Origin of the sequence: Gracilibacillus dipsosauri (assembly GCF_003176895.1) — a bacterium.
Taxonomy (GTDB): domain Bacteria; phylum Bacillota; class Bacilli; order Bacillales; family Amphibacillaceae; genus Gracilibacillus; species Gracilibacillus dipsosauri.
Window position 1 is genome coordinate 748,752 of the sequence record NZ_QGTD01000008.1, and the last position, 57,671, is coordinate 806,422.

Here is a 57,671-nt window from a genome sequence, read left to right on the forward strand (position 1 = left end):
GATACCTCTGTACCTAATTCTTTGGCAGCATCGACAGCTTCCTCTACTGTGAATGCTACTTTCCCATTCGGAACAGCCACTCCGTATTTACGCAGAATTTCTTTGCCTTGATACTCGTGAATATTCATCTTCCATCCTCCCATCAATTAATCACTGCATTCTCATTGTATAAAAAAAGGACAGCAATTGTCTACAAAATACTCTAAATAATATGAAACTTCATTTTATTTCAATCTTCCTTCTTTCCATCTCATTTTTATAGTAAAGATTGGCCTGTGTAACTATTTTGATTGTTGATCTATTTGATAAATATAGGCAAACACTTCTGCTACTGCTTGATATAACTCTTCTGGTATTGTCTCATTAATGTTCAATTCAGAAAGTAATTCGACTAAGGTAGGATCTGATTGAATTGGAATCTGATGCTTTAGGGCCTTTTCAAGTATATTTTCAGCAACATACCCTTTTCCAACAGCTGTAACCTTAGGTGCATTGTCTACATCACGATCAAATCGGAGTGCTGCTGCCTTAGCCTTTTGTTGCTTCTCCTTACTCATATGCGAAAGTCAATCCCTTCTGTACGTGTAGATTCTTTTATATAAGGTTGACGGGGTAATTTACCAATTTGTTGATCACTCATCTTTTTCCAAACAACAGAGGTAAGTTGATAGTTAAGTTCCTCCAACCTTTCTTCTAGCTGGGGTTTATACATAGATAAAAGAGGTGGAGCTAACTCTTTATCATTGTAGACCGTAATATGGACGATTCTTTTTTGGATGGACATGGCAATCATCGTTTCCCCTAGTTGATTCAAATCAAGGTGAAATAGAATTCGGCAATATTCTGGATCAATCTCATCACTCTCATTTTTTCGTTTTCCTGCGAATTGTAGCACTATGTCATTTGCAAGACCTAATTTCTCTGCGGGTATTTGTAGATTAAGCTCATACATTTGATGATCATTTACCATCTGTAATTGTAATCCTGTTAATGTTTGTAATAATCTAGTCATTTTATCCCCGATACTGTCAGTGGAATGCTGCGAGAGTAGCAGAAGTGTTTGCTTCAAGGAAAGCGGTTCTATCTGTTGTCCTTTTTGTTTAAGTAGCTGTGCTTCATCCTGTATTCCACTTGTTTCTATAAAATGCTTTATTAATGTAATAAAATGGTTTTTAACAGATTGTGGATCATTCGGATTCATCTGATCGAGTCTCTGCAAAATCTCTCTTGCTACAAACATTTCATCTTGCGTCAATTGTTGCCCCATTACCTTTGTAAGTATTTGTATTGCACGTTGATCACTATTATTCAATGGCTGATTTTGATCCATCCATGACCGGATAAATTGGGCATCATCTGCTGATAATCCTTTCAATAATACAGAAAAAATAGAATGACTTGCTATTAATGATTTGATTGATCCAATCGGTAGATTATTCTCTAGAGCATTCTCCAATCTACCTACTAATTGCCCGAAGCTCTGTTGTTGTTCTTGATGAATAAAAGGCTGGTTTGTCATTAATTGTTTGGCTGCCTCTTTTAATAATAAATAGAAGGATGATTGGGATAGCTGTTGTAGTAAGCCTTTATCCTTTGTCGATAAATGCTGCATTGCTTGAAAATCGTGTTGCAGTAAGACTTCTAAAGCTTGGCGTTCTATTGGAAAATGAGAAGTTGTCATTATCCATTTTTGTAAGACTACCAAATCATCTGACGATAAATGATTCGTCAATTTTGCAAGCATTCCGCTATTTGATAACGACTTTTGGATTTGATCAGCAGATAGTAATGGATGCTGTAAATTCGATTGTTCGATTATTTGTAAAAATCGAGAAATTGGAATCTCCTTGGATAATCCTGCTTTTTTTAATAATGCATTAATCGTTTGGATGTTCATAGTCAAATAGTTTTTCGTATTACCTTCATTAGTCAACAGATTGTTACCGAGTATTACTTGCAATTTATCGTATAATAAAGAAAAGTGCTTCTCATTCATGACAAGTGACTTCTGTTTCAACATTACTTCCAACATGTCATTCAATTCACTCATTTGACTTCCTAATGATTGTGTTAGTATTTGCTGCAAACTTTTAAAAACTTCTTCTGTTAGTGGTAAGTCCTTCGCTAGCATAGTTAAAAGGATTTGTTGATTTTGATTATTCCCACCTATTAACTCAATTAATTGAGCTAATTCCTTACCTGCTTTATTAGAGAAAGGTATCTGTTGTGCGACAATTTGTGCAAATAAGGAACGACTGTTTTTCGTTGAGGGTATTCCTAATTGCTGTAGTAAGCGATCTATACTACCGTCATTTTTTTGAGGTGTTTCGGTTATTTTTTTAATTCTTGTAACATCTCCAGCGGATATAACCTGAAAGAGATAACTTTTCTTCGCTGTCAAGGCTGTTTCTAATTGTGCTACTATTTCTTTTCCGTTCACTTGAATGGTAGCTTTTTGATTAGGGAAAAGCTCTAATACTTTTGCAGAAATCATTTGACCAGGCTTTAATGATGGTAATTGCTTTAAGGTGCTTGGTTTTGTTAATGAAAAAGGATTTGCAATATTTTGCAAACTCATAAATAACCCTCCTAAGTCAAAGATTTTAAAAAGCTTCTTCGATGGTGTTTAGTCAACCCATATTTCTTAATTGCTTCTATATGAGCCCTTGTACCATACCCACTATTTTTATGAAAATCATAGTGTGGATGAGATAGATGAAGTTCTTCCATCAGGCGGTCACGCGTAACCTTTGCAACAATACTTGCTGCTGCAATAGAAATACTCTTTTGATCACCTTTTATAATGGAGTCACTCGGATAAGCTAGTCCTTCTAGTTGCATTGCATCAATTAAGATATGTTCAATATCTTTGGATAATCCATTTAAAGCTAGTCTCATAGCTTTTTTGGTTGCTTGAAAGATATTTATTTGGTCAATCTCACTCGGTTCAATGATACCGATATTATAATCTAATGATTGTTCGATGATATGCTCGTAAAATTCCTCGCGTTTTTCTTTACTTAATTTTTTGGAATCATCAATTCCAATCAGTTGAAATTCTTTTGGTAAGATAACCGCTGCCGCCACAACTGGTCCAGCTAGAGGTCCCCTTCCTACTTCGTCTATTCCCACAATATGTAACTTGCCCTTTTCCCAGTGCTTTTTTTCGTAACTACTCATATGCTCAAAATGCCGTATAGCTTTAGCTATTTGGGCTTGCTTCCGATCATATTGTACAAGTAGCTTTTGTACACCCTTGCGATGATCCTGTCTAAATTCTTCTATAATTTCAGCACTACATTCACTGTTGAATAGATAGTCTTTGACTTTTTGGACTGTCCATTTTGTATCCAAATCCTCCACCTCATTTTCTTTTATCACTGTATTAAACCGTAAGGCAAGGTTATCACTCAAGATTATTTAAAAAGTAACGAATGTTACACATCTTGATAAGTCACCCTTTATATCGGCACTTTTTCATAAAAAATAAAGACATTCTTCTATAATGGAATGCCTTTAGTCATCTATATTTGGCTCTTCTAGTGTTAAATTTCCTAGCTTTCCGTTTCTTAAATCCTGGATGATAACTTCTGCCGTTTTTTCGTAATTGACGAACCCTCCCGCTTCAAGGCATCCTCGTCTTGTTCCTATCTGTTCGAATATTTCCGACATTTCTAATTGGTCTGATAATTGGTAGCGCTCCTCTATATTGGTTGGGTAATATTCCTTCATATATCGAATGATAAATGCAGCAATTTCCTGCATTGGCAGTAGCTGATCCTTAATGGTACCTATCGCCGCTAATCGGAGTCCAACAGATTCCTCTTCAAATTTCGGCCATAGTATTCCAGGTGTATCTAATAGTTCAAAGTCATTTTTCACTTTAATCCATTGTTGACTTTTCGTCACTCCTGGTCGGTCACCGGTTTTTGCTATCTTTTTGTTGGCAAGACGATTAATCAATGTCGATTTTCCTACATTTGGAATTCCTATAATCATTGCCCTTGCTGCCCTTGGTCTTACACCCTTTTTTTTCAAACGTTCCAACTTAGCCTGTCCTAATTTTTTTGCCGTTTCGACTATTGTTTGAATATCCTTACGATTATTCACATTAGCTGTCACCGCTGTTATAGTATGTGCTTGAAAATACTGTAGCCATTGTTCCGTGATTTCTTGATCTGCTAAGTCTTTTTTCATTAACACTAACATTTTTGATTTATTGTTAAGAAGTTGTTGGAGCATAGGATTCTGTGACGAGTATGGTGCTCTAGCATCCACTAGCTCGATGACAAAATCCACAAGCTTTAATTTTTCCTGCACTTCTCTACGTGCTTTTGCCATATGGCCAGGAAACCATTGAATGGTCATATCATCACCTTATTTCTATATTGTCTCATATCATTATTCTAATAAGCTAATCTTGTCAATAGGCCAATACGTTAATTTAGCAACTCCAACGATATCATCCATCGGAATATAACCTAATTGCCTACTATCTGTCGAGTTCGTACGATTGTCCCCAAGTACGAAAACATGTCCTTCAGGTACTACTTCTTTATTTCCCTTTATGTCTTCCTCCAGTGAAAAATCAGTTGTATAAGTTGTATTTTCTTCTAATTGAGATTTTACCTCAGCTAGAAATGGTTCATCCACTGGTTGGTCATTTACGTACAATTGATCATTTCTGTACTCAATTTTGTCACCAGGTAACCCAATGACTCGTTTAATATAATCCTTCTTCATGGTTGCATGGAAGACCACGACATCAAATCGCTCAATCTGATTAAAGGTAACACTTAGTTTTTCTACAATTAATCGATCTCCATTTTCTAAAGTTGGTAACATCGATGGCCCTTCTACAACGATTGGTACTGCTATAAACATTCGTACAAAAACAATGATGACTACAGCTACCAACAAAATCTTTATCCATTCGACCCAATCATTCTTTTTGGATGCCATATAGGAAGTTCCTTTCTTAACAACTAAGTAGATTTAGTCTTTGATTGCATAATTACTTTATAAGGAAATAATTGTATATAGAAGAAAAAGGAGCCTGACAATGCAAGCTCCTTTCACATTTTGTTACATTAGCGAATTTCTTTAATACGAGCAGCTTTACCACGTAGGTTACGTAAATAATAAAGCTTCGCACGACGAACTTTACCACGACGAGATACTTCGATTTTTGCGATACGTGGTGAATGCACTGGGAATGTACGTTCCACTCCTACACCGTAAGAAATTTTACGAACAGTAAATGTTTCACTGATGCCACCATTTTGACGTTTAATTACTACACCTTCAAATACCTGAATACGTTCACGGTTACCTTCGACAACCTTCACGTGAACTTTTACCGTATCACCAGCACGAAATTCAGGTAAATCAGTACGTAATTGGTCTTTTGTAATTTCTTCGATCAATTTTTGCATTCTATTACACTCCTTCCAAACCAATGCTCTTTACGAATGATCATAAGCGGAACACCGTTTTTTAACCTTAAGTCTCTACTTAAGCACAACTATCAATATAGCATAATGTCAATGTAATTTCAACTACTTCCTTTGGATTCCTTCCATTGTTTTAGCCATTCTTTTTCTTCAACAGAAAATGATTGATTTTCTAATAGATCTGGCCTTCGCAAAAAGGTTCTCTTTAAAGCCTGTTTTCTACGCCAAGTGTCAATGTGCGCATGATTTCCCGATAATAATACATCAGGTACCTTCATCCCACGAAACTCAGCTGGTCTTGTATAATGTGGATGCTCTAATAATCCAGTTGAAAAGGAGTCCTCCACTGCCGAGGTATCATTCCCGAGCACACCAGGAATTAGTCTTACTACACTATCGATCACTACCATTGCTCCAAGCTCTCCACCTGTCAGTACATAGTCTCCTATAGATATTTCATCTGTTGCAAGACCAGTTCGAATTCTTTCATCATAACCTTCATAATGTCCACATATAAAGATAAGGTGGTCCTCCTTAGCTAGTTCCTCTGCCTTTCTTTGGGTATAGGGCTCCCCTTGTGGGCACATGAGGATGATTCTCGGCTTTACCGTCTCTTCTTTTTCAATGGAGGCAATGGCATCAAAAATAGGTTGAGGCTTTAGCACCATTCCTGCACCTCCACCATATGGATAATCATCTACTTTGTTGTGTTTATTATCTGTATAATCTCTAAAGTTAATATAGTGATATTGTAAAAAGTTTTGGTCGATTGCTTTTTTTAAGATAGAGGATTGAAAAACTCCTTCAAACATTTCAGGAAATAGTGTCAGTATGTCTACCTTCATAATTCAATTAGTCCTTCCATAGGTTCAATGATGATTTCTTTCTTGTCAATGTCTACATGTTTGACAACAGACGCAATATAAGGAATGAGAATGTCCTTACCTTTATTTGATTTTACTACCCAAACATCATTTGCGCCAGGGGATAGTATTTCTTTTACTTGTCCAATTGGCTCCTTTTCCATTGTGAAGACCATACAATTTATTATTTCATGGTAATAAAATTCATTTTCCTCTAGGTCATCATCTAGTTGATCCTTTTTAATGACTAATAAGGAACCTTTATATTTCTCTACATCATTAATATTATTCATTTCTTCAAAATGTAATAAATCGAATTGTTTATGGGTCCGGTGGGCATCGACGACAACTTTTAACAAGTCTCCCTGTTCATTTGGTTGTATCCATAATGTAGATCCAGGCTCAAATCGTTGTTCAAAATCTGTAATTCTAACGACTTTGACTTCACCCTTTATTCCATGAGTATTAACAATCTTTCCAACTTTTAAAAAATTATTTTCCATATTCATTATCACCTAATTATGTAATTTTTGTAATGATTCCATCCTTGATCACAATGGATCTTTGCTCCATAATATGATCCCAATTCATACCTTCTTCTATATCGATCATAGCTTCTACTTCTCCATCACTGATTTCATTTCCGATTGGGAGTATATCCAATTGTTCGATTTTATATTTATACCATTTAATATGATCTTTTCGATTGGCAATTTCTTTCTGAAATTTCGCTGAAATATCTGCCTTTTTCTTCGCAGTACGTTGCTCAAGCTTTTTCTGTTCAAATAATAATTGTTGACATTCTTGCTCTAGCTTAAATATTTTCAAATCATATTCTTGTCTTAGCTTCGCTTTACTTTGATCTGTAACAATTTGTTTTACAGCGACCTTCCGAATAATTTTCATCCATTTCAGCCTTTCTATACTAAATTATTCAAGACCTTTTCAATAAAAGAATAGCAAAACTTCTTCGAAAGATAAAGAAGGAAACGATAATTATATAAGACTTTGACTAATAAGAAGCAGAAAAAAATTCCATAGAAAAAGAGAAGGTTCTATGCGCCTTCTCTTCTATTACATGATATCCAAATAAACTTTCTTATTGCTTTTCGTTCCAGCTGCATAAACAACTGTCCGAATGGCTTTTGCGATCCGTCCATTTTTACCAATTACCTTCCCAACATCATTCTCATGTACTTGAAGATGATAAACTATTTTATTCTCTTCTTCTTTTTCTGTCACAACAATAGATTCGGGATGATCAACCAATGGTTCGATAATTGTTTCAATTAAGGATTTCATGGAATCACACTACTTTATTGATTTTTTGAATCATGGAATTTTTTTAAGATGCCTTCTTTAGAAAACAAGTTGCGAACAGTATCACTTGGTTTTGCACCTTTTGTCATCCAATCAAGGGCTTTTTCTTCATCTAATTTTACTTCAACCGGATTCGCTACCGGATTATATGTTCCAATTTGCTCGATAATACGTCCATCACGTGGTGAACGAGAATCAGCAACTACAACACGATAAAATGGATTTCTTTTTGAACCCATACGTTTAAGACGAATTTTTACTGCCATTTCTTACACCTCCAAATAAATGTTTCACACAAGATAGAATTGTAACAGATTTTAAGTTGCCTGTAAAGTGTTTTTGCCTTACATACTAAAAATAAAATTGCTCCTCTATTTTAGAGGAAAGGGAACTGAAAACCTTTTGATTTTTTTCCCTTTTTGCCTTTCTTTCCTTGTTGCATATTGGTCATTTGCTTCATCATTTTCTTCATTTCGTCAAATTGTTTTATGAGACGGTTAACCTCCGAAACAGATCGACCAGATCCTCGTGCAATCCGCTTTCTTCTGCTTGCATTAAGGAGACTGGGATCCTGACGTTCTTGTGCTGTCATAGATTGAATAATAGCTTCTACATGCGCAATTTGTTTTTCGTCAAATTCAACATTTTTTAAGCCTTTCATCTTATTAGCACCAGGGATCATGTCTAGAAGATCCTCTAATGGTCCCATGTTACGAACCTGACCCATCTGTTCCAGAAAATCATCAAACGTAAAGGAGGCAGATCGCATTTTTTCCTCAAGTTCTTTCGCACGCTTTTCGTCTACATTATCTTGAGCCTTCTCAATTAAGGAAAGAACATCCCCCATGCCTAGAATTCTTGATGCCATTCTCTCTGGATGGAAGACCTCTAATTGATCTAGTTTCTCGCCCATCCCTGCAAATTTTATCGGTTTGTCTGTAACTGCTTTTATCGATAATGCGGCCCCACCACGTGTATCTCCATCTAGTTTTGTTAAGACGACTCCGGATACATCTAATTGTTCGTTAAAGCTCTCAGCAACGTTCACCGCATCCTGGCCAGTCATGGCATCCACCACAAGAAAGATTTCGTCTGGGCTCACATTATTCTTAATCTGAATTAATTCATCCATTAAATCTCCATCAATATGCAAGCGACCTGCTGTATCGATTAAAACATAATCTAAATGTTCTTCCTTGGCTTTTTCCAGCGCCTCATTCGCAATATCGACAGGGTTTGCATCCGTTCCAGCAGAATAAACAGGCATATCTAATTGCTTTCCAAGTGTTTCTAGTTGGTCGATCGCAGCAGGTCTGTAAACATCTGCTGCCACAAGCAATGGTTTCCGATTATATTTTTTTCGTAATAGATTAGCTAGCTTACCAGTTGTCGTTGTTTTACCAGCACCTTGCAAACCAACCATCATAATAACCGTTGGCGGACGATCTGCCGCTGCTATTCTACTTTCTTCTCCACCCATTAATGCTGTTAACTCTTCTTTTACAATCTTAATGACTTGTTGCCCTGGTGTAAGGCTCTCCATTACCTCTTGTCCTACTGCTCGTTCTTTAATATTTTTGATGAAGTCCTTGACCACTTTAAAGTTTACGTCTGCTTCCAATAGGGCAAGACGAACTTCTCGTGTCATTTCCTTAACATCCTGTTCTGTAACTTTACCTTTACCTTTAATTTTTTGAATGGTATTCTGTAGGCGGTCGGCTAAACCTTCAAATGCCATAATGTACGCCTCCTATTCAATTTCTAACATTTGATCAAAAACTTTCTCTAGCTGATCAAATTGTTTGGCTTGTAATAATTGTTTCGCTTCCTCTAATAATGATTGTCGATTTTGAAATTTTTCGTATAAGCCTAATTTTCGCTCATACTGTTCAAGCATTTGCTCCGTTCTACGAATATTATCATAGATCGCTTGTCTAGAGACATCAAAGGTTTCTGAAATCTCGCCAAGCGACAAGTCTTCCAAATAATACATTTCCATATAGCTTTGTTGTTTGGGAGTTAATAACTCCTGATAAAAATCGTATAAAGCATTAATCCTGGTCGTTTTATCTAGCATGAAAGGACACCTCGTTAAGTGAATTTCCTTTACAATTTAGTCTAAGCTTGATCGAATACACCTGTCAAATGTTATTCCTCATCATCCACCATATCAGCAAACAATCCATATACAAACGCTTGAGGGTCAAATGTCTGAAGATCTGTTACCTTTTCACCTAATCCAACAAGTTTTACTGGTGTGCCAAGTTCATTCCGTATCGCTAACACAATACCTCCTTTTGCCGTACCGTCTAGTTTCGTTAAGACAATACCAGATACATCCGTTGCTTCAGAGAAAGTTTTTGCTTGACTTAGGGCATTCTGACCAGTAGTTGCATCAAGAACAAGTAACACTTCATGAGGTGCATTTGGTACTTCACGTTCGATGACTCGTTTCACTTTAGACAATTCATTCATTAGGTTCACTTTGTTTTGTAGCCTACCTGCCGTATCACACAATAAAACATCTGCATTACGAGATTTGGCTGCTTGGATGCCATCATAGATTACAGCAGCAGGGTCACTACCTTCACTATGTTTGATTACCTCTACATCGACTCTTTTACCCCATTCACTCAATTGTTCAATGGCGCCTGCACGGAAGGTATCTCCTGCCGTCAATAGAACTTGTTTACCTTCAGATTTAAGCTGATGCGCAAGTTTACCAATCGTCGTTGTTTTACCAACACCATTTACTCCAACAAATAAGATAACCGTTAATGCATCATCTTGAAGATTTAACCCAACAGATTCTTCATTATCATCACCATAATAAATTTCTACTAGCTTTTCTGAAATAACATTTTTCACTTCATGAGAATCACTGATGTTTCTTCTTTTCACTTCCATTTTCAGATCATCAATTAGATCCATAACAGTGGAGACGCCAACATCAGCAGCGATTAACACTTCTTCTAAATCCTCAAAAAAATCTTCATCTACTTTACGATATTTCGCTACTAAATCATTAATTTTCTCGGAAAAGGACTTTCTAGTTTTACTTAATCCTTCTTTATATTTATCCGATACTTCTTCCTTCGATTGATTGGATTGAAATTTATCTTTTAATTTTTTTAGAAAACTCACAACCAAACCTCCTAAATTATGCTTCTAACAGCTCCGGTGCTTCTTCTAATTTTACGGAAACTAGTCTAGAAACACCAGATTCTTGCATGGTAACTCCATATAATACATCTGCTTCTTCCATCGTTCCTTTTCGGTGTGTTATGACGATAAATTGAGTATCCTCACTAAAATATTTTAAATATTGGGCAAAACGCGTGACATTTGCTTCATCCAATGCTGCTTCTACTTCATCAAGAATACAGAATGGTACAGGACGTACGCGCAATATGGCAAATAAAAGGGCAATAGCAGTTAAAGCACGTTCGCCTCCAGATAACAAGCCTAGATGCTGTAATTTCTTTCCTGGTGGTTGGGCAATAATATCTACACCTGTTGATAAAAGCTCTGTGGGGTCAGTGAGCTTCAATTCAGCTTCTCCTCCACCAAATAATTTTTTAAACACAATCTGAAATTCTTCCTTTATTTGAGAAAAAGTCTCTTCGAAGCGTCTTGTCATTTCCTCATCCATTTCTGCGATCACTTCATACAATGTTCGCTTGGCTTCAATTAAGTCATCTTGTTGTTGGGTTAGAAATTCATGTCTCTCCTTAATTCGATCATACTCATCGATGGCTCCAAGATTTATCGTACCTAATTCTTCGATTGATCGCTTGATAAGCTTAACCTGTTGCTTCGCTTCCTCAAGGTTATCTGGTTTGGAATAGGTTGCTCTTGCCTTCTCAAAAGTGATGCTATACTCGTTTTCAAGAAAATGTAATCGATGATCCAGGTCGGCATCAAGTCGTGTTATGTTCATTTCATGTGCTTGGATCTCGGTTGCTAGCTTATGCTCTTCCTCCCTCAATTTATTCACTTCAAGCTCTAATGATTGAATGTCTTGATTAATCGTAGCACGTTCTTCTCTCATTTGTGCAATTTCTTGTTGTTTGTCCTCTTTCATCTGTTTCTTTAATACAATTTGTTCATCCATTTCTTCTTCTGTTTGCTGGTTATTTCGGAGCTCGTATAATTGATTTAATTGTTGCTTTCGTTCATTACACTCCTCCGTTAATTCAGAAACCTCTAATTGATTAAGAGTCACTTTTTCTTGCTGGTTAGTAATTTGTGTTTTTAGTTCAGCCTCTCTTACTCGAAGCTTTTGGAGCTTTTCTTTTAATGAGTCCTCTTTTTCTGCATAGCTTTCACGTTGTTCTTGTAACTTATTAATCTCCTCATCTATTTCAGATAACTCTTTTTTGAGTTTTTCAAGGTTCTGATCGATTTCATTTGCTCGTTTGGTCAGTTCTTTTTGATCCTCTTCTTGTTGTAATTTATCCTGATCGTAGATGGAGAGTCGCTGATTCAGGTGATCAAGAGAAAGCTTGCTTTCTTGAAGTTTCGCCACATGCTTTTGGTAGTCTTCCTCTATTCCTTCTAATTCCTGTTTTGTTTGCTCGAGCTTTTGTTCGAGACCTTGGACCTTTTCCTTTTGTTCTTTTAACTTCGATTCAAAATCTTGTACTCGAAATTGGTAGGAACTGAATTTCTTGACAATGTTTTTAAGTTCTCGATCTCTCGTGAAGAGCGATTGGTTCGTTTTTTTCTTCGCACCGCCTGACATCGAACCACCTGGGTTTACGACATCCCCTTCTAGTGTGACAATCCGATATCTTCTGTTCGTTTTTCTTGCGAAGTCGTTGGCGTCCTTAAGTGTTTTTGCAATAATCACATTACCTAGTAATGCACGTAAGATATTCTCATATTGCTTATCATAGTCTATCAATTCACTTGCAATACCGACAAATCCTTGTTCCTCTTTAATAGCTTGAAGTAAATTCATCGGTATTGACTTTGGCTGCATCGAGCTTATCGGTAAAAAAGTAGCTCGACCAGCATTTGATTTCTTTAACCATTCGATTACTTTCCGGGCAACCTTTTCATCATCTACTACAATGTGCTGTGCTTGTGCTCCAAGTGCTGTCTCCATTGCATCAATTAAATATTCCTCAAACTCGATCAGCTCTGGAATTGCCCCATGAACACCGTGAAACAGTTTGTTTTCCCTTGCTTTTAGTACTTCCTTCACACCTGCATAGAAACCTTGGAAATCCTCCTTCAGATCCTCAAGCAATTCTTTTTTCGATTTTAAGTTTTCCAGCATTTGATAACCTTTATAAAGTTTTTGCTGCATATCTGCTAACAAATTGTTCTCGACTTTTAAGTCATGATTATATTTCTCTATGTTTGTTCTGTAATGCTCTATTTTTTGCTGCTTGTCTTGACAGATTGGTTCAAGCTGTAGGACCTCTTTAGAAAGCTCTTCTCTTTCTTCTAGCAAGTCATTCCATTTATCAGATTGTAAAGACCTTTTTCCTTCCATTCTATCTAATTGCTGCTTAATTGAGTTCTTTTCATTTCGTTTTGCTGCTTGTTGATTTAATAGTTCAATATAATCACTTTTAAGGGATTCAATTTTATCCTCTAAATCGGTTTTCCCGAGTGTTAGTTGTTCGTTCGTTACAGCTAATTCCTGTGAATTCTCGTTCTTCTGATCCTTGTATTCTTTTAGCTTTTCTCGATCTTGGGCAAGTAATTTTTCTGTCTCTATTATTTTTTCTGTATATTTTTGAATTTCCGTTTCTAGCTTTTGTTTATTCTCATGAAAGTGTTGAAGCCTTTCCTTATATATTTTTTTGTTTCCTTCAAGACTTTCTACTGCTTGTGTTACTTCCAATAGGACTTCCTGCAATGATTGAATTTTATCATCGATCTGTTGCACGGTATCTTTTTTCTCAGCTAGCATCGTTGTTTTTTCATTGACTACTTGTTTTTTTTCATCCTGAAAACCTGTTGTATTAGCTAAATCTTTTTTGGTAGCTTCAAACTGCTCATGAAGGGTTTCAATTTCTTTCACTAAAACGCCTACTTCATGCTCTGTTAGTCTTTTCTTATGCTCTAGATATTCTTTCGCAATAGAGGCTTGTTCTTCAAGAGGCTCTAGTTGACCGCTTATTTCATAGACAATGTCCTCTACACGATTCAAATTTTCTTGAGTTTCAGCAAGCTTATATTCTGCTTGTTTTTTCCGATTCTTATATTTTAATACACCAGCAGCCTCTTCAAAAATCACTCGACGTTCTTCGGACTTCGAACTGAGAATCTCTTCGACCTTTCCTTGACTTATAATGGAAAAGGCCTCTCTACCTAGTCCAGAATCCATAAAAAGCTCGGTAATATCCTTTAATCGACAAGCTTGTTTGTTCATTAAAAATTCACTTTCCCCTGAACGATAAACTCGCCTTGTTACACTAACCTCTTCATAATCAACCGGTAAGCGTTTGTCAGAATTATCCAGTACCAAAGTGACCTCAGCAACATTTAATGGCTTTCGCGTATCACTTCCTTGGAAAATAATATCTTCCATCTTCGATCCTCTTAATGATTTAGCAGATTGCTCTCCTAATACCCATCTAATCGCATCTGTAATATTACTTTTGCCACTTCCGTTCGGCCCTACAACTGCCGTCACACCAGGAACAAAGTCAACTCGTACTCTTTCAGCAAAAGATTTAAAACCCATTGTATCCAATTGTTTTAAAAACATATTAAAAACTCCTATAGGTTAATCCTAATTATCATGATGTATCTTACAATTTTTATGATAACTATTTGCATTTCAACTAATTTATTTTATCATAAAGAGAGAAACGTGAGAAGAAAGAATAAGTAGGAGTTGATAAAGATTGAGTTTAGAAAACAAAACGGAAGCAAATTTTGAAGCAATGATAGTTGAAATGAGTGAAAAGCTTCAAGTCGTCAATCGTTCGATAATGGATCCAAAGGACTATGATATCGCCTATTATGAGGAGCTTAAATCATTGTATGATTATCTGATGCAAAAAGGAAAACTGTCCGTTGCCGAAACACATGCATTTATCGATGAATTAAGCCAATATCGCAAATAGTTAGGTAAGGGAAAAGGTGCAGCCACGTAGTTTTATTTCTGGCTGCACCTTTGTCTTATGGTTTTGTTTTATCAAGTGCTTGTTTCGCTGCTCGTTGTTCTGCTTCTTTTTTCGTTCTTCCTAGTCCTTTTCCGGCTATACGTCCATTGATGGTTACGACGGCATAAAACTCACGATCATGAGCAGGACCTTTCTCATCGACAATCTCATATTCCACTTGTTTGTTTTTGTGTTGTTGCACGGTTTCTTGTAACTGACTTTTATAATCCATCGTATGCGAAAAAGCACCGGTCGTAATTTTCGGATAAACATGCTTTTTTAAAAATGTAATAACTGTTTCATAACCTTGATCTAGATAGAGAGCACCTATAAAAGCTTCGAATACATCCGCTAAAAGAGCAGGTCTGTTTCTGCCTCCAGTCATTTCCTCTCCCTTACCTAATAATACAAAATCGTTAAAATGTAAGGATTCAGCAAATTTTACGAGTGCAGGCTCACAAACGATCGAAGCTCTTAATTTCGTAAGATCTCCCTCTTCCATTTCCTGGTATTGTTTAAATAAATATTGTGAGACTCCTAGCTCTAATACTGCATCCCCTAAGAATTCAAGTCGTTCATTATCCGAAAGTTTTTTCTTCCTATGCTCATTCACATATGATGAATGGGTAAATGCTTGTTGTAGCAATTTTTCATCATGAAAAGAGATGCCTAATTGCTGTTGGAGTGTTGCAAAATCATTCAATATACTCACCTACCGATATAAAATAAACTGAAGCTTATGGTGGAAGGACTAATGTACTTCCCATTATAAAAACGTTTACAGAATTAATTACGTGTTTAAATTGATTTTAGACTAATTGTACTGTGATTGATACTAATGTAAGGTGTGAGAAAAGCCTTACTTGAAATGTAAGGCTCTTTCTCCTTATTGATTGCTGTTTATGTAATTTACAGCATCACCTACTGTAGCGATTTTTTCAGCATCTTCATCAGCAATTTCCATATCAAATTCATCTTCTAATTCCATTACAAGCTCTACCACATCTAAGGAATCAGCCTCTAAATCATCTTTGAATGAAGCTTCTAGTGTCACTTTATCTTCATCCACATCTAAATGATCGACAACAATTTGTTTTACTTTTTCAAACGTATCTGCCATTTTACCAGTCACCTCCTTTCAAAGAATTAAGCCATAACAAGCGGAAGTTTCCACTTTAACAACAACCTCGCTATATTACATTACCATACCACCATCGACTTGAATAGTCTGTCCTGTAATGTACTTCGACTGTTCGGATGCTAAAAATAAAGCGACATTTGCAATATCTTCTGCCTTCCCAAGTTTTTGAAGTGGTATTAAAGCAAGAGTATTTTCTTTTTGTTCTTCTGTTAACTGATCTGTCATGTCTGTTTCAATAAAACCTGGTGCAATCGCATTAACGAGAATATTCCTTGCAGCGAGCTCTTTGGCTGAAGTTTTGGTTAGGCCAATTACTCCAGCTTTTGCTGACACATAATTAGCTTGTCCTGGGTTACCGCTAATTGCAACAACAGAAGAAACATTAATAATACGTCCACTTTTTTGTTTCATCATTTGCCTTGTTACAGCTTTTGTGCAAAGGAAGACTCCTTTTAAATTGGTATCAATTACATCGTCAAAATCGGTCTCACTCATTCTCATCAATAAATTGTCACGGGTTATCCCTGCATTATTGACAAGAATATCTAAGCTACCAAAAGTTTGCACAACTTCTTTAATCATTGCTTTTACTTCGTCTTCACGGCTTACATTTGCTTTAATTTTAATCGCTTCTCCACCTAATGACTGAATTTCGTCGACAACGGATTGCGCTTTTTCTTCATTTCCGGCAAAATTTATGGCAACCTTCGCACCGTTTTTTGCGTAGCTTAATGCAATTGCACGTCCAATGCCTCGAGAAGCTCCTGTAATCAATGCCACCTTATTTGCTAACATTACCCTTCCTCCTTTACCCAATCGATCAATTCCTGTAGTGACGGAACATCTTGAACTGTAAATACTTTTGCTCTACGATTGACCTTTTTCACAAGGCCAGTAAGTACTTTTCCATTGCCTATCTCCACAATCGCGTCTACTTCCTCTTGTAAAAGCTGCTCAATAATTTCCTCAAATCGAACAGGAGAATATAATTGTTCCACTAATAATTGTTGAATTTCTTGATGATCTGTCACTTTGTCTGCTGTTACATTGGCAAATACCGGTATTGTCGTATTTTTCCACGCAATTTTCTCTACTTCATTATGGAAATCTGCGGCAGCAGGCTTCATTAAACTAGAATGGAATGGGCCACTTACCGATAATGGTAAAACTCTTTTTGCCCCTGCTTCTTTCAATGCATGTACGGAGAGATCCACCGCTGCTTTCGTGCCCGAAATAACAATTTGTCCTGGACAATTTAAATTAGCAATTTCGATCACCTCATTATGCTCGGATCGAATGGTTTCTAAAGTATTTTCTAGTTCTTCTTTTTCAAGGCCTAACACTGCAGCCATCGCCCCTTGACCAGCAGGAAAAGCACTCTCCATTAGCCTTCCACGTATATGGACAAGCTCAAGTGCATCTTTGTAATCTATTGCTTCAGCAGCAACTAGTGCACTATATTCACCAAGACTATGGCCTGTTGTTAGTACAGGTCTAATATCTTGTTTTTTTAGAAGTTCTGTAATGGCAGTACTTACTAATAATAGTGCAGGCTGTGCATTTTCAGTCTGTGTTAATTTCTCTTCAGGTCCTTGAAACATAATCGATGATAGCTCATAACCTAAACGGTTATTTGCTTGTTCAAATATAGTTTTTACTTCATCAAACTTCTCATACAACTCTTGACCCATGCCTACAGATTGTGAACCTTGGCCTGGATAGATAAACGCTAGTTTTTTCATTTATGATTCCTCCCCGTGGCTACTACTAGGTAGCATGTTGACCTCTGTCTGAATCTTTTTCACTACATCGGTTTCCACTATAGTTATGGCTTGTTGAATGGCTGAAAAGATAGCTTGTTGATTGGAAGAACCATGTGCCTTAATGACAGGTGCTTTTAAACCAAACAATCCTGCACCGCCATATTCGGAATAATCGAGTTGATTTTTCAATCCCTTTAATTCATTTTTTGCTAACAATGCTGCTATTTTTGTTTTAGGATTGGTCATAAACTTTTCTTTTAGCATTTTGAAAAGAGTTAGTGCGGTTCCTTCGATTGTTTTTAATGCTACATTGCCACTAAAACCATCTGTAACCACTACATCTGCTACACCATCCAAGAGATCACGCGCTTCAACATTTCCAATAAAGTGAATAGGAGAGTTCTCTAATAATTCAAACGCCTTTTTGGTTAGATCACTACCTTTTCCATTTTCGGTACCTACATTTAGTAGTCCAACACGAGGTTGCTTAATTTTGCGTACCTTTTCCATGTAAATAGAACCGATAATACCATATTGCCTTAGGTGCTGTGGTTTTGCATCCACATTCGCACCAACATCAAGCATTAAAAAGCCATTACCATTGATTGTTGGAAGTGTTGGACTAAGGGCAGGTCGATCAATTCCTTTAATTCGTCCAATAACAAATAAACCTGCACTCATTAAGGCGCCCGTATTTCCTGCAGAGATACAAGCATCTGCTCGACCTTCCTTTACCTCATTTGCCATTAGTACAAGGGAAGCATTTTTTTTCCGTCTTACTGCTTTTACAGGCTCATCGTCATTCGTAATTCTTTCCTCTGTATGAATAATTTGAATAGAAGGGTGATTAGAAACATATTGGCGGATTTTATTCTCATCACCAATTAAGGTTATGTTAAGCTCTTTAAAGTGATCAACAGCTTTTTTTACTCCTAAAACAATCTCTTTTGGTGCATGATCTCCACCCATTGCATCAATTGCGATTCTCATGTTTATTCCCTTCCTTTTCCTGATTGGATCTGAACATCTCGAAAACACCTGAAAAAACTATTTCATTATCTACAAAGCTTTCCACTTTTACAATCGTTCTTTTCATTTTTTCTTTATCCTTGATCGTTGCTTTCGCGATGACTCGTTCCCCTTGGATAACCTGTCTCGTAAATTTAATATCAGCATTTGTGGTAAGTGCTAATTCATCATTTATGACGGCAACTGCTAGCGAGTTAGCTTGTGCGAACAAATGATGACCCCGGGCAATCTTATTTCTAGAAAATACGTGCTCCTCTGTGATATCTAAAATCGAAATAGCTCTTTGATCTAATTCTAAATCAATGATTTCACCAATAACCTCATCAATTGGTAATGCCTTTACTGTCTCATTCCAATTAGAGGTTGCAACGGATTTTATTCTAGCTCGAAGTTCAGGGATTCCCAGCTCCATCCTATCTAAACGAATGGTCTGAATACTAACTTGAAATAGTTGCGCAAGTGCTTCATCCGTTATAAATGGCCTTCCCTCAATCGTCTCCTGCAAGAGTTCTTGCCGCTCTTTTTTTGATCGCCTCATTTTCTTATCCACCGTCCATCTATATGTCATAAAATCTATTTTTATGACTAGGTACTAATAGTAATATATAATACCATATGGAATTATGCAAGCAAATGTCATTACTAATTTAACAAATCTGACTCCAACGTAAAATGAGATTGAACATAGCTTTTTAATGGTTGAAAATCTGGTTCATTCCATCGTTTATTTTGTACTATATCTGTTGCATCATTTCTTGCTGTTTCTAGTGCACGATAATCATGAACCAAATCTGCTAAACGAAATTCAGGAACCCCACTTTGTTTCACTCCAAATATATCCCCAGGTCCTCGCAATTCTAAATCCTTTTCTGCTAACTCAAATCCATCAGTGGTTTCCGTCATAATTCGCATTCTCTCTTTACCTGTATCTCCTTTAGGATCTGCTACTAGGATACAATAGCTTTGTTTATGCCCACGGCCAACACGCCCTCTTAACTGGTGTAATTGCGATAGTCCAAATCGGTCTGCATCATGAATCATCATAACGGTCGCATTGGGTACATTTACCCCTACTTCTACCACTGTTGTGGATACGAGAATCTGAATGCGATTATGAGTAAAATCATTCATTACCTGCTCTTTTTCTTCATTGCTTAACCGTCCATGCATTAACCCAACAGATGCCTTCTGATCCAATATTTCTTTTAATTGGACATATAGATCAAGCGCATTTTGTATATCGAGCTTATCGGATTCTTCAATTAATGGACAGACCACATATGCCTGTGCACCTTTTTTTACCTCATTATAAATAAAGGAAAGTACCCGGTTTAGCATATTGTGTTTGACCCAGTATGTTTCTACTGGTAGTCTTCCTTTTGGCATCTCATCAATTTTAGAAACGTCCATATCTCCAAAAGCCGTGATGGATAGGGTTCTCGGAATTGGGGTTGCTGTCATAAACAGAATATCTGTTAGTAGCCCTTTATCTTTGAGTGCATTTCGTTGATTAACACCAAAGCGGTGTTGCTCGTCAATAATGACATAACCTAGATCATGAAATTGAATATCATCTTGTATTAAAGCATGTGTACCAATGATGACATCACAAGCTCCATTTGAAAGTTTTGCTTGTATTTCCTTTCTTTTTTTGCCTTTAATGGAGCCTGTAAGTCGTTCTATGTTTACATCCTTTGGTAAAAAATCTATTAATGATTGTTCATGTTGCTCTGCTAAAATTTCTGTCGGAACCATAAATGCCACCTGCTTTCCAGCAGTGATTGTAGCATAGAGACTAATAATAGCGATCGCAGTTTTTCCAGAACCAACATCTCCCTGTAACAGTCGATTCATACGATATGGGGATTTCAAATCATGAAGAATTTCCTTTAAACTGCGGGTTTGTGCATTGGTTAACGGAAAAGGTAATGTATGAATAAATTGCTCCACCTTGTCTCGATCAATTGTTTTGGCATTACCTAATGTCGACTCTTTATGCTTCTTCCTTAGCAATTGCATTTTTAGCTGAAATATTAATAATTCTTCATAAATAAATCTTCTCTTGGCATGCTTCAATAATTTGAAGTTTTCTGGAAAATGAATCGTTCTTAATGCGGTTTGCCGATCAGGTAAACGATAATTTGCTAAAAATTCTTCCGGTAATAGTTCATCTATTTCTTGAATGGATTGCTCTAATGCGTTGCTCATCACTTTTACAATTTGAGCATTTTTCAAGTTTCCCTTTAGTGGATATATGGGCGAAATGGGGCTTTGTTCGTCCATTGTTCCCTTTTTATATTGGTCAATTGTAATTTGTAACCGATGCTGATCCCATTTTCCGCTAACTGTTACGGTTTCCCCTACGACAAAATGCTTTTTAGCGAATGCCCGGTTAAACAAAACACCTTTGACAACTGCACCATCTACTTTTATCGATACTACAAGCCTTGATTTTTTTTTCTGATAAAACTGTAATACCGGCTCTAGGATAACTTGTCCAACAATGGTTACCTTTTCTTCATGCTGTAATTCATGCAATGGCTTCATTTCGTAATGGTCATAGCGGTTTGGGAAATAATAAAATAAATCCTCAATAGATGAGATCCTTAATTCTAGGAATTGCTCTAACATTTTAGGTCCTATTCCTTTTATATCTTGTAATGATGGATTAGCCAATTCTCTCACACTTTCTTTTGTTCACATCTGCCAACAATTAGTTACCTTATGTAATTGAATGGTTATGGTATTTTATTTAAGTTCACATTAGTGAATAAAGCCCTATCCATAAAGATAGAGCATTAGTTGTAGCTATTTTTTCACATTGCTTAGTCTTGAGTAATAGAAGCCTCTCTTATTCGATCGAAAAAATATAAGAATAAATCGGTTGATTTCCTTTGTGCACTTCTATTTCAATATCTTCATATTTCTCTTCTAAGAAACGAACCATTTCCTCTTCTTCATCACTTGAGGCATCTTCACCACTTAATATAGTAATGATTTCATCTTCCTCTTCATCGACGATTTCACTTAACAATTGCTTTATAACTTCCATTTGATTTGGATTGGTTGCAACGATTTTACCATCTGCAAGCCCCATAAAATGGCCGTTCTCAATTGTCATCCCATCAATCTGAGTATCTCGCACTGCATAAGTAATTTGTCCTGTTTTGACATCTTTACTTGCAGCTACCATTTGTTGTTTGTTTTCTTCTAATGTTGTGTCTGGATTAAATACAAGTAATGCAGACATTCCCTGTGGTATTGTTTTGGTTGGAACTACCTCAACTTCAGCATCCACAATTTCTGCTGCTTGCTCGGCTGCCATCACAATATTTTTATTGTTTGGTAATATAATCACCTTTTCCGCATTCGCTTTTTCTACTGCGTTGGCAATATCTTTGGTGCTTGGATTCATGGTTTGTCCACCTTGGATAACAATCGTTGCACCAAGACTTTTGAGTAATTCATTAAGCCCATCGCCCATTGCGACGGTGACAATTGCAAAATCCTGCTTTTGTTTTGGCTTAAGGTTATTTTTTTCGGTGATTTTTGAATGTTGTTCCCTCATGTTTTCAACCTTTAAGTTGATAAAGCTTCCGAAGCGTTGACCAAGATTGAAGACATCCCCTGGATACTCTGCATGAATATGAACCTTAACAATCTCATCGTCAGACACTACTAATAATGAGTCACCATGTTGGCTTAGTTCTTCTCTGAATTTTGTTTCATCGTATGGATGCTCTTTCAGTTTATCTTCTTCAAAACGAACCATAAACTCTGTACAATAGCCATACTGAATGTCGTCGGTTTCCATGAAATCCTGAGCTTGTTTATGGTGTTCAGCATGAACTAAATCTTCTAGATCCATTGTGTCGTCAATATTATGTTCAGGTAATTCTTCTCCTTTTAGTGCAGCAAGAAAGCCTTCATAGATCACTACTAAACCTTGTCCACCACTATCCACCACCCCTACTTCCTTTAAGACTGGCAATAAATCTGGTGTTCGTTTTAAGGATGCTTTTGCCGCTGCTACAACCTTCTCTGTAAATAAGATAATATCAGACTCGGAATCTGCGAGCTTCTTTGCTTCATTTGCCGTATCTTTAGCCACCGTAAGAATTGTACCTTCTACAGGCTTCATCACTGCTTTATAAGCGGTATTAACACCACTTTCTAAGCCTGAAACAAAACCTGCTATATCTAGCTCTTTTTTTCCTTCAATTCCTTTTGCAAATCCTCTAAACAATTGTGATAAAATGACTCCAGAATTACCTCTTGCACCCATTAAGAGCCCTTTTGCAAATGCATTCGCAATATCTGATACATTTTGCTCATTTGCTTGCTTTACTTCATTCGCACCAGACGTGATCGAAAGATTCATATTTGTCCCCGTATCGCCATCCGGAACAGGGAATACATTTAGTGCGTCAATTTTATCAGCATTATTAGATAAATGATGAGCTCCTGTTAGTACCATCCTTGCAAAGGTAGCTCCATTAATTGTAGTATTCGTCACTTCCTAGTTCCTCCCTCAAACCATATCAAAAAATATTGATATTTTGATATCCCTCTAATTCTTGTTTTCATCTATTTTAATCTTGGCTTACCCGTACGCCTTGAATATAAATATTGATCGAATCTATATTCAAGCCAAGAGTCTTTTCTAATTTATATTTCACTTGTGATTGCACATTATGAGCCACCTCTGAAATTTTGGTGCCATAACTTACTATGATATACATATCAATATGAATATCATTCACTTGTTGTCTTACTACGACTCCTTTTGCAAAGTTCTCTTTCCGTAAAATTTCCGCAATACCATCTCTTAATTGGTTTTTAGATGCCATGCCTACAATGCCATAGCATTCTACTGCCGCTCCACCTGCTACTGTCGCAATTACTTCGTTTGTAATGGTTACATGACCATCCTTCGTTTTTATTTCAATAGACATAACTCAACCTCCTAGTATTCAAATATAGACCTTTTCGCCAAGTAACCACTGTAGTTACTGACATCCAAACTTCTAGGAACCTTCTCTTGTGGATCCGTTAAATTTCTACGAACAATAGAAGGAATGATTCTCGATTAGACACTTTTATCATCTAAGTTTATTATATACCAAATGGATAGAATGTAAAAAAAGTTTATCACAGCTATTACCATATGAAAGCTTATCCATTATAGAATGGCGGAAAAATGAAATTCTGTCAAGCCTCTACGCCTTAATCCACTGCGTGAAAATATACTTACTAAAACTTTTCCAATTGAGAAAAACTTAGAAGAATAATTGCAAATATGAACGATCTATGATAAATTATATAAGTATGTACAGAGTTAGTGTAAGCTAGGAGGGAACAATGATGGGACGTAAATGTGTAGTAACTGGTCGCAAAACGACTTCAGGAAATCAACGTTCACATGCGATGAACGCAAATAAGCGTAAATGGAAAGCAAACGTACAAAAAGTTAGAATAATGGTTGACGGAAAACCAAAACGCGTATATGTTTCTGCTAGAGCTCTTAAATCTGGCAAAGTAGAGCGTGTCTAATAATATGTTTGTTAAAGAAAAGGCCCCTTCATGTAAGGAGCCTTTTCTTTTTTTTTACTTTTTATTGCCCGAACCAAGTATTGCTCTTAGGAAACCACCTAAAAACTTAGGTAGTTTAATTGTATAAAATTTCATTCTACCCCTCCCCGCCTTTTGAAAAGCACATTTCTATACTCTTTTTATAGCTTATGATGGTTGACGGAAAGAATTGCATCCTAGTACAATTTTCCATCATGTTTCTTTAGCTTTTCAATGGATCCACACTCTTTATCATTATTAATATGCCATCAGTAAAAGAAAAAGTACCTTGCTCGTCAATTATTTGATTAGAAATACATAATGTCGAGCCCCATTCAATTGTTATCTTATCAAGCGGGTAATAAAATCCTTTTAAGGTTAGGTTTTTTACCATTTGGGAAAATGGAATAAATGAAATATATTGTCCTGGATGAACATTTTTAATATGGTATTTGCCAGATTTATAAAGTGATAATTGATTCTGATGATCTACGATTTCGCCAAAGACATTTCGTTTCATTAACCGATAAAGTAAATGAATATTAGCTAATTCGTGATCCAATCTTCCACCTGTAACACCAAATAACTGAATAGAGTCAGGCTCTTGCTCTAGAGCTAACCGAATAGCAAGCTCTAGGTCGGTCTCGTCCTTTTCTGTAGGGTATAGAACGAATCTAGGAGTAGCAGCTTTAATTAATTCTTTGTCGTGAACCGAAACCGAATCAAAATCTCCTACAGCCATATGGATGTCAATCCCTGCGTCTAACAAATATTTTGCACCTAAATCAGCTCCAATCCAAAAATCAATTTGGTGTTGGAAAGCTAGAAGATTCGCAAGTAATTCCTTTGGTCCGCCAGCCACTATACCTATTCTCATTTTGACAACCTTCCAATTTGTGTTCTATTTATCCCCATCAGTGGGAAAATACTACTGATGGTAGTCTCACTTTAAGCATTTCTTAATATATTCATTGCTTTTTGACGGTCTTTTTTGTTAAATATGGCACTGCCAGCCACTAGTACATCAACACCTGCTTCTTTACATTGTTTCACTGTGTTCTCATTAACCCCGCCATCGACTTCAATCTCAAATGATAAATCGAAATCTTCTCGCCAACTAACGGCTTGCTTCACTTTATCTAATACTTCTGGAATAAACAATTGACCGCCAAACCCTGGATTCACTGTCATAAATAATACTAAATCCACATATTTCAAAATTGGTTTAATGCTTTCAACAGGAGTGGCTGGGTTAATCACAACACCCGCTTTTTTCCCCGTCTCCTTGATTAGGTGAATTGTGCGATGAAGATGTCTACATGCTTCCACGTGCACGGTAATTATATCTGCTCCCGCCTCAGCAAATTGCGGGATATACCTATCCGGATTTTCAATCATTAAATGAACATCTAGTACGGTAGAGGTTATTGGTCTTATAGATGAAACAACTAAAGGACCAATTGTAATATTTGGAACAAAATGACCATCCATTACATCTATGTGAATATAATCCGCTCCGCCATTAACTACATCCTCAATCTCTTCTCTTAATATGGAAAAATCAGCTGATAGGATTGATGGTGCAAGTTTTACTGTCATATTAATACCTCGGCTTTCTCTGCTTTATTTCTTCAATAAAATGTAAATAATTTTCATATCGTTCTGCTAGTATTTCTTTATGTTCAACTGCTGTCTTTACTGCACAACCTGGTTCTTTTATATGCATACAGCCCCGAAATTTACATGTGTCTCGTCGTTCGACAAACTCTGGAAAACAATTCGGTAAGCTTTCTAATTCTAATTCGGCAAAATCTAATGCGCTAAAACCTGGTGTATCGGCAATTAGGCCATTTTGAAATGGTATTAATTCTACATGTCTTGTCGTATGTTTTCCTCTACCTAGGCTTTCTGATATTTCATTTGTTTCTAGTTCAAGCCCAGGAATCAGTGCATTAAGTAAGGAGGTCTTTCCCACTCCAGACTGCCCAGCAAAGACAGAAATTCTTTGCTCAAGAAAGCTAGAGACTTGTTCCACTAGATCTTGATCTTCTTTCGATAAAAAGCGAATGGTATAGCCAATATCCTGGTAATATTGCAATTTAGATTGCAAGGATTGAGCTTCACTTTTTTCAAGCAAATCCATTTTTGTGAAGAATAGTATTGGCTGAATATGTTTTGATTCAACCATTACTAAAAACTTATCTAACAAGTTCAAGCTTAGATTAGGCTCTTTAGCCGAGGACAATACGATCGCTTGATCAACATTCGCAATTGGTGGACGAACTAATTCATTTTTTCGGTCATCAATTGCTGTAATATATCCTTCTTGTTCTCCACTCTCTTCAAATTCTACGGAGTCTCCTACTAATGGTGTGATTTTCCTTTTACGAAAAACCCCTCTGCCTCTACAACGAAACACTTTGCCATTATAATCAACATAATAGAAACCACTCAATGCCTTTATTATTCTGCCTTTTGCCATTTACTCACCCTTTACATCTTCATAGCTTATTGTCTTTTCAATTAATAGTTCATCATCTCGCAATACTTTGTAGGAAGCTTCTTCAGCTTCGGCTATGGTTAAATCAATCTTAAAAGTAGTATCCTCTGTAATCATTTCCACTTCCTGATATAACTCTTGAATGGAATGATTAACATCGCCTACATAAATGCTAACAGATTGGGCTTCATTTTTATCAGGATCCTTCGTATATGGGACAGTAAAGGATTCGGTATGGGTAACTTGTTTTGGCTGTTCTGGCCCCTTAGAAACAGTAATTGTAATTTCTTGGCCTTTAACAACTTCCTCATTAGCAGCTGGATTTTGATCAATTACTTGCCCTTCTTCTACTTCATCGTGATATTCTTCAACAATTTTCGGCTTCAAATCATTACTAGTTAAATACTCCTCTGCTTCACTGACAGTCATTCCTGCTAATCTATTTAAACGAAATGTTTCCTGACCTTTACTTACTTCAAAAATAACCTTTGTATTACTTGGGACAACCTTATCACCTGGTGATGGTTGATGCTGAGATATGATCTTCCCTACAGGCTGATCAGAAAAAACCTCGTATGAAATCACATCTTGATAGCCAGCATCCAACAAACTTTTCTCTACACTCTCGTACTCTTCCCCAATATAATCTTCAAATTCCACTGTATCAGGACCTGTACTCACGTATACTGTAATATCTTTTCCTTCCTTCACCGTAGAATTGGCAGCAGGATATGTTTCGATAACATGATTCTCTTCTATTTCTTCGTGTGCCTCTGTTTCTTTGTTTACTTTTAACTGTAAGCTTTCTAATTCTTCCAATGCTTCTTGATAGCTTTGACCAGATACGTCTGGGATTTTCACATCCTTCGGTTCAAATAAACTTGGAAGTACAAATAGAGCTAATAGAATCGCGCCACATAATATCACTAAAAGACTTGTTACCCAAATTATAGACTTTTTTCTTTTCTTCTTTTTCTTTTCTTTTTTGGGCTTTTCCTTCTTACTAGTTTTAGAATCTGCTTTAACAATCGTTTCATCATCGGCGGCACTTACTTCTGTGTATGTGTCCTCTTTTAAAATGGGAATGGCCTTTGTAGTCCCATCTTCCTCATTATTAGGAGGTTCAAACCTCGGTTCATGAAGCTTTTCGGGATCTAATGCATGGATAACAGCATTTTCCATATCCATTGCCGATTGATAGCGATATAGCGGATCCTTCGTGGTCGCTTTCAGCATAATATTTTCAACAGATTGTGGAATATTTGCCTTCCATTCACGTATAGAGGGCAAATCCTTCTGCAAATGCTTTAATGCGATGGAGACAGCAGATTGCCCTGAAAACGGAAGCGTTCCAGTAATCATTTCAAACATTACAATACCAAGGGAGTAAATATCTGACTTAACATTAGCCTTTCCTCCACGAGCTTGTTCAGGAGATAAGTAATGGATCGACCCGAGAACAGAATTGGTTTGAGTTAATGCTGTGGCGCTAAGTGCAACAGCTATTCCAAAGTCCGTCACTTTAACTTGACCATATTGATCGATCAACATATTTTGGGGTTTTATATCTCTATGTATAATACCATTATCATGGGCATGTCCAATAGCGGATGAAATTTGAGCCATAATATCCAGTACTTCTTCTAGCTCAATTGGTGCGTGTAATTGAATATATTGTTTTAATGTCATCCCATCAATATATTCCATTACCATATAATAGATTTGATCTTCTTCCCCAATGTCATAGATACTCACAATATTTGGATGAGATAAGCTTGTTGCAGCTTGTGCCTCCCGATGAAACCTTTTAATAAATTCATCATCATTTGCATATTCTAATCTTAATACTTTAATAGCCACTTCACGATCCAAAATTAAGTCGTTTCCTAGATAAACATTGGCCATACCACCACCGCCTACCAGTTTTTTTACTTGGTAGCGGTCGTTTAAAGTTCTCCCCTCTAACATTCAGAATCACCAACTTCTTCTTGCTGCTCGATAAGCGCGAGGGTAATATTATCCTCTCCACCACGTTGATTGGCCAATTGAATTAATTCATCAATTAATTGTTGTGAGCCTTTCTGTAACAATTTTTGATAAAGCTCATTATCGTCTATTTTATTTGTGAGCCCATCTGTACACAGTAATAGCTTGGACCCTTCTTCCCATGTTGTAGAATAAACATCTGGTTCTACATCTTTTTCCGTGCCAAGGGCCTTTAAAATAACATTTTTACGAGGATGAACCTGTGCATCTTCCTCTGAGAGTTGGCCAGTTCTCACTAGTTCACCCACTAAGGAATGGTCTGCTGTAATCTGCTTGTAGTCTTCCTTGTCTAGTAAGTAAGCTCTACTATCCCCGATATGAGCAACACTAATAAATGTTTGATGGCATATAGCTGCTACAATCGTTGTTCCCATCCCTTTGTATTTATCTTCCTGCTGTGATTGTTCATATACGGTATTATTTGCTTTAGATACAGCGGATTGTAACCACACCTCAGCGCTTTCCTTGTTGCTTACACGCGGTTCCTTATTTTCCCACATTCGTACTACACTTTCAATCGCTAATTGACTCGCTACATCTCCAGCCTGATGGCCTCCCATCCCGTCTGCCACTAGTGCCAATATGTGATCCGTATCTTCCAGAACAGATACTGCATCCTCATTAATTTCTCTAATCTTTCCTTTATCTGATCGAAAATAATATTTCATCCATTTACACCTCTTTACAAGGATTTCATCATTTCACACTATCTTTCTTTGTAAGTCTTGTAATAAAAAAACCATCACTATTTAAATCTTGAGGAAATAGTTGAATACCAAACTCAGTAAGACCTTGGCTATTTCTAAGGCCAATAGGTAACTCTTCAAAAAATAAGGGGTCTACTATAAACCGTTGGTTCTCATTCAAGAATCGCTTAATCACTAACTCATTTTCTTCTTTATTCACTGTACATGTACTATAGATTAATTTCCCATCCTTTTTCAATAATAGGGCTACGCTTTCTAATATCTCTTGTTGAATGGATACCAATTTTTTAATATCTGCCTCTTCTTTATTATATTTGATATCAGGTTTACTACGTAATACACCTAAACCAGAGCATGGGGCATCAATTAGAATTCGATCAAATGTAGCTTTTTCGTGCACCTGATCAAGTTTTCGTGCATCCGCCTGGCCTGTTTGGATACAAGTAAGTCCCAATTGTTCCGCTTTTTTCTTTACAAGCTTTGCCTTCTTTTCATGCAAATCATAAGCGAAAACAGTCCCTTTGTCACGTATTTTCTCTGCAATATGAGTTGCTTTTCCACCAGGGGCACTACAGGCATCTAATATCGTCATGCCTTCCGAAAGGTCCATCATTTCCGCAACTAGCATGGAGCTTTCATCTTGAACGGTGAACAGGTGTTCATCAAAAGCAGGATGTTTTAAAACATTTCCCTGATCGATTAAAATGCCTTGTTCTGATATTTCTGAGGCTCTTACTTTCAAACCGTCCTCGTGCAATTGTTTGATAAGGTCTGTTCTTTTGACTTTTAATGGCTGTGTACGAATACTTATTTGTTTATGGGTTATATTTGTTTCACACATTGCTTTTGTTATGTCTATCCCATATTGCTTAATCCATCTATTTACTAACCAATTTGGATGACTTGTAGTGATGCTGATTCTTTTATCTTCCTTCTTAACTTCATTTAAATCTGGTAATCCATTTCGTTGAACAGAACGTAACACACCATTGACAAAATTAGCAATTCCTTTGTGCCCACGTTTTTTAGCGATTTCTACAGACTCGTGAATGATAGCATGATCAGGTATTTTCGTCAGATAATGCATTTGATAAATAGATAAATAGAGCAGCCATTTCACCCAATTATCCAGCTTTTTTTTCTTATTAACAAAGGAATTAAGGTAGTATTCAAGTGTCAATTTGTGTTGTAGGGTGCCATAAACAATTTCTGTTAATAGCGCACCATCTCGTGTATCCAAATCATATTTTTTCATGGCCTGATCAATGGTTAAATGACTATAACCGCCTTTTTCCCCTATTTTCAGTAATAAATCTAATGCTATTTTTCTTACCTGATCATTTTTCTTCATTCGCCTAATTTCTCCCCTACTTCAAGGTTATTCCCAACACCTCTTATAAAATCTGCTGCTGACATCTTTTTTTTGCCAGCTGGTTGAAGTGTCTTAATGATTATCCCTTTACTATCACCTGTTGCAACAACAATACCATCCTCCGTTATATCGACAATCTCACCAGGATGTTGATTCGTTTGCTTTTCCGATTTTGTGGCATGGTAAATTTTTAGATTGTTTCCTCTCCATTTAGTGGAAGCTACGGGCCATGGGTGCAAGCCACGTATTTGATCAAAAATTTGCTGCATCGAATTTTCCCATTTAATTTTTTCTTGCTCTCTTGTAATGTTCGGAGCAAATGTCGCTAAAGCTTCCTCTTGCTTTATAGGTTCAATTTGTTCATTAAAAATTTTCGGAATCGTATCGGAAAGTAAGTCTGCTCCGATCACTGATAGTTTATCATGTAAACTTCCGACATCATCTTGTTCGGTGATCTTTACCTCTGATTGACTGATAATATCACCAGCATCTAATTTTTCTGCCATGTACATAATAGTAATACCTGTTTTTTGATGGCCATTTAATATGGCATAATGAATGGGAGCTCCACCTCTTAATTCTGGCAATAGTGAAGCATGAACATTGATACAGCCATATCTTGGTATGTCTAACAGCTCTTTAGGTAAGATTTGGCCAAATGCAGCGGTCACAATTAGATCTGGTTCTATTGCTTGTATTGGTTCGAAATTATCTTTTATTTTTTCTGGTTGAAATACAGGAATATTGTTTTTTTCTGCAGCAACCCTCACAGGTGGTGGTGTCATCGTTTTTTTTCTACCTTTTGGTCGATCTGGTTGGGTGACAACTAATTCTACCAAATAACCATCTTCTAATATTCGCTCTAATATGGGAACTGCGAAATCAGGTGTTCCCATAAAGATAACCTTTTTCATTCTTACCAACCCCATTTTCCTTTACATTAATTGATATGGTTCAAAATCCACCGTTATAGTAAGATCATTTTTTTGAATATCTTCATAATAATAGTCGAGTATTTTACGAATAATCTCGTGTTGCATTGGTTCATTTTTATATTTTATCATGCACTGATAGCGATATCTATTGTTAATCCTTATAATCGGTGACGGTGTAGGTCCTAAAATCGTTGCATCATTTGTTAGATGTTTATACAATAGCTTGCTAATCATTTTCGTGACCTCCATTACCTTCAATTGGTTAGGATGAGACACATTAATTAGTGTTAGAAAATAATATGGAGGATAATGAAAATTCTTTCGCATATTCATTTCCTGTAAAAAGAATTGAGTATAATTATATTGGCTTGCTAATTCAATACTATAGTGCTCTTTTGAATATGTTTGAATAATTACTTCACCAGGAAGCTGATGACGCCCTGCTCTACCACTAACTTGCGTTAATAATTGAAAGGTTTTCTCTGAGGCTCGAAAATCTGGTAAATTCAACATAGCATCCACTGCAAGCACACCTACTAAAGTGACATTTTCAAAATCTAATCCTTTCGCGATCATTTGAGTTCCTAACAATATATTCGCTTCTTTGCTTTGGAACTTCTGCAGTAACCGTTCATGTGCACCTTTTCTCCTCGTGGTATCAACATCCATTCGTACAATTTTTGCATCAGGGATGACCTGCATCAAGGCTTCCTCCACTTTTTGGGTACCTGTTCCAAAATAACGAATCTGATCACTCTGACAATTTTCACATTCTTGCATCATTGGTATTTGATAATCACAATAATGACATTTTAATAAATGATTACTTTTATGATAGGTTAAAGCTATATCACAATGTGGACATTTCACTACATCCCCACATTCTCGACACATAACAAAAGTAGAATATCCCCGTCTGTTTAAGAATAAAACTACTTGCTCTTTTTTGGCTAATCTTTCTTCGATCGCACCTAGCAATCTCTTGGAAAACATCGTCCGATTACCAGCATGTAATTCTTCACGCATATCGACAATTTCTACCGGGGGCATTACTTGGTTATTCATTCTGTCAGGCATTTCTAATAAATGGTATACATTTTTTTTTGCACGGGCATATGATTCAAGTAATGGGGTGGCACTTCCTAATACCACTGGACATTGATGATAAATCCCACGTTGCTTCGCTACTTCTCTTGCATGGTATCGCGGCTGTTCCTCCTGCTTATAGCTTGTTTCATGTTCCTCATCAATAATAATAATACCTATATTCTCAAATGGAGCAAAAATAGCTGATCTTGCGCCTACAACTACTTTTACTTCTCTTTTATGAATCTTTGTCCACTCATCAAATTTTTCTCCAGGCGATAAGGCACTATGTAATACCGCTACTTCCCCACCGAATCTCTCTTTAAAACGTTGAACCATTTGTGGAGTTAGTGCTATTTCTGGAACTAAAACAATCGCTTCTTGTCCTTTTTGTAATACTTTTTCTATAGATTGTAAGTATACTTCTGTTTTCCCGCTACCCGTTACTCCATGGAGAAGAAATACCTCAGACTGTTCCTTCTCGATTGCCTTCCATATTGGTTCAATAGCAACTTGCTGTTGATCACTTAAGGGTAGTGGTTTTGTTCGTTTAAATTCTCTGTTTTGGTAAGGATTACGGTATACCTTCTTTTCAATTTTCTTTAACAATCCCTTTTTAATCAATGCTTGAATAGTACTCGTTGTCGTCTCACAAGCACGAAGTAAATCACCTTGTTCGACAGATTCATTATTTTTAAGAAAATATTCTAACACTAACCGTTGTTTTTGAGCGTTTTTGGATAGATCTTGTATCGCCTCTTCTATTAAGTATAACTCTTTATTTGGTTCAATAAACGATACTTTTTTGATCGTTTCCTTCGATTGAACTATATAATGAATCTGAACATGTCCATTTTTCATTTCCTTGTGTAATTCTCGATAATTTCCATTTCGCTGCAAAAACTCATCAAAGCTAATAACTGTTCTGCCATCAAATAATTTTTGTAAGGACTTCGGCAATTCTTCAAAGGTTAATGCTTCAATTTCCTTTTTGTATTTTGCTTTTAAAACTTGTGGTAGCATTGCTTGATATGCTTGAATATATAAACTAATTGTCTCCTCTGCAAGCCATTTACCTAGTTCTAATAATTCATCTGTTAATACAGGGGTCATATCCATTACCTGACTAATTTTACGCAACTTATCAAATTCAGATTCCGCTACAAGATTGACAACGAATCCCATCACCTTTCTTGGTCCAAACGGTACAGAGACTCTCATACCTTTTTTTATTAATCCTACCATCTCAGGTGGAACGAGGTAATCAAACGAGTGATTCGTTTGATTTGTCGGAACATCGACAACTACTTTTGCTACTTGCATATTAATCCTTCCTTAATTCCTGATCAATAAATAATAATATTTGTTTAGCGATTTCGTTTTTAGAGTTTTGGTTGATGTGATTTTCTTTTCCATCCTTCGTTAAAAAGGTTACTTCGTTTTGATCTGATTGGAAGCCAATATCGATTCGACTTATGTCATTTATCACAATCGCATCTAAGTTTTTTTTCGTTATTTTTTCTTTACCATATTCTATTAAGTGTTGACTTTCTGCTGCAAATCCCACCAGATATTGATCCTGTTTTTGACCTCCAAGATACTCTAAAATATCACGTGTTCTTTCCAATTCTATAGACAAATTATTTGGTTGTTTTTTTAATTTTTGCTGATGGAATTCAACAGGTCGATAGTCTGCTACGGCTGCAGCACTAATCACAATATCCATTTCCCCATACAAACGATTCATCTGTTGAAACATTTCCTCTGCTGTTACTACATCAAATCGGTTCACATGCTTAGGAGTTTCAAGTGAAGTAGGACCAGAGACCAAATACACTTGGGCGCCTTCTTTACTAGCTTCTTCCGCAAGTGCATAACCCATTTTTCCTGACGAATGATTCGTAAAAAAGCGAACAGGATCTATTGCTTCTCTGGTCGGTCCAGCCGAAATTAATATTTTCTTCCCTGTTAAATGTTGTCTTGACTGAAATTGTTGCTCTAACAAACGAACAATTTGCTCTGGTTCTTCTAAGCGACCTTTCCCAACATAACCACAAGCGAGATAGCCTTCTCCTGGTTCGATGAAATGATAACCCCAATTGTCTAATGTCTGCATATTCCGTTTAACTGCAGGGTGTTGGTACATATGAACATTCATTGCAGGAGCGATGTATACGGGGGCTTCTGTTGCTAACATTATCGTTGTTAACATATCATCTGCTAACCCGTTAGCGATTCGACCGATTAAATTAGCGGTGGCAGGGGCAAGCAAAATGAAATCCGGCCAATCTGCCAGATCAATATGTGCAATCTTATTCGGGTCCTTTTCATCAAACGTATCAATATAGACTTCATTTCTTGAAATAGCTTGAAAGGATAGTGGTGTAACGAATTCAGTTGCACTTTTAGTCATGACTACTTTCACATTAGCTCCAGCTTGCGTTAGCTTACTAGTTAATGCAATAGCCTTATATGCCGCAATTCCTCCTGATACACCTAATAATACTTTTTTTCCATTAAGCATGATCTCACACCCTCAAAATGAATTTTTACAAGTACTGTATAGAAGAAACCCTCGCAAGCAGAAGCAATGCGAGGGATATAATCGTCTCATTATCAGGGAGACTTCCGTCAGTAGAATTTTCTCTTTCTTCATAGCTAGCGAAACTTATCAGGATGTTAAGCGCCTGTTCTTCTAAGCTTTATATGTTTGATCTACACACCTCTTAAAGCAAAGGAGTTAAGTACACTAAGCGCCGTGATAACTGAAATTAATCTATTACCGAATCTTCGTCTACTGTTAGTTTTTCTTCTAAAATTTCTTCTAAGGCTAAACCTACATATGTTGCAGAGTCAGGACGGGAAACCTGATGGATCTTTGTGTCTTGAATTTGTCTAGCTCTTTTGGCAGCTAAAGTTACCAACGTGTATTTTGAATTGATTTTCGATTGAAGCTTATCAATAGATGGCTCTAATATCATTCTTTTTCAACCTCCAATAATGATTTATATTGTTTAATTACTCTTTCTTTTTTACAATGCTCTCCTTGGACAATGGATTGAACTTTGCTTACTGCATTCATTACATCGTCATTCACCACAACATAATCATAGGCATCCATCATCTCAATCTCATTACGCGCTTCTTCTAATCTACTCGAGATTAGATCCTCAGACTCTGTACCTCTATCTTGTATCCGATTTTTCAGCTCCTCTAAACTTGGAGGAATTAAGAATATGAAAACACCTTGAGGAAAGTTTTCCTTAACCTGCATGGCACCCTGTACTTCAATTTCAAGAAATACATCATGGCCATCCTCGATCATCTTTTCTACATATTGTTTTGGTGTTCCGTAATAATTGCCTACATATTCAGCATATTCTAATAGCTTTCGCTGTTGTATCATTTCTTTAAACTCGTCATGGGTACGGAAGAAATAGTCTACACCATCTCTTTCGCCCTCACGTTTTGAGCGGGTAGTCATTGAAATTGAATATTTCAAGTTAGTATCTTGCTCAAATAATGCCTTTCTAACAGTTCCTTTGCCAACACCTGAAGGTCCTGACAAAATAAATAGTATCCCTTTTTCTTCTATCAAAATACTTCCTCCTATTTATTCATCACTAATTTCATCATGACTAATCACTCTTTGTCCAACGGTTTCAGGTTGAACGGCTGATAGTACAACATGATCACTATCTGTGATAATAACAGCTCTTGTCCTTCTTCCGTATGTAGCATCAACTAACTTATTATTATCTCTTGCTACTGTAATAATTCTTTTAATTGGTGCAGACTCAGGTGATACAATTGAAATTATACGATTTGCGGAGACTACATTTCCAAAGCCAATATTAATTAATTTTAAACTCATCTCGAGCTCCCCCTTATTTAAATAAGAACACATTTCTCTATTATTCAATATTTTGAATCTGTTCTTTGATCTTCTCTAAATCACTTTTCATATGTATAATTTGTTCACTTATTCCCGCATCATTTGATTTGGATCCGATTGTATTACACTCTCGATGCATTTCTTGTACGATAAAGTCCAATCGTCGCCCCACTGCACCTACCTCGTGCACCAATGAAGCAAATTGATTTATATGACTATGCAATCTTGCCAATTCTTCAGATATATCCCCTTTTTCTGCTAGGACTGCTATATCCTGATTTAACTTAGTTTGATCGATAATTGGAGCATCCTGAAGATATTCATCCATTCTAGCTTTTATTCTTTCTTGATACTCTATTATAACAATATTTCTTCGTTCACCCAACCATTTTAATTTATTTTCTATGTTTCTTATATAATTCAAGATATCAATGCATAGATTTTGTCCCTCTTTTTTCCTCATTTCCTCTACTTGTTTTAACGCTTCTGCTATTTTTTCTAATATAATGGAATCTAAGTGGGAACTCATTTTGCTATCTTCTTCTTCGATTTCCATAACTTGAGGTAATCGGGCGACTAAATCTATCGTTATCTCTCCAGCAAGGTTCAATTCTTTTTGTACTTCCTTTAACTGCTCGACATATTGCCTCACAAGATTCCAATTCGTTCGCATGCGTTGTTGTTGTAACTGCTCACCTTGTATTTGTATGGAAAGCTCCACTCGTCCTCTATGTAAATGTTTTTTTATCATTTGTTTTATTTTGTTCTCGATTGGTAAAAGGAAATTCGGTATCTGGGAAGAGATATCTAAAAAACGATGATTAACTGTTCTCATTTCAATTATAATATTCCAATCTTCTGTCTGATACTGTGCCTTTCCATAGCCTGTCATACTTCTCATTCCAATCACTTCCAATTAATAACTAGTATGGACGCACTTTATCCACCATAAACATCATACCAAAAACAAGAAAGCTTTCACAACTGATTTTGAGTCTGATTGGGTAAATAATAAAGCATCATGTTATAATATGAAAACGAGGTGATAGAAATGGTCTTTGATGGAGTCGTAACAAGAGCTATTGCTCATGAATTAGATAGGAAGCTTTCTTCTGGAAGAGTCCTTAAAATATATCAACCAACAGAAACAGAGCTATTGTTCACCATCCGACAATATGGAGAGAATAAACAATTGTTACTGTCTGCACACCCTTCTTATGCAAGGATTCATGTAACAGAAGATCAATATGATAATCCTAGAGAACCAACCATGTTTTGTATGATGTTAAGGAAACATCTAGGTGGTAGTTTCATTGAATCCGTCGAACAAATAGAAAATGAAAGGATTCTTCACATCCATTTCCAAACAAAAAACGAAATTGGTGATTTAAGTGTAAAAAAGCTAGTCGTTGAGTTAATGGGAAAGCACAGTAATATCATTTTAGTTGATCAAGATAGACAATTGATATTAGATAGTATTAAACATATTTCTGGTGCACAAAATAGACATCGATCTATTCTTCCAGGAAATGAATACATCTCCCCCCCTAGTCAAAATAAGGTAAATCCAATAAACGTGGACGAAGAAATGTTCATTCGCAAGCTTGACTTTAATGCAGGAAAACTGGATCAACAAATTGTCCAAACATTTATGGGGATCTCCCCACTTTTAGCAAATGAAATTATTTACCAAGCAAGGCTCGGGAATTTAGACGATTATAAGCAAGCTTTTAAAAAAATTATCTCCCCAATTAGAGAAAATGAGTATGTGCCACAAATTCTGCACGATAATAAAAGTCGTTTTTATGTTCTTGATTTAGAAAGTTATAGCGGTGAGAAAAAACGTTTTAATAGTGTAAGTGAAATGCTAGATACTTATTATTCCGGAAAAGCAGAACGAGATCGTGTCAAGCAAAAAGCAGGTGATTTAATTCGTTTTTTAACGAATGAAGTGAAAAAAAATCAACGAAAGCTCTTGAAGTTAGATAAGACTTTAGAAGAGGCAGAGCATGCTGATCGATATCAACGAGATGGAGAATTGTTAACTGCGCATATGCACCTTGTCCGAAAAGGAGATAAACAGGTTGAGGTGACAGATTATTATGATCCAAATCAGGTGACAAGAACCATAAAACTCAATGAGCATAAAACACCAAGTGAAAATGCCCAAGCCTTCTTTAAAAAATATCATAAATTAAAAAAGTCTAAGCAAATGGTGGAAGAAGAGAAGAAGAAAGCTAATGAAGAAATTGTCTATTTAGAAGAGATTATCGAACAAATTAATTCTGCTCGCGAACAGGATATTGAAGAAATCCGAGAAGAATTACAAGAACAAGGTTATTTAAAGAAAAAAAGCGGAAAGGGTAAACCAAAGAAAAAAACGACAAAACCAGAACCTGAAACCTTTTATGCGTCCGATGGTACTATTATCTTAGTTGGTAAAAACAATAAACAGAACGAGTATTTAACCAACCGTATTGCTCGAAAAAATGAAATTTGGTTGCATACAAAGGATATTCCTGGATCACATGTTGTCATTCGTTCCACTGATCCTAGTGCAGGCACATTACATGAAGCAGCGCAATTAGCTGCGAACTTCAGTAAGTCAAAAAACTCTTCTTCCGTACCAGTGGATTATACGTTAATTCGCCATGTTAAAAAACCGAATGGGGCAAAGCCTGGATTTGTAATATATGAAAACCAAAAAACTCTTTTCGTCACACCAGATAAAGCGTTTATAAGCAAATTAAAAAATAAATAGCAAGAGCGATCTCATTTGAGGTCGCTTTTTTTATACGTTAGGAAAGTATAAATTTTTGCAGGAGGTAAAGCGACGAAGCGAAAATCTTGATGTCCAAAGTATAAGAAAAGCTAACGCATCCGCTAAAGGATGATATGAACGGGCGTCCAGCGATTTTGTTCTGGACGAACATCCTCATGCTTAGAAAACTTCATTCAGGGTATGAATAAGTGAAATGGAAAAATAGCGGGAGATGAAATGGATGAAAGATAAATTCTTACTAAAAATTAGAGATAGCTTCTGGTTTGTTCCTTTTCTTTATGGAATTAGCGCCATTATTCTTGTCTATCTTATTATCTATATAGATGCCATTGTTATCGATCATTTTAAACAAGAAATACCCAATGTATTGCTAACCTCTACGGAGGTAGCCATCGAATTGTATGCATCTTTAGTTACTGCAGTGTTAACAATGACAACAATCAGTTTTTCCGTCATTATGGTTGTATTAACGACTTACAGTATGCAGTTTTCTCCGAGGACCTTACAAGATTTTATGCATCATCAAACAACGCAGCATGTTCTTGGTGTCTATAGCTTTAGCTTTATATTTGCACTTCTTAATTTATTGATGGTTGGAAAAGCAGACCTGCTTCTTGGTCCGATAATCATGGTAATAATCGCTATTATTGATTTAGCATTTTTTATTTCATTTATCCATCATTCGGCCAGATGGATTCAAGTAAATAATCTCATTGCTTCGATTCGAGATGATGGTACAAAAATTATTAAACGATCAGATAAAGAGGTAGACTTTGTTGAATCAGAAGAGTGGAATGAAGAAGAAATAAATGGGTTAGGTAAGTTACAAATAACAAAGATTCCAACATTAAAATCTGGTTATGTCCAAAAAATTGATTGGGATGGATTAGTCCGATGGGCTATGAAACATGAGTGTGTCATTCGGGTACATGTACATGTTGGTGATTTTGTTTCACAGGAATATGTCCAAATGTCCGTATACAGGAACAAATCCATCGATACTTTCCAAATGCTCGAGGAAATGGTTATTGTTGGAAATGAAAGAACAGACCTACAGGATATTGAATTTATATTACAAAAAATGGTTGAAATAGCTTTAAGGGCTATCTCACCTGCGGTTAACGACCCTCATACAGCCATAAATTGTATTAATCGAATTGGAGCGTTACTTATAGATATCGGTGAATCCTATAAGGAGACAAAATTTATTGCGGATAATAATAACAGACTCAGAGTAATCAAAAAAACGAAAACCTATCAAAATTATCTGTACAAAAGCTTTTATCAAATTCGCCATTATGGAAAAGAAGATATTTCTATTGTTTATAGTATGATAGAAATATTATTTAAAATAGCAATCGTTAGTGACGATAGAATAAAGAAAGAGATTTGGAAATTTCATGGTTACATTATGGATATTATCGATTGGGAATCATTATCAGAGTTAGATTATTACCATTTGAAACAGATATACGATAAATTAGTAGCTTGCTGTTCTGGATATGAGCATACAAAATAATGTGAAATCAGGATGATAATTAAACAATTAACAACCCAGACTCTATCCTTCGGCTAAGTCTGGGTATTGTTTTAGTAATCTTTAATCATCTTTAGTTTTTATGATTAACTTTAAACTTAATTCGATTGATAATAGCCAGCTAATAGTATATTTCCTTAGCGCAAGATTCTACTTAGAGAAAAAATACTACTGCACCACCCACATTCGTCATCTTTGGATTCAGAATAAGTCGAACAATAGCGAATTTATTCTTTTCTTGCGGTTGCCCGGGAAATGAACTTAACTATTCCCTAATTCATCTCGCCATTCTAACAGACTATTTTTTTCTTCTACTGTAATTTCATTATTCTCTACCAATGCCTCTGCTAAAACATCAAAGTTCGTAATGGTGGCATAAGCTATCTTCTCACTTGTAAACTGCTGATCTGCTTTCTTTAATCCATAGCTAAAGATGGCAAGAACACTTAACACTTTTGCACCTGCCTCCTGTAAGACAAGGGCACTTTCTATAGAGGATCCGCCTGTTGAAATTAAATCCTCAATAACGATTACCTTTTCGCCTTTTTCAATTTTACCTTCAATCTGATTTTGCTTACCATGACCTTTTGGCTTTGACCGAACATAAACCATAGGTAAACCTAAATGTTCTGCAAGCCATGCCGCATGAGGAATCCCTGCAGTTGCACAGCCAGCAATTACGTCTGGTTTTTCTGGCAATTGTTCAATTATATTAGCAAATTCGATCACTATCTTCTTACGGATTTCTGGATAAGACATCGTTAATCGGTTATCACAATAAATGGGGGAATGAATTCCTGAAGTCCAGACGAATGAACGATCTGGCTTAATTTGAATTGCATTAATTTTGTAAAGTGCATTTGCTATTTCTTTTGATTTAAGCATTATTCCACTCCTTTATCACACGTTCGTAATTCGCCTTTGGATTATCTGCTTTAGTAATACTACGGCCTATTACTAAATAATCGGCACCATTTTTTTTGGCAAAGGCAGGTGTTGCTACTCGTTTTTGATCATCCTTATTCGAATTAGCGAGGCGAATACCTGGCGTTACGGTTAAAAATTCATTGCCACATACTTGCTTAATCCTATTTGTCTCTCTTGCTGAACACACCACCCCATCGGCACCACTTTCCTTCGAAAGGAGAGCTAACCGTTTCACAGCATCCTCAATAGACTGTTTAATATATAATTCATTCTCTAAAACAATCTGATCCATCGATGTTAACACTGTAACAGCAATTAGTTTAGGGGGACTATTAGTAGTGCCTGCTTGTAAACCTCTTTTGGCTGCTTTAATCATCTCACTACCTCCAGTTGCATGAACATTGACAATATCGACATTTAGATTAGCTAAATTGAACATTGCTTTCTCTACTGTTGTTGGAATGTCATGTAATTTTAAATCTAAAAAGATTGGGTGATTATGTTGTTTTAACCATTTTATAATTTGCGTACCTTCCCGATAAAATAGTTCCATTCCAACTTTAACAGGAACTCCGTAGAAATTATGCTTATCTATAAATTGTTGCACTTCTTTTGCTGAGCGAAAATCTAGTGCAAGAAAAAATGGATTATCCATCAACATGCCCCTTTCCTATCGCTTCTTCTACAGACAAAAACCCGTATTTCGCCAATGTTGCTTCTAACTGATGAATAATATCAGGACAAGCAAATGGGTTTTGAAAATTTGCCGTACCGATTGCTACTGCATGAGCGCCAGCGAGTAAAAATTCTAATACATCCTCTGCTGTCATAATCCCACCCATTCCAATAATGGGAATGTCTAGTGCCTGTCGCACTTCATAAATCATTCGAATCGCAATTGGTTTTATCGCAGGTCCAGATAGTCCTCCTGTTCGATTAGCGATCAGTGGGGCACGTTTTTTCAGGTTTATTTGCATACCTGTCAATGTATTAATCATGGAAAGTCCATCAGCACCTGCATCTACCACTGCTCTTGCCATTGTTGTAATATTAGTCACATTTGGGGAAAGCTTCACATAAACAGGATACTTGCTTGCCTCTTTCACTTTATACGTAACTTCCTTCGCAAGATCAGGATCTGTTCCAAACTGGACCCCACCTTCTTTGACATTGGGACAAGATATGTTCAATTCAATTGCAGCGATATCTGTTGAATGATTTAGCTTCTCTATAACCCTTACATATTCTTCCACAGTACTTCCTGCAACATTTGCTATAACAGGTGTATTAAACTGTCGTAAAAAGGGTAGCTCATCTTTTATTATAGTTTCTACACCAGGGTTTTGAAGTCCAATTGCATTTAACATACCACTTGAAGTCTCTGCTACTCGAGGTGTAGGATTACCATATCTTGCTTCACCCGTTGCTGCCTTGACAATAATTGCACCTAACTCATTAAGATCGAAAAATTGACTGTACTCTTTCCCAAATCCGAAGCAACCAGATGCAGGCATAACAGGATTCTTTAAATCTAATCCAGGTAATTTCACTGCCACATTCATGCTAAAATCACCTCATTTGCATAAAATACCGGACCATCCTTGCATATCTTTTTGTTCTTCGATGGATCAGCTTTTAATGGAACAACACACGCATAGCAGGTCCCTACACCACAACCCATTCTTTCCTCTAAGGAAATATAGCCTTTTTGATCTTGCAATTGGTTAGTAACCGCCTGAAGCATGGGAGTCGGACCACATGAAAAATAATAATCTATCGGGGAATTTAAATTACCAATTATATCCGTAACAAAGCCCTTTTGACCATAAGATCCATCATTCGTTGCAATGTATACATCACCTAGCTGTCGAAACTTTTCTTCGTAAAAAACTTGTGCTTTTGTTTGAAATCCAAGAACACTAGTGACCCTTACCCCTTCTTCCTTCAATTTCTTACCAAGATAGTACAGAGGAGGGACACCAATCCCTCCACCTACTATAAGAGCGTGATCTAAATTTAAATCCTCAATCGGATAATGTGTACCACAAGGGAGAATAACATCTAGGTAATCCCCTGTCTTAGATTTACTTAGTTCACGTGTTCCCTCTCCAAAGATTTTAAAAATGACGGTAAATGTCTCTTTTTCCGTATCTACATTGGCAATGGAAACTGGTCTACGTAACATGTGACCATTTAGTGCAATATGAACAAATTGCCCTGGCTTTAATTCATGACTGATGGTTGAATGCAAAACCATTTCGAACGTATCCTCTGCAATTTCTATATGGCTTTTGATTTCGATTAATTGCTTCGTTTTCACAGAACCACTGCCTTCCCTTGTACTGCTGGTCTTGCAGTAAATGTCGTGGAATCAATTACATTGACGATAGCTTCAGCTGTATCTAAGCTTGTGAGACAAGGAATTCCATGCTCCACAGCTTCTCGGCGAATTCTAAAGCCATCGGATCTCGGCTTTTTCCCTGATGTTAGGGAGTTTACGACAACCTGAACCTCACTTTTTTCAATGATGGATAGAACATTTTTACCTTCTGCACCCACTTTTCCTACAGAGGTTACTGGTAAATTTAAGCTTTCGAGATGGTTTGCTGTTCCTTCTGTTGCAAATAAGTGGAAGCCGAGCTCAAAGAATCTCTTGGCTATTTCTCCCGCCTCTTCTTTATCCTTATCGGCAACGGTAATTAGCACGGCACCTTCCATTGGTATCTTTAATCCGGATGCTGTAAGTCCCTTGTATAATGCTTTTTCTAATGTGCGGTCCCGTCCAATCGCTTCACCTGTTGATTTCATCTCAGGTCCGAGCATGGTATCAACACTCCGCAGTTTTTCAAAGGAAAAGACAGGCACTTTTACAGATACCGTTTCCGGTTCAGGGAGTAATCCTTTTTCATAACCCATTTCGGTTAACGATTCACCGATAATACATCTTGTTGCTAAGTTCGCCATCGTAACACCTGTAATTTTACTTAAAAACGGGATTGTACGACTTGCTCTTGGGTTAACCTCTAGCACATATACTTCATTCTTATGCACCACAAACTGAATATTAATGAGTCCTTTGACACCTAGTTTTTCTGCAATTTTGATCGTAATGTCCACACATTGTTGTTTGATATTCTCTGTTAAACGTTGCGTTGGGTAAACTGCGATCGAATCTCCAGAGTGAACACCTGCACGTTCAATATGTTCCATTACTCCAGGAATAATGGTTGTATCTCCATCACTAATCGCGTCAACCTCTACTTCTATACCTGTTAAATATTTATCAATTAATACAGGATGCTTATGCTTAATATGGTTCGTTTTGGCAAGATAGCCTTCCAGCTCCTCTTCATTGTAAACAATCTCCATCTGGCTACCACCAATGACATACGATGGACGCACTAATACTGGATATCCGATTGATTCGGCTGCTTCCTTAGCTTGATCTAGTTTACGAACACTTTTTCCCTTTGGTTGAGGAATCTGAAGTTCTTGTAACAGTTGCTCGAATTTATCTCGATCTTCCGCTGTATCAATTGCTTCAAGTGGTGTACCTAGTATCCGGACACCTCTACGTTCTAAGCCTTCTGCTAAATTAATAGCGGTTTGCCCACCGAATTGAACAATTACACCTTCTGGCTTTTCTAAATCCACAACATGCATCACATCTTCAAGAGTCAATGGTTCAAAATACAGCTTGTCAGATACACTGAAGTCTGTCGAGACGGTTTCTGGATTACTATTCATAATAATTGCTTCATAGCCCGCTTCCTTTAGAGCTAATACGGAATGTACTGTAGCATAGTCAAATTCTATCCCTTGTCCAATTCGTATTGGTCCAGAACCAATAACGATAACTTTTTTACGATCTGTTACGATCGATTCATTTTCTTCCTCATAAGCACTATAGAAATATGGTGTTTCCGATTCAAATTCTGCCGCACATGTGTCAACCATCTTATAAACAGGCAATAATCCTTCTGATTTCCTAGTCTCATAAATTTTATCGACATTGACTCCCCATACTCGGGCTATTTGCGTATCGGACAACCCGAGATGTTTCGCTTCCTTTAATGCTGGTAAATCATTTCGATTATTAGCCAGCTTTATTTCGAAATCTATCATTTTCTTTACTTTTGTTAAAAAGAAGAGGTCAATTTTTGTTAACTGATGAATTTCTTCTACTGTCATACCTTTTCGTAAAACTTCAGCCAAAACGTAGATTCGTTCATCGTCTGGTTTGACTAAACGTTCTGTTAATTCTTCTATGGTGTTTTCTGTTAGTTTAGGTAAGAAAAAGTCTTCACCACTAATATCTAATGAGCGAATTCCCTTTAGCATCGATTCCTCAAAATTCCTCCCAATTGCCATGACTTCACCCGTCGCCTTCATTTGTGTCCCTAATTGACGGTTACCGAGGACGAATTTATCAAAAGGGAAGCGTGGAAATTTAGTCACAACATAATCCAATGCTGGCTCGTAGCACGCATAGGTTGTACCAGTAATTGGGTTCATTATTTCATCTAATGTCATTCCAATCGCGATTTTTGCTGCAATTTTTGCAATAGGATAACCTGTTGCTTTTGAGGCGAGTGCAGATGAGCGGCTTACCCTTGGATTTACTTCGATAATATAGTATTGGAAGCTTTCCGGATCGAGCGCTAGCTGTACATTACAACCACCTTCAATTTTTAATGCGCGAATAATTTTAAGAGATGCCGATCGTAACAGCTGGTATTCGCGGTCGCTCAATGTTTGAGAAGGTGCTACAACGATTGAATCTCCTGTATGAATACCTACTGGGTCAATATTCTCCATATTACAAACAACTATTGCTTGATCATTTTGATCACGCATTACTTCATACTCTATTTCTTTATATCCTGCTATATTTCTTTCAATTAAGCATTGATTGACCGGGGACAAAGAAAGTCCGTTTCGCGTGATCTCTCTTAATTCCGTCTCATTGTAGCACATTCCGCCTCCAGTACCACCAAGTGTGTAGGCAGGACGTACGATAAGTGGGTAACCAATCTTTCCTGCAAATTCTAGTGCTTCGTCTACTGTATGAACAATTTGGCTTTCAGGTACAGGTTCGTTAATTTGATTCATTAGATCACGGAATTTTTCACGATCTTCTGCTTGTTGAATTGCTTCTAGCTTTGTACCGAGTAATTCTGTCCCTGTTTCCTCTAGTATTCCAGATTCATCTAAAGCAACTGCCAAATTTAGTCCTGTTTGACCTCCAAGTGTAGGTAAAATCGCATCAGGTCGTTCTTTTCTAATAATTTTGGATAAGAATTCAACAGAAAGAGGCTCCATATAAACAGTATCCGCTACTGTATGATCTGTCATAATGGTTGCCGGATTCGAGTTTGCTAAGATAACAGTATAGCCCTCTTCTTTTAAGGATTGGCAAGCTTGCGTACCAGAATAATCAAATTCGGCTGCTTGTCCTATGACAATCGGTCCTGAACCAATAACTAGTATTTTTTGAATATCTGTTCTTTTGGGCATTATGCTTCCTCCTTCAATGATGCTTGAAATGCTTTAATCGTTGCAATAAACTGATCAAACAAATAGTTGGTATCATCAGGTCCTGGTGAAGCTTCTGGATGATATTGCACGGAGAAAGCAGGATATTTCGAATGCTTAACCCCTTCAACCGTCTTATCATTTAACGCTATTTGTGTTAATTCTAATTCCGTATTTTTAATGGAGTCCTCTGTTACAGCATAGCCATGATTTTGAGATGTTAAGTACGTACGCTTTGTTTCATAATCGTAGACAGGGTGATTGGATCCTCGGTGTCCAAATTTAAGTCTTCCCGTATCCGCACCACAAGCAAGAGAAAGCAGTTGGTGACCTAAACAAATTCCAAAGGTTGGGACTGTTGGGATTACCTTTTTAATCATTTCAATCGCTTCTGGAACATTTTTTGGATTACCTGGTCCGTTTGTTAACATTATTCCGTCTGGTTTAAGGCGTAATATGTTTTCTGCACTATAATTATATGGAACTACTGTCACATGACAACTTCTTTTCGTTAATTCTCGTAAAATACCATGCTTCATTCCGAAATCTACTAGTACAACTCGATATCCTCTACCAGGGGCAACATAAGGCTTCATCGTTGAAACGCGAGCAACCTGATCTGTAAGTAATTCTTTCGACTCCAATTTAGCTAGTAAAAATTCTTTTTCTTCATACTCCCCATTCTCTTTAGCCTTTGATAGGATACCTTTCATTGTTCCATACTTGCGGAGAATTTTCGTTAGTTTTCTAGTATCGATACCAGCTATACCAGGAATATTATTGGCTTTTAGAAATTGATCGAGACCCTCGTCACTTCTAAAATTTGAAGGAGTTTCACAAAATTCTTTAACGACAAAGCCAAAAATTGATGGATTAATCGTCTCAAAATCATCCTTATTGATACCATAATTTCCGATTAATGGATATGTCATTGTCACAATCTGCCCGCAATAAGAGGGATCAGATAAAGTTTCTTGATAACCAGTCATTCCTGTATTAAAAACAACCTCTCCGATACTCTCTTCAGTAGAACCAAATGCTTGACCTTCAAAAACTGTTCCGTCCTCTAAAACTAACAATCTATTCACTATACTTCCTCCTTATATACGACTTCTCCTTGATAGATGGTTGCAATAGGCTTTCCTACTATTTCCCACCCATCAAAAGGTGTATTTTTCCCTTTTGACAAGAAAGTTTTTTTGTTGATTTTTTCTTCTGTTTCAAGATTGATTAAGGTTAAATCTGCACTTGTACCAACCTCTATTCGACCAAATGGTAAACCAAATGTATCGGCAGGTTTTACTGTTAACCAATCAATTAATTGCTTTAAAGTAAAGATCCCCTCTTTTACAAAATGTGTATAAAGCAGTGAAAAAGCTGTCTCAAAACCAACAATACCGAAAGGAGCTTCTTCCATTCCATTCGCCTTCTCTTCATGAGTATGAGGAGCATGGTCTGTTGCAATAAAATCGATCGTTCCATCTAATAACCCATCAATTAAAGCTTGTTGATCATCACTTGCCCTTAAAGGTGGATTCATCTTATAATTTGCATCATTTTCCCTTATAAAAGTATCATTCATTAATAAATGGTGTGGTGTCACCTCTGCTGTTACATGAATTCCCGCTTTTTTCGCATCACGGATGACTCTGACTGATTCCTTTGTACTTACATGGCAAACATGGTAATGGCAGTCTGCCGCTTCAGCTAACAGAACATCTCTAGCAATTTGGACTGATTCACATACCGAAGGGATACCTGGTAGATTTAGTTGTTTATTTACCTCTCCATCATGCATCACACCACTATGAATTAAGGTGTTGTCCTCACAGTGTGCAACAACTGGCATATCAATTGCTGCAGCTTGCTTCATCGCTTGGAGCATCATATCTGCAGATTGGACGCCGACACCATCATCTGTAAACGCAAATGCACCATTTTCTTTTAGAGCACTCATATCCGTTAATTGCTCCCCAACTAACCTTTTTGTAATAGAAGCATAAGGTAATACACGAATTTTTGCTGTTTGGTCAATCCGTTGTCGTACATCTAGTAAGATTTCTACTGAATCAGGAGTAGGCTGTGTATTAGGCATGGCACAAACAGTAGTATAACCACCTCTGGCAGCAGCATTTGTCCCTGTGTGAATCGTCTCCTTTGTCTCACCACCTGGTTCCCGTAAATGGACATGAACATCGACAAAGCCTGGTGTCACTAGTTGATTTTCCCCGTCGATAATTTCTAAACCGCTTCTATCAAAATTTTTCCCGATTGCTTCAATTTTTCCATTTTGAATTACTAATTCACAATCATCCATCTGACCATTATCCAATAATCGTTTGACGTTGACTAAAATTTTCTTCATCGAATTTTCCCCCTTGATTGAGTACTCTTTGAATGACAGCCATTCGTGCTGCAACACCATTTTGCATCTGCTTAAATATTCTCGATCTTTCGCATTCGACTAAGCGACTATCCAGCTCAACTCCACGGTTTACAGGAGCAGGATGAAGGATAATGGCCTCTTTTTTCATTCTATTCTCCCTCTTCATCGTTAAGCCATATGTTTGGAGATAGCTATTATGGTCTAAAGCTACGTGGGCCTGATGTCGCTCATGCTGTATTCTTAGAAGCATTAGGACATCCGCCATTTCTACAGCTTCATCCATTGTAATATACGGAAAGTCAAGTGTTTCATCGTGCCAGCTGTCCATGCCTGTTAGGTAAATATCACAGCCCAATTTAGAAAGTGCAATAGCGTTTGACCTTGCAACACGACTATGTTTGATATCTCCTGCAATTACTACTTTAAGACCTTGGAAGCTTTTGAACTCCTGATAAATAGTGACTAAATCGAGTAATGATTGAGTAGGATGCTCTCCAGTGCCATCCCCAGCATTAATCACAGGGATGTTAATGGAATCAGCAAGCTTTTTGGCGATATTGTTTTCTTGGTGTCTAATAACTATTAGGTTTGCTCCAATCGATTCAAATGTTCTAGCAGTATCATATAAGCTTTCCCCTTTCGTTACACTTGAAATCTCCGAAGCAAAGTCTAATACCTCGATCCCTAACCGTCTTTGGGCAACAATGAAACTCATCTTTGTACGTGTGCTTGGTTCAAAGAAAAGATTTGCAACAAAGTATTGTCCTAGCATTGGCTTTACCCCATTCTCTGTGATCCTGTTTGCTTGGAGTACAAGCGTGAGTATTTCCTCTTTAGTCAGATCCTGCATGGAAACAAAATGTTTCATTCGAAGAGCCTCCTTCTGCTAAATATTAAAATCAGCCATTTTGATATTTTGGTCCAGCTTTTGCCACTTGCTATCTGAATTTTCTAATTTCCTACTTTAGGCCATAAAAAAACCCCTTTGCAAAATCGCAAAGAGGTAGACGTGTCCTATATATACACGCTTATCTTCCATGCAACCTTGCAAGCATCTCTGTACTTTCTTAAAGGTTACTTATTCTTTTCATATATGATCACATGATCTTCGTGATCAATTTCTTCCAGTTCAACTGTTATAATCTCATTTTGAGAGGTAGGAATATTTTTCCCAATAAAATCAGCCCTTATTGGCAGTTCTCGGTGTCCTCTGTCTACAAGCACAGCAAGCTGTATTTGGGAAGGCCTTCCATGATCCATGATGGCATCCATTGCTGCTCGAACCGTACGACCAGTATAGAGAACATCATCCACAAGAACAACATTTTTATCGGTTACTTGTTCTTTTAGTTTTGCATCATTTAACTGTGGTTCATTTAAATCACCAGCATGGGACAAATCATCTCGATAAAGTGTAATATCTAATTCACCTATCGGTATTTCTACTCCTTCAATTTCTTTAATTCGTTCTTTTAAGCGGTTGGCAATAGGAACTCCCCTTGTTTTAATTCCGACAAGCATGAGTCCTTCTACCCCTTTGTTTCTTTCCAATATTTCATGAGCAATTCTTGTCAATGCACGTTTCATGGCATTGGCATCCATTACATTTGCTTTCTTATTCATCATAAAAACTCCTTTTAGGAACGTTATAGTGTTTCGTAAAATTTTTGGATATTACAGCATAGAAAAAGCCTTATTCTCCGTGAGGGAATAAGGCTTTTTAGATACACGTATACCGTACAACGTTATCTCTGCTCCTTTTCCAGCCTCACAGGACTGTTTTAAAAGGTCTTTATGATATTAAATATATTATGACAAATAATGAGTTTTTCGTCAATAACTTTTTCGAATATTATCTAAAACCTGTTCGAATTTTGCTGGAAGACCTGCTTCAAATGTTAGTTCTTTCTCTGTCATCGGATGGGTAAAGGTTAATTTATATGCATGCAATGCTTGACCTTCTACATCTATCGATTTTTTTTGTCCATATTTGGGATCACCAACTATAGGAAAACCGATATATTTCATGTGAACCCGAATTTGGTGAGTTCTTCCGGTGTCTAATATACATTTTATGAAGGTAAACTTACCATGCAACCTTTCCAATATTTCAAAATGTGTGATCGCTTGTTTACCATTTTCTACAACATCCATCATTTGGCGATTTTTCACACTTCGCCCGATCGGAGCATCTATTGTGCCATATTCATGAGGAATATCTCCATGGACTAATGCTTTATATTCACGTCTCATTTTTTTGTTTTTTAATTGTTCTGCTAACTTCTCGTGAGCTATGTCGTGTTTCGCCACAACTAATAGACCACTCGTATCCTTATCGATTCGATGTACAATGCCTGGCCTCGCTACTCCATTAATACCTGATAGATCTTGACAATGATAAAGCAGTGCATTAACTAATGTATCCTCATAATGCCCTGCAGCGGGATGAACAACCATACCACTCTTTTTGTTTATCACTATCAAATCACTATCTTCATAAACAATATCTATTGGAATATTTTCGGCCTTCACCTCAAGTGGTTCCACCTCTGGAATATCCCATTTTATTACATCACCGATTTGGCATTTATAGTTTTGTTTTACGACATGATCATTAACCTGTACAAGCTTTTTATCAAACCATGTTTTGATCTGCGACCTTGAGTAATCCTCTGTAATGTCTACTAGAAGCTTGTCAATTCGAATGCCTTTTTCGTTATTTTCTACTTTATATTGAAAGTTGTTCATGAATTCTTGCTCCTTTTCTTGTTGCGTTCGTCCAAGATTGTAAAAATAAAGATGCTTATTACCCCAATTACTAAAGAGGAGTCGGCAATATTAAAAATTGGGTAATTATAGCTACCTATGTAAAAATCAAAAAAGTCTACTACTTCTTTGCGAAAGAGACGATCAATAAAATTACCAATCGCACCACCCAGTATGAGTGCTAATGCCAGCCCGAGTAATTTACTCTCTTTCGCATGTTTTTGAATATAATAGATAACAAATCCGATCACGATTACTGTAATAATATAAAAAAATGTCATTTGGCCTGATAATATTCCCCATGCTGCTCCAGTATTCCTATGTGATGTAAGGTAAAAGAAATTTTCTATTACTGTAATCCGCTCACCTAATTCCATATTTTTTACTACCAATAATTTTGTTAACTGATCTAATAATATGACGACAAATGCCACGAGATAAACCCACATAGCTTTAACCTCCAACTTTCCTTCAATTTAATACTCAACACTAAAAATTATTATATCATGTTCTTATTAAATATAATAATTAGAATGGAATCAAGGCTTTCACCCACTTTATCTAATAACTTACCTTTTTCCTCCTATTCCGCATACTTCGCCAATAAAAAACCAACTACCTTTTTGTCATGGTAGTTGGTTTTTCCATCTTTATGCTTCTGTGTAATGTTCGTTAACAACAGATGCACATCTAGCGCAAAGTGTCGGATGGTCATTGTTTTCACCGACGGAATCAGAAACAACCCAACAACGTTCACATGTTTCTCCTTGATGCTTCATAATTTTCACTGTAACAAATTCATAAGCTTTACCATCCGTTAATTCATCGACAATTTGAACTTCAGAAACGATTAACAGCTGATGCAAAAATGGAATATTTTGTAGAATTGCAGCTGTTTCTTCACTGTTCGGTTGGATAATAACTGAAGCTTCCAATGATTTTCCTATTACTTTTTCAGAACGCGCCTCTTCCAATGCTTTAAGAATATCATCCCTCACTTTCATAAAGCTATCCCATTTTTTCTCTAATCGAGCTGCATTACTTAGATCTCTTGTTTTTGGCATTTCACATAACTGGACATATTCTTCTTGGACATCCGGAATAAAAGACCAAACCTCTTCCATTGTATGTGTTAAGATTGGTGTTAAAAGCTTTACTAATGAAGTAACTATTTCATAATACACTGTCTGAATACTTCTTCTTCTCGGATGATCCTCTGCTTCAATATAGAGAATATCTTTTGCAAAATCTAGATAGAATGAGCTCAATTCAATACTACAAAAATTATGGATGGTTTGATAAACTGTTGAAAAATCATAATTCTCATAGGCATTTAATGATTTATCTATTACTTTTTGGAGCTTCAATAGCATAAATTGATCGATTTCTTCTAACTTATCATCCGCCACTTTGTGTTCTAAACGGAAATCAGCTAAATTTCCTAATAAAAAGCGGAAGGTATTACGAATTTTTCGATATCCCTCAGATGTTTGTTTAATAATTTCATCAGAGATTCGTACGTCTGCTTGATAATCAACAGAGGCAACCCATAAACGTAGAATATCAGCACCATATTGCTTCATAATCTTCGCTGGGACTACTACATTCCCAACTGATTTACTCATTTTTCTTCCTTGTCCATCAAGAGCAAATCCATGACTAATTACTGTTTCGTAAGGGGCTTTCCCCGTCACCGCAACTGCTGTTGAGATAGAAGAATTAAACCAGCCACGGTATTGGTCAGAACCTTCTAAATACACATCCGCAGGTCGTTGTAATGCCTCTCTTTCCTCAAGAACACCTTCATGGGAAGAGCCTGAATCAAACCAAACATCCATAATGTCGGTTTCCTTCGTGAAAGTACCATTTGGACTATGTTCAGAAGTAAATCCGTCTGGTAACAGATCTTTTGCTTCCCATTCAAACCAAACGTTGGATCCGTGTTCTCTAAACAAATTAGCAACATGAGCAATCGTTTCATCAGTGATAATCGGGGTTTTATCCTCACCATAGAATACAGGAATAGGAACGCCCCAAGTCCTTTGTCTTGAAATACACCAATCTTCTCGATCACGAACCATATTATACAAACGGGTTTCTCCCCAATTAGGTATCCAGTTAATTCGATTAATTTCAGTTAAGATATCTTCGCGAAAATCTTTAATTGATGCAAACCATTGATTCGTTGCACGAAAAATCGTTGGTTTCTTTGTGCGCCAATCATGTGGATAGGAGTGTGTAATAAACTCCATTTTTAATAAGGCATCAGTCTCTGTTAATTTTTCTGTTACCACTTTATTTGCTTGGTCATAGAATAGTCCTTCAAATCCAGGCGCTTCATCTGTGAAATAACCTTTTTCGTCTACTGGACATAGAACATCTAATCCATATCTTCTTCCGACAATAAAGTCATCCTCACCGTGTCCAGGTGCCGTATGAACGAGTCCTGTACCGCTTTCGGTTGTAACATGATCGCCAAGAATAATTAGTGAATCTCTATCATAGATAGGGTGTTTGGCGACAATGTTTTCTGCTTCTGTCCCTTTAAATGTTTGGATAACCTCAGCATCTTTCCATTCTAAGGTTTCATTCACTTGGCCTAGCATGTCATGAGCAATAATAAATTTTTGGTTTGCCGTTTTTATTACTGCATACTCTAAATCTGGATGTAGGGAAATAGCTAGGTTTGCTGGAATAGTCCATGGTGTTGTTGTCCAAATAATAAATTTCTCATCACCATCTAATAAATCTTTGCCATCTTTTACATCAAAGGCAACGTAAATAGATGCTGAACGTTTATCTTGGTATTCGATCTCTGCTTCTGCAAGGGCAGATTCAGAAGATGGGGACCAGTAAACTGGCTTTAGTCCTTTATAGATATAGCCTTTTTTCGCCATTTCTCCAAACACTTTAATTTGTGCAGCCTCATAGGACTTATTCAGTGTAATATATGGATTCTCCCAATCCCCTCTTACACCTAGCTGTTTAAATTGAACCCGTTGATTATCTACCTGTTTTAATGCATATTCCGCACATTTTTGGCGAAATTCGGCAATGGTCATCTTTTTTCGATTCACTTTCTTTTTGGCTAATGCTTGCTCAATAGGCAGGCCATGTGTATCCCATCCGGGTACGTAAGGTGCATGGTATCCAGCCATCGACTTATACTTGACGATAAAGTCCTTTAAGATTTTATTTAAAGCATGGCCCATATGGATATCGCCATTTGCATATGGCGGTCCATCATGAAGAATAAACAATGGATTACCTTTTGTTTTTGCTTGGACTTTTTCATATAGCTTTTCTTCATCCCATTGCTCTTGCATTTTAGGCTCTTTGTTTGGAAGATTTCCGCGCATCGGAAAATCTGTTTTAGGCATATTTAACGTTTGTTTATATTCCACTATATTTCCTCCTTCTTCTGTCATCCCTAAACGATTCGTATCCTTCATTAGATTAAAAAAGCTCCTCACATCCCAAAAGGGACGAGAGGAGCTCGCGGTACCACCCTAATAGATAATTTCCAGTAAATTATCCACTTTCTATTCGTAACGTGAATCAATCGACTATCCCTACACATCCAATTACTTCAGGATAGCAACTCATGGGTGATCTTCTATTGATACGCTATATTAGGCTCCCACCATCCCTAACTCGCTATGAATAACCTGTTATCAATATACTGTCCCAATCGCTGTATTTATAATGGATATTAATGCATAAATTATAGAGAATTTCAGATAAAACGTCAAGTATGATTTCTTAATTATTGGCTTCTTCCGCCTTTTCTAATTCCTCATTCTCTAATTCAACTTTAAATAAGCCATCCCAATCATCATTGTCAATCAAATCAAGCTGTGCTTCTACCATCATTCTTAACCTTGTGCGGAAAACCTTTGCTTGTTTTTTTAATTCTTCTACTTCAAGTGCAATCGCTCTTGATTTATGTAAAGCTTCATTAATAATTCTATCAGCATTTTTCTCTGCTTCTTTTATGATTAATTTTGATTCTTTTTTAGCATTTTCCTTCACTTCTTCTGCAGTTTCTTGGGCAACTAGAATAGATTTATTTAAAGTTGTCTCGATATTAGAGAAATGTTTTAGTTTTTCTTCTAATTGTTCAACTTTCTCCTTATACTCTTTCTTTTCTTTAATCACTGCCTCATAATCCTTAATAATTTGGTCTAAGAATTCATTGACATCATCTTCATCGTACCCACGGAACCCTCTGGTAAATTCTTTATTATGAATATCCAATGGTGTTAATGGCACACCGGCCACCTCCTTCATTCAAGTCAGTACTTTTAACTATAGTACCATACATATTTGACAAAAACACAAAAAATCCTGCATTTTTATAATAATTTTTCGAAAGTGATTCTTAATTTGTCCTTTTTTGTTTTTCCTTGTATTTCTGTTAGCCTCGTTCTACCTTTTCCGCGCACCGATACCATATCCCTCTCCTCTAAAAAATAGGATGGCTGTTCGATTTTTTGAAAATTGACCTTTACCCATCCTTTTTTAATGAGGTCAAGGGCTTGTTGACGTGATACTTGGTACATTTCCTTTATCAATACGTCTAGGCGTAAAGAAGCACAAGTAGTCGTTTTTTCCACCCAATTGTCGCTATTAACCATTCGGTCTGACAGTGAAATCGGCTCAAATTGAACACTAGCTTTTTTTATCGAGGTAATGTTTGATAAAAGATATGTCGAAATATCTTTGGAGACAAGTATTTGGATTTCACCATGATGGATCTTAATGTCTCCTATTTTTTTTCGTTCAATGCCTGAAGAAAGAAAAGCACCGAGAACATCTGGGTGCTCGATTTTCACAAATTTAATTGGATAGCTTGCCCGAAGTAATTCTGTTTCAAATGATTCTTCTCCCAACTCTTCATAGTATGGGGCTAATATTGCTCGTTTTCTTT

The 57,671-nt window shown here is 36.7% G+C and carries 57 protein-coding genes and 1 other annotated feature (2 of these 58 cut by a window edge); of the genes, 4 read left to right on the forward strand and 53 right to left on the reverse strand.

Annotation, left to right across the window (positions count from 1 at the left end; all coding sequences use genetic code 11):
• The 16 genes from sucC to smc form a co-directional block, all read right to left on the reverse strand.
• Positions 1-128, reverse strand: the 5' end (the start) of a protein-coding gene (sucC, locus tag DLJ74_RS10745; protein WP_109984444.1) for an ADP-forming succinate--CoA ligase subunit beta. Its footprint begins 1,039 nt before the window's first position; only the first 128 of its 1,167 coding nucleotides appear in the window; its start codon is at positions 126-128; the stop codon falls past the left edge of the window.
• A gap of 153 nt (positions 129-281) precedes the next feature.
• Positions 282-557: an EscU/YscU/HrcU family type III secretion system export apparatus switch protein gene (locus DLJ74_RS10750; protein WP_054787568.1), complete on the reverse strand. Its 276-nt coding sequence runs from the start codon at positions 555-557 to the stop codon at positions 282-284.
• Complete coding sequence (locus DLJ74_RS10755) at positions 554-2,578, reverse strand: hypothetical protein (protein ID WP_109984445.1); 2,025 nt, start codon at positions 2,576-2,578, stop codon at positions 554-556. The genes DLJ74_RS10750 and DLJ74_RS10755 overlap by 4 nt, the downstream gene beginning before the upstream one ends.
• A gap of 11 nt (positions 2,579-2,589) precedes the next feature.
• Positions 2,590-3,363 (reverse strand): ribonuclease HII, encoded by a 774-nt coding sequence (locus tag DLJ74_RS10760; RefSeq protein WP_425454580.1) that lies wholly within the window; start codon positions 3,361-3,363, stop codon positions 2,590-2,592.
• 153 nt (positions 3,364-3,516) lie between these two features.
• Positions 3,517-4,368 carry a ribosome biogenesis GTPase YlqF gene (gene ylqF / locus DLJ74_RS10765; RefSeq protein WP_054859511.1) on the reverse strand — a complete coding sequence of 284 codons (852 nt, stop codon included), beginning with the start codon at positions 4,366-4,368 and terminating at the stop codon, positions 3,517-3,519.
• Positions 4,369-4,401: 33 nt separating this feature from the next.
• Positions 4,402-4,962, reverse strand: a complete 561-nt coding sequence (gene lepB / locus DLJ74_RS10770; RefSeq protein WP_054787574.1) for a signal peptidase I — start codon at positions 4,960-4,962, stop codon at positions 4,402-4,404.
• Between the two features lie 128 nt (positions 4,963-5,090).
• Positions 5,091-5,435 carry a 50S ribosomal protein L19 gene (gene rplS, locus DLJ74_RS10775; RefSeq protein WP_054787575.1) on the reverse strand — a complete coding sequence of 115 codons (345 nt, stop codon included), beginning with the start codon at positions 5,433-5,435 and terminating at the stop codon, positions 5,091-5,093.
• 119 nt (positions 5,436-5,554) lie between these two features.
• Positions 5,555-6,298: a tRNA (guanosine(37)-N1)-methyltransferase TrmD gene (gene trmD, locus DLJ74_RS10780; RefSeq protein ID WP_109984447.1), complete on the reverse strand. Its 744-nt coding sequence runs from the start codon at positions 6,296-6,298 to the stop codon at positions 5,555-5,557.
• On the reverse strand, positions 6,295-6,819 hold the full coding sequence (gene rimM, locus DLJ74_RS10785; protein WP_109984448.1) for a ribosome maturation factor RimM: 525 nt from the start codon (positions 6,817-6,819) through the stop codon (positions 6,295-6,297). The genes trmD and rimM overlap by 4 nt, the downstream gene beginning before the upstream one ends.
• 16 nt (positions 6,820-6,835) lie before the next feature.
• Positions 6,836-7,222 (reverse strand): YlqD family protein, encoded by a 387-nt coding sequence (locus tag DLJ74_RS10790; RefSeq protein ID WP_054859513.1) that lies wholly within the window; start codon positions 7,220-7,222, stop codon positions 6,836-6,838.
• Between the two features lie 168 nt (positions 7,223-7,390).
• The gene (locus DLJ74_RS10795) at positions 7,391-7,618 is read right to left on the reverse strand and encodes a KH domain-containing protein (protein WP_054787578.1); all 228 of its coding nucleotides are present in this window, start codon (positions 7,616-7,618) and stop codon (positions 7,391-7,393) included.
• A 14-nt stretch (positions 7,619-7,632) separates the two neighbouring features.
• On the reverse strand, positions 7,633-7,902 hold the full coding sequence (gene rpsP, locus DLJ74_RS10800) for a 30S ribosomal protein S16 (RefSeq protein WP_054859514.1): 270 nt from the start codon (positions 7,900-7,902) through the stop codon (positions 7,633-7,635).
• 110 nt (positions 7,903-8,012) lie between these two features.
• A complete protein-coding gene (ffh, locus tag DLJ74_RS10805) occupies positions 8,013-9,374 on the reverse strand; it encodes a signal recognition particle protein (RefSeq protein WP_109984449.1) in 1,362 nt (453 codons plus the stop codon).
• A 12-nt stretch (positions 9,375-9,386) separates the two neighbouring features.
• Positions 9,387-9,713 carry a putative DNA-binding protein gene (locus tag DLJ74_RS10810; protein WP_054787580.1) on the reverse strand — a complete coding sequence of 109 codons (327 nt, stop codon included), beginning with the start codon at positions 9,711-9,713 and terminating at the stop codon, positions 9,387-9,389.
• 71 nt (positions 9,714-9,784) lie between these two features.
• Positions 9,785-10,780, reverse strand: coding sequence for a signal recognition particle-docking protein FtsY (ftsY, locus tag DLJ74_RS10815; protein ID WP_054859515.1), 996 nt, complete (start codon positions 10,778-10,780; stop codon positions 9,785-9,787).
• A gap of 16 nt (positions 10,781-10,796) precedes the next feature.
• Entirely contained in the window at positions 10,797-14,363 is a 3,567-nt protein-coding gene (gene smc / locus DLJ74_RS10820; RefSeq protein ID WP_109984450.1) for a chromosome segregation protein SMC, read from the reverse strand.
• Positions 14,364-14,502: 139 nt separating this feature from the next.
• Between smc and DLJ74_RS10825 the strand changes: the two genes are divergently transcribed.
• Positions 14,503-14,724 (forward strand): DUF1128 family protein, encoded by a 222-nt coding sequence (locus DLJ74_RS10825; protein ID WP_054787581.1) that lies wholly within the window; start codon positions 14,503-14,505, stop codon positions 14,722-14,724.
• Positions 14,725-14,779: 55 nt separating this feature from the next.
• Here the strand turns inward: DLJ74_RS10825 and rnc are convergent, their stop codons facing one another.
• The 9 genes from rnc to DLJ74_RS10870 form a co-directional block, all read right to left on the reverse strand.
• Positions 14,780-15,466, reverse strand: coding sequence for a ribonuclease III (rnc, locus tag DLJ74_RS10830; protein WP_109984451.1), 687 nt, complete (start codon positions 15,464-15,466; stop codon positions 14,780-14,782).
• A 183-nt stretch (positions 15,467-15,649) separates the two neighbouring features.
• Positions 15,650-15,883: an acyl carrier protein gene (acpP, locus tag DLJ74_RS10835; RefSeq protein ID WP_054787582.1), complete on the reverse strand. Its 234-nt coding sequence runs from the start codon at positions 15,881-15,883 to the stop codon at positions 15,650-15,652.
• Between the two features lie 75 nt (positions 15,884-15,958).
• A complete protein-coding gene (fabG, locus tag DLJ74_RS10840; protein ID WP_054859517.1) occupies positions 15,959-16,699 on the reverse strand; it encodes a 3-oxoacyl-[acyl-carrier-protein] reductase in 741 nt (246 codons plus the stop codon).
• On the reverse strand, positions 16,699-17,646 hold the full coding sequence (fabD, locus tag DLJ74_RS10845; protein ID WP_109984452.1) for an ACP S-malonyltransferase: 948 nt from the start codon (positions 17,644-17,646) through the stop codon (positions 16,699-16,701). The genes fabG and fabD overlap by 1 nt, the downstream gene beginning before the upstream one ends.
• Positions 17,647-18,657: a phosphate acyltransferase PlsX gene (gene plsX, locus DLJ74_RS10850; RefSeq protein ID WP_109984453.1), complete on the reverse strand. Its 1,011-nt coding sequence runs from the start codon at positions 18,655-18,657 to the stop codon at positions 17,647-17,649.
• The gene (gene fapR, locus DLJ74_RS10855; protein WP_109984454.1) at positions 18,641-19,234 is read right to left on the reverse strand and encodes a transcription factor FapR; all 594 of its coding nucleotides are present in this window, start codon (positions 19,232-19,234) and stop codon (positions 18,641-18,643) included. Before fapR ends, plsX begins: the two co-directional genes overlap by 17 nt.
• A gap of 104 nt (positions 19,235-19,338) precedes the next feature.
• Entirely contained in the window at positions 19,339-21,372 is a 2,034-nt protein-coding gene (recG, locus tag DLJ74_RS10860) for an ATP-dependent DNA helicase RecG (protein WP_109984455.1), read from the reverse strand.
• Between the two features lie 175 nt (positions 21,373-21,547).
• Entirely contained in the window at positions 21,548-23,212 is a 1,665-nt protein-coding gene (locus DLJ74_RS10865) for a DAK2 domain-containing protein (RefSeq protein WP_181397508.1), read from the reverse strand.
• Between the two features lie 76 nt (positions 23,213-23,288).
• Positions 23,289-23,651 carry an Asp23/Gls24 family envelope stress response protein gene (locus tag DLJ74_RS10870; RefSeq protein ID WP_054859520.1) on the reverse strand — a complete coding sequence of 121 codons (363 nt, stop codon included), beginning with the start codon at positions 23,649-23,651 and terminating at the stop codon, positions 23,289-23,291.
• Positions 23,652-24,060: 409 nt separating this feature from the next.
• Between DLJ74_RS10870 and rpmB the strand changes: the two genes are divergently transcribed.
• Positions 24,061-24,249 carry a 50S ribosomal protein L28 gene (gene rpmB, locus DLJ74_RS10875; RefSeq protein ID WP_054859521.1) on the forward strand — a complete coding sequence of 63 codons (189 nt, stop codon included), beginning with the start codon at positions 24,061-24,063 and terminating at the stop codon, positions 24,247-24,249.
• A gap of 54 nt (positions 24,250-24,303) precedes the next feature.
• On the opposite strand, the gene spoVM is transcribed toward rpmB, so the two are convergent.
• From spoVM to DLJ74_RS10945, 14 genes are all read right to left on the reverse strand, one after another.
• Positions 24,304-24,384 (reverse strand): stage V sporulation protein SpoVM, encoded by an 81-nt coding sequence (gene spoVM / locus DLJ74_RS10880; protein WP_054859522.1) that lies wholly within the window; start codon positions 24,382-24,384, stop codon positions 24,304-24,306.
• Positions 24,385-24,490: 106 nt separating this feature from the next.
• On the reverse strand, positions 24,491-25,144 hold the full coding sequence (locus DLJ74_RS10885) for a thiamine diphosphokinase (protein ID WP_109984456.1): 654 nt from the start codon (positions 25,142-25,144) through the stop codon (positions 24,491-24,493).
• Between the two features lie 71 nt (positions 25,145-25,215).
• Positions 25,216-25,866 carry a ribulose-phosphate 3-epimerase gene (rpe, locus tag DLJ74_RS10890; protein WP_109984457.1) on the reverse strand — a complete coding sequence of 217 codons (651 nt, stop codon included), beginning with the start codon at positions 25,864-25,866 and terminating at the stop codon, positions 25,216-25,218.
• Between the two features lies 1 nt (position 25,867).
• Positions 25,868-26,749, reverse strand: a complete 882-nt coding sequence (gene rsgA / locus DLJ74_RS10895) for a ribosome small subunit-dependent GTPase A (protein ID WP_109984458.1) — start codon at positions 26,747-26,749, stop codon at positions 25,868-25,870.
• Positions 26,750-28,735: a Stk1 family PASTA domain-containing Ser/Thr kinase gene (pknB, locus tag DLJ74_RS10900; protein WP_109984459.1), complete on the reverse strand. Its 1,986-nt coding sequence runs from the start codon at positions 28,733-28,735 to the stop codon at positions 26,750-26,752. It abuts the gene before it with no gap.
• A complete protein-coding gene (locus tag DLJ74_RS10905; RefSeq protein WP_054787586.1) occupies positions 28,729-29,481 on the reverse strand; it encodes a Stp1/IreP family PP2C-type Ser/Thr phosphatase in 753 nt (250 codons plus the stop codon). Before DLJ74_RS10905 ends, pknB begins: the two co-directional genes overlap by 7 nt.
• A gap of 28 nt (positions 29,482-29,509) precedes the next feature.
• Positions 29,510-30,871: a 16S rRNA (cytosine(967)-C(5))-methyltransferase RsmB gene (gene rsmB / locus DLJ74_RS10910; RefSeq protein ID WP_109984460.1), complete on the reverse strand. Its 1,362-nt coding sequence runs from the start codon at positions 30,869-30,871 to the stop codon at positions 29,510-29,512.
• The gene (gene fmt, locus DLJ74_RS10915) at positions 30,868-31,806 is read right to left on the reverse strand and encodes a methionyl-tRNA formyltransferase (RefSeq protein ID WP_109984461.1); all 939 of its coding nucleotides are present in this window, start codon (positions 31,804-31,806) and stop codon (positions 30,868-30,870) included. Before fmt ends, rsmB begins: the two co-directional genes overlap by 4 nt.
• A gap of 21 nt (positions 31,807-31,827) precedes the next feature.
• Complete coding sequence (gene priA / locus DLJ74_RS10920; RefSeq protein ID WP_109984462.1) at positions 31,828-34,236, reverse strand: primosomal protein N'; 2,409 nt, start codon at positions 34,234-34,236, stop codon at positions 31,828-31,830.
• A gap of 1 nt (position 34,237) precedes the next feature.
• The gene (gene coaBC / locus DLJ74_RS10925; protein WP_109984463.1) at positions 34,238-35,437 is read right to left on the reverse strand and encodes a bifunctional phosphopantothenoylcysteine decarboxylase/phosphopantothenate--cysteine ligase CoaBC; all 1,200 of its coding nucleotides are present in this window, start codon (positions 35,435-35,437) and stop codon (positions 34,238-34,240) included.
• Between the two features lie 247 nt (positions 35,438-35,684).
• Positions 35,685-35,894 carry a DNA-directed RNA polymerase subunit omega gene (gene rpoZ, locus DLJ74_RS10930; protein WP_109984464.1) on the reverse strand — a complete coding sequence of 70 codons (210 nt, stop codon included), beginning with the start codon at positions 35,892-35,894 and terminating at the stop codon, positions 35,685-35,687.
• Positions 35,891-36,511 carry a guanylate kinase gene (gene gmk, locus DLJ74_RS10935; RefSeq protein WP_054859528.1) on the reverse strand — a complete coding sequence of 207 codons (621 nt, stop codon included), beginning with the start codon at positions 36,509-36,511 and terminating at the stop codon, positions 35,891-35,893. Before gmk ends, rpoZ begins: the two co-directional genes overlap by 4 nt.
• A gap of 15 nt (positions 36,512-36,526) precedes the next feature.
• On the reverse strand, positions 36,527-36,787 hold the full coding sequence (gene remA, locus DLJ74_RS10940) for an extracellular matrix/biofilm regulator RemA (protein WP_054787587.1): 261 nt from the start codon (positions 36,785-36,787) through the stop codon (positions 36,527-36,529).
• A 40-nt stretch (positions 36,788-36,827) separates the two neighbouring features.
• Complete coding sequence (locus tag DLJ74_RS10945) at positions 36,828-37,709, reverse strand: YicC/YloC family endoribonuclease (RefSeq protein WP_109984465.1); 882 nt, start codon at positions 37,707-37,709, stop codon at positions 36,828-36,830.
• 150 nt (positions 37,710-37,859) lie between these two features.
• Between DLJ74_RS10945 and DLJ74_RS10950 the strand changes: the two genes are divergently transcribed.
• Positions 37,860-39,569, forward strand: coding sequence for an Rqc2 family fibronectin-binding protein (locus DLJ74_RS10950; RefSeq protein ID WP_109984466.1), 1,710 nt, complete (start codon positions 37,860-37,862; stop codon positions 39,567-39,569).
• A 241-nt stretch (positions 39,570-39,810) separates the two neighbouring features.
• Positions 39,811-41,109, forward strand: coding sequence for a DUF2254 domain-containing protein (locus DLJ74_RS10955; protein WP_109984467.1), 1,299 nt, complete (start codon positions 39,811-39,813; stop codon positions 41,107-41,109).
• 279 nt (positions 41,110-41,388) lie between these two features.
• Here the strand turns inward: DLJ74_RS10955 and pyrE are convergent, their stop codons facing one another.
• The 14 genes from pyrE to DLJ74_RS11025 form a co-directional block, all read right to left on the reverse strand.
• Entirely contained in the window at positions 41,389-42,012 is a 624-nt protein-coding gene (pyrE, locus tag DLJ74_RS10960; RefSeq protein WP_109984468.1) for an orotate phosphoribosyltransferase, read from the reverse strand.
• Positions 42,005-42,709: an orotidine-5'-phosphate decarboxylase gene (gene pyrF, locus DLJ74_RS10965; protein ID WP_109984469.1), complete on the reverse strand. Its 705-nt coding sequence runs from the start codon at positions 42,707-42,709 to the stop codon at positions 42,005-42,007. Before pyrF ends, pyrE begins: the two co-directional genes overlap by 8 nt.
• On the reverse strand, positions 42,702-43,616 hold the full coding sequence (locus tag DLJ74_RS10970) for a dihydroorotate dehydrogenase (RefSeq protein WP_109984470.1): 915 nt from the start codon (positions 43,614-43,616) through the stop codon (positions 42,702-42,704). Before DLJ74_RS10970 ends, pyrF begins: the two co-directional genes overlap by 8 nt.
• A complete protein-coding gene (locus tag DLJ74_RS10975) occupies positions 43,613-44,374 on the reverse strand; it encodes a dihydroorotate dehydrogenase electron transfer subunit (protein WP_109984471.1) in 762 nt (253 codons plus the stop codon). The genes DLJ74_RS10970 and DLJ74_RS10975 overlap by 4 nt, the downstream gene beginning before the upstream one ends.
• A complete protein-coding gene (gene carB, locus DLJ74_RS10980; protein ID WP_109984472.1) occupies positions 44,371-47,571 on the reverse strand; it encodes a carbamoyl-phosphate synthase large subunit in 3,201 nt (1,066 codons plus the stop codon). The genes DLJ74_RS10975 and carB overlap by 4 nt, the downstream gene beginning before the upstream one ends.
• Complete coding sequence (locus tag DLJ74_RS10985; RefSeq protein WP_181397510.1) at positions 47,571-48,677, reverse strand: carbamoyl phosphate synthase small subunit; 1,107 nt, start codon at positions 48,675-48,677, stop codon at positions 47,571-47,573. Before DLJ74_RS10985 ends, carB begins: the two co-directional genes overlap by 1 nt.
• Complete coding sequence (locus DLJ74_RS10990; protein ID WP_109984474.1) at positions 48,677-49,954, reverse strand: dihydroorotase; 1,278 nt, start codon at positions 49,952-49,954, stop codon at positions 48,677-48,679. Before DLJ74_RS10990 ends, DLJ74_RS10985 begins: the two co-directional genes overlap by 1 nt.
• Complete coding sequence (locus tag DLJ74_RS10995; protein ID WP_109984475.1) at positions 49,914-50,843, reverse strand: aspartate carbamoyltransferase catalytic subunit; 930 nt, start codon at positions 50,841-50,843, stop codon at positions 49,914-49,916. The genes DLJ74_RS10990 and DLJ74_RS10995 overlap by 41 nt, the downstream gene beginning before the upstream one ends.
• A gap of 206 nt (positions 50,844-51,049) precedes the next feature.
• Positions 51,050-51,598, reverse strand: coding sequence for a bifunctional pyr operon transcriptional regulator/uracil phosphoribosyltransferase PyrR (gene pyrR / locus DLJ74_RS11000; protein ID WP_109984476.1), 549 nt, complete (start codon positions 51,596-51,598; stop codon positions 51,050-51,052).
• 210 nt (positions 51,599-51,808) lie between these two features.
• On the reverse strand, positions 51,809-52,723 hold the full coding sequence (locus DLJ74_RS11005; protein ID WP_054859536.1) for an RluA family pseudouridine synthase: 915 nt from the start codon (positions 52,721-52,723) through the stop codon (positions 51,809-51,811).
• Positions 52,720-53,190: a signal peptidase II gene (lspA, locus tag DLJ74_RS11010; RefSeq protein ID WP_054859537.1), complete on the reverse strand. Its 471-nt coding sequence runs from the start codon at positions 53,188-53,190 to the stop codon at positions 52,720-52,722. The genes DLJ74_RS11005 and lspA overlap by 4 nt, the downstream gene beginning before the upstream one ends.
• Before the next feature lie 201 nt (positions 53,191-53,391).
• Positions 53,392-56,145, reverse strand: coding sequence for an isoleucine--tRNA ligase (ileS, locus tag DLJ74_RS11015; RefSeq protein WP_109984617.1), 2,754 nt, complete (start codon positions 56,143-56,145; stop codon positions 53,392-53,394).
• A 74-nt stretch (positions 56,146-56,219) separates the two neighbouring features.
• Positions 56,220-56,445 (reverse strand) — a binding site (T-box leader).
• 58 nt (positions 56,446-56,503) lie between these two features.
• Entirely contained in the window at positions 56,504-57,013 is a 510-nt protein-coding gene (locus DLJ74_RS11020; RefSeq protein ID WP_109984477.1) for a DivIVA domain-containing protein, read from the reverse strand.
• An 83-nt stretch (positions 57,014-57,096) separates the two neighbouring features.
• On the reverse strand, positions 57,097-57,671 hold the 3' portion of the coding sequence (locus tag DLJ74_RS11025) for a YlmH family RNA-binding protein (RefSeq protein WP_109984478.1). Its footprint extends 199 nt past the window's final position; only the last 575 of its 774 coding nucleotides appear in the window; the start codon falls outside the window, past its right edge; it ends in the stop codon at positions 57,097-57,099.

Excerpts from the sequence above, each read along its gene's own strand:
- rpmB (WP_054859521.1), top strand. The coding sequence starts at position 24,061 with ATGGGACGTAAATGTGTAGTAACTGGTCGCAAAACGACTTCAGGAAAT.
- DLJ74_RS10905 (WP_054787586.1), bottom strand. The coding sequence starts at position 29,481 with ATGAAATATTATTTTCGATCAGATAAAGGAAAGATTAGAGAAATTAAT.
- DLJ74_RS10955 (WP_109984467.1), top strand. The coding sequence starts at position 39,811 with ATGAAAGATAAATTCTTACTAAAAATTAGAGATAGCTTCTGGTTTGTT.
- smc (WP_109984450.1), bottom strand. The coding sequence starts at position 14,363 with ATGTTTTTAAAACAATTGGATACAATGGGTTTTAAATCTTTTGCTGAA.
- pknB (WP_109984459.1), bottom strand. The coding sequence starts at position 28,735 with ATGTTAGAGGGGAGAACTTTAAACGACCGCTACCAAGTAAAAAAACTG.
- coaBC (WP_109984463.1), bottom strand. The coding sequence starts at position 35,437 with ATGCTTAATGGAAAAAAAGTATTATTAGGTGTATCAGGAGGAATTGCG.
- fmt (WP_109984461.1), bottom strand. The coding sequence starts at position 31,806 with ATGAAAAAGGTTATCTTTATGGGAACACCTGATTTCGCAGTTCCCATA.
- rpe (WP_109984457.1), bottom strand. The coding sequence starts at position 25,866 with ATGACAGTAAAACTTGCACCATCAATCCTATCAGCTGATTTTTCCATA.
- pyrE (WP_109984468.1), bottom strand. The coding sequence starts at position 42,012 with ATGCTTAAATCAAAAGAAATAGCAAATGCACTTTACAAAATTAATGCA.
- DLJ74_RS10945 (WP_109984465.1), bottom strand. The coding sequence starts at position 37,709 with ATGAGAAGTATGACAGGCTATGGAAAGGCACAGTATCAGACAGAAGAT.
- spoVM (WP_054859522.1), bottom strand. The coding sequence starts at position 24,384 with ATGAAATTTTATACAATTAAACTACCTAAGTTTTTAGGTGGTTTCCTA.
- rpoZ (WP_109984464.1), bottom strand. The coding sequence starts at position 35,894 with ATGATATTAGAGCCATCTATTGATAAGCTTCAATCGAAAATCAATTCA.
- remA (WP_054787587.1), bottom strand. The coding sequence starts at position 36,787 with ATGAGTTTAAAATTAATTAATATTGGCTTTGGAAATGTAGTCTCCGCA.
- ffh (WP_109984449.1), bottom strand. The coding sequence starts at position 9,374 with ATGGCATTTGAAGGTTTAGCCGACCGCCTACAGAATACCATTCAAAAA.
- pyrF (WP_109984469.1), bottom strand. The coding sequence starts at position 42,709 with ATGGATAATCCATTTTTTCTTGCACTAGATTTTCGCTCAGCAAAAGAA.
- fabG (WP_054859517.1), bottom strand. The coding sequence starts at position 16,699 with ATGTTAGCAAATAAGGTGGCATTGATTACAGGAGCTTCTCGAGGCATT.
- priA (WP_109984462.1), bottom strand. The coding sequence starts at position 34,236 with ATGCAAGTAGCAAAAGTAGTTGTCGATGTTCCGACAAATCAAACGAAT.
- DLJ74_RS10790 (WP_054859513.1), bottom strand. The coding sequence starts at position 7,222 with ATGAAAATTATTCGGAAGGTCGCTGTAAAACAAATTGTTACAGATCAA.
- fabD (WP_109984452.1), bottom strand. The coding sequence starts at position 17,646 with ATGAAAAAACTAGCGTTTATCTATCCAGGCCAAGGTTCACAATCTGTA.
- DLJ74_RS10970 (WP_109984470.1), bottom strand. The coding sequence starts at position 43,616 with ATGAATGTGGCAGTGAAATTACCTGGATTAGATTTAAAGAATCCTGTT.
- DLJ74_RS10870 (WP_054859520.1), bottom strand. The coding sequence starts at position 23,651 with ATGTCTATTGAAATAAAAACGAAGGATGGTCATGTAACCATTACAAAC.
- acpP (WP_054787582.1), bottom strand. The coding sequence starts at position 15,883 with ATGGCAGATACGTTTGAAAAAGTAAAACAAATTGTTGTCGATCATTTA.
- DLJ74_RS10795 (WP_054787578.1), bottom strand. The coding sequence starts at position 7,618 with ATGAAATCCTTAATTGAAACAATTATCGAACCATTGGTTGATCATCCC.
- DLJ74_RS10750 (WP_054787568.1), bottom strand. The coding sequence starts at position 557 with ATGAGTAAGGAGAAGCAACAAAAGGCTAAGGCAGCAGCACTCCGATTT.
- lepB (WP_054787574.1), bottom strand. The coding sequence starts at position 4,962 with ATGGCATCCAAAAAGAATGATTGGGTCGAATGGATAAAGATTTTGTTG.
- rimM (WP_109984448.1), bottom strand. The coding sequence starts at position 6,819 with ATGGAAAATAATTTTTTAAAAGTTGGAAAGATTGTTAATACTCATGGA.
- DLJ74_RS10810 (WP_054787580.1), bottom strand. The coding sequence starts at position 9,713 with ATGCTAGATAAAACGACCAGGATTAATGCTTTATACGATTTTTATCAG.
- fapR (WP_109984454.1), bottom strand. The coding sequence starts at position 19,234 with ATGAGGCGATCAAAAAAAGAGCGGCAAGAACTCTTGCAGGAGACGATT.
- ylqF (WP_054859511.1), bottom strand. The coding sequence starts at position 4,368 with ATGACCATTCAATGGTTTCCTGGCCATATGGCAAAAGCACGTAGAGAA.
- lspA (WP_054859537.1), bottom strand. The coding sequence starts at position 53,190 with ATGTGGGTTTATCTCGTGGCATTTGTCGTCATATTATTAGATCAGTTA.
- plsX (WP_109984453.1), bottom strand. The coding sequence starts at position 18,657 with ATGAGAATCGCAATTGATGCAATGGGTGGAGATCATGCACCAAAAGAG.
- pyrR (WP_109984476.1), bottom strand. The coding sequence starts at position 51,598 with ATGAATAAGAAAGCAAATGTAATGGATGCCAATGCCATGAAACGTGCA.
- trmD (WP_109984447.1), bottom strand. The coding sequence starts at position 6,298 with ATGAAGGTAGACATACTGACACTATTTCCTGAAATGTTTGAAGGAGTT.
- DLJ74_RS10755 (WP_109984445.1), bottom strand. The coding sequence starts at position 2,578 with ATGAGTTTGCAAAATATTGCAAATCCTTTTTCATTAACAAAACCAAGC.
- DLJ74_RS10990 (WP_109984474.1), bottom strand. The coding sequence starts at position 49,954 with ATGAAGAAAATTTTAGTCAACGTCAAACGATTATTGGATAATGGTCAG.
- carB (WP_109984472.1), bottom strand. The coding sequence starts at position 47,571 with ATGCCCAAAAGAACAGATATTCAAAAAATACTAGTTATTGGTTCAGGA.
- DLJ74_RS10995 (WP_109984475.1), bottom strand. The coding sequence starts at position 50,843 with ATGAAACATTTTGTTTCCATGCAGGATCTGACTAAAGAGGAAATACTC.
- rpsP (WP_054859514.1), bottom strand. The coding sequence starts at position 7,902 with ATGGCAGTAAAAATTCGTCTTAAACGTATGGGTTCAAAAAGAAATCCA.
- DLJ74_RS10885 (WP_109984456.1), bottom strand. The coding sequence starts at position 25,144 with ATGAGAATAGGTATAGTGGCTGGCGGACCAAAGGAATTACTTGCGAAT.
- DLJ74_RS11005 (WP_054859536.1), bottom strand. The coding sequence starts at position 52,723 with ATGAACAACTTTCAATATAAAGTAGAAAATAACGAAAAAGGCATTCGA.
- DLJ74_RS10950 (WP_109984466.1), top strand. The coding sequence starts at position 37,860 with ATGGTCTTTGATGGAGTCGTAACAAGAGCTATTGCTCATGAATTAGAT.
- rsgA (WP_109984458.1), bottom strand. The coding sequence starts at position 26,749 with ATGGCAAAAGGCAGAATAATAAAGGCATTGAGTGGTTTCTATTATGTT.
- rplS (WP_054787575.1), bottom strand. The coding sequence starts at position 5,435 with ATGCAAAAATTGATCGAAGAAATTACAAAAGACCAATTACGTACTGAT.
- rsmB (WP_109984460.1), bottom strand. The coding sequence starts at position 30,871 with ATGAAGAAAAATGATCAGGTAAGAAAAATAGCATTAGATTTATTACTG.